Origin of the sequence: Paenibacillus daejeonensis DSM 15491 (assembly GCF_000378385.1) — a bacterium.
Lineage (GTDB): Bacteria > Bacillota > Bacilli > Paenibacillales > Paenibacillaceae > Paenibacillus_D > Paenibacillus_D daejeonensis.
Map to the genome: position 1 here is coordinate 115343 of NZ_KB899664.1, position 57671 is coordinate 173013.

Below are 57671 nucleotides of genomic sequence, written 5' to 3' on the forward strand. Positions count from 1 at the left end.
GCGTATACCATGGTCCTGCACCGTCGACGAGCGCCGCTTCGTCCAACTCCTTGGGCAGGTTGCGGAAGAAGTTCATCGTCAGGATGATATTGAATACGAGCGTCTGCGCGCCGCCGACGAGGACGAGTGCCCAGATGCTGTTCAGCAGGTCGAGCTCTTTGACCGTCAGATACAGCGGGATCAAGCCGCCGTTGAACAGCATCGTGAAGATCAGGATCCACATGAATACATTGCGGCCTTTGAATTGCGCTGCCGTTCGCGAGAGCGGATAAGACATAAGCGCAACGATGATAAAATTGAGTGAGACTCCCAGCAGCACGCGCTGGGTCGAGATCCAAAAGGACCGGAAAAACTGACTGTCATTAAGAATCTGGCCGTATGCGTTGAGATTGAAATCCACCGGCCATAGCCAGACCTGTCCGGCCGCAGCGGCCGAGTTGGAGCTTAACGACAGGGAGAGCGTATACCAGATCGGCAGGACGCATGACAAGGTAATGCCTACCAGGATAACAATCAGCACAATATCGGTCACGCGGTTGCCTAGCGTCTGATCTCGGACCAAGGTCTGCACCTCCTGCTCTAGTTGAAATGAGTTGTATCACGTAGAAAAGGTCATTACAAACCGATGCTTTGAACAACCTTTAGAATATGCGATAGTTAACAAAACGGTAGGCGAGATAATACGAGACCGAGATCAACAGGAAGCCAATAACGGACTTCAACAGACCGACGACGGTTGCCAGCTCATATTGCAGGTTAAGCAAGCCAGTCCGGTAGACCCAGGTATCAATAATATCGCCTGTCGAGTACACTAGCGGATTGTACAGGTTGAAGATTTGATCAAATCCTGCATTAAGTACATTGCCCAGACTGAGCACGGCGAGCAGTACCGCTGTCGTACGGATTCCTGGCAGGGTGATGTGCCAGAGACTTCTCCAGCGCCCCGCGCCATCAATATTGGCGGCCTCATACAGCGCAGGATTGATCCCGGTGAGGGCAGCCAGATAGATGATCGTGCCGAAGCCGAACTCCTTCCAGACGTCAGTGGTGACAACCAGGAATGGGAACAGCTGCGCATCGGCAAAAAACAGCTTCGGCTGGACGCCGAACAAAGCAGTCAATTGATTGACCGGTCCATTATAGGAGAACAAGTCAAGGACGATGCCCCCCAAGATAACCCACGACAAGAAGTGGGGCAGGTAAACAATCGTTTGAATCCAGCGTCTGAGAATCATCAGGCGCAGCTCGTTAAGCATCAGGGCAAACATCAGCGGCGCAATCAGATTGGCAACAATCTTCATCGATGCAATAACCAGTGTATTGATAAAAACTTCTTGGGTATCTCTAAGCAGCAACATATACCGGAAGTGCTCAAGCCCGGCCCAGTCTGAACCGGTGATCCCTCTGCCGGGATTAAAATATTGGAATGCAATGACAATGCCGAACATCGGGATGATACTGAAGACAAACAGCCACAGGAATCCCGGCACCAGCATCAGATAGTAATGTTTGGCGAAACCCTTCATTCGCATGACGGCACTCCTTTCCCCGCATCCTACGGCGCATGTTCCAGAGCCCCGGCGCGGCGCCGGGGCGTCTGGTTATGGTGTGTGTGATACGCCCTTCAGATTACTCTGCCAGCGCGTCTGCTACTTCCTGTGTAATCTGGTCGCCGCCTTGACGCTTCCAGTCTTCGACGAAGGTGTCGAAGGTCTCGAGCGGCGCGGCGCCCATGATGATGCGTAGGAACGTCTCGTCTTCAATCTTGCGCAGGTTGACCCAGCGGCTCTCCATCATCGGTGTCTGCTCATAGATCAGACTCGGTACTTCATTGATGTCGGTATCGACCAAGGGGGTGCCACCGACCATGATGGAGTACGAACGGGTCCAGGCTCCCCAGTTAGCTTCCGGGTTCCAGGTTTCGATATCCAAGACATCGTAAGGCTCATTTTTAATGCTTTTGATGCTGGCCAGATCGGATTGAAGAAGCTTGTAGGTCTTGGCGTCTTGATAGTCCTCTGCCGTCTTGTTGCCCGCCAGCAATTCACGGGTAGCTTCTACTGTAAATTCAATTTCGTCAGATGGGGCATGGACGACACGCAGGGGATAGTAGCCTGGACCGCCCTTACTCGGGTCAAACGTATTCTCTTGCTCTTGTTTCAGCAAATTGTTCGACAGCTTCATCGCAACTTCTGGATGCTCATATCCTTTGCGGACAACCACGAAATCAGTGGAAGGCGTAGCGATATGGGCATTGAACACACCGCTCTCATCCAGTGGAAGAGCATAAGCCTGCCAGTTGGCTTCCGGATTATTCCGTACGGCATTAGTCAGTGGACCGTAACCCATCCACCATGGTGCAAAAAAGATACCGGATTTGCCTGCAATGATGGGTTCATCCGCCTTGTTGCGAACAGCCATCTCTGGATCAATTAGACCCTTGGCGTACAAATCTCTCAAGCTGGCAAGTGCTTCTCTCGTCTCGGGAAGGATCGAGCCATATACCGGGTTGCCATCCTCGCCTTCCAGCCAGTAGCCTGGGTACGAATGATGGGCCGAGAAGATAGGGTCAAAGCCGTAGAGATTATTTTTGGACTCCAGGAAATTGGCATACAGCTTGCCGCCGCTCTCCGGACCGGTGATACCGATGGTATCACGCTGACCGTTGCCATCCGGATCGTCTTCGACGAAGGCCCGTGCAACAGTCTCCAGCTCAGCCATTGTGGTTGGCGGCTCAAGATTCAACTTGTCCAGCCAGTCCTTCCGCAGCCACATCAAATGGTAGCCGTCTGCATTCGCCTGAACACCAGGAATACCCATGATCTTTCCGTCAAAAGTGACAGCATTCAGAGCAGCGCCATTCGTGCTCTCGATGATCTCCCGGATCTCCGGTGAGGCATATCTCTCATACACTTCGGTTAGATCAGCCAGTTGGTCAGCTTCTACCATCTGGCGCAGCTCGACGGCATTGACAACCATCGCATCGGGCAAGTCGTTACTGGCAATTGCCAGGCTGATGCGTTGACGGTAGTTCTGGCCCGAAGCCGCGAAATGATGATTCACGTCCACATTGAGCGCTTCTTTAATTTGTCGGGTGTACTGATTGTCCATCGGCGTGTCACCAGCCGGCAATTCGTTATCCGTCGGATCCACGTCGATGCCCACATTAATAGTAACGGCTTCTTCGTAGCGGCCAAACGGATCAGCAGGTTCTGTGTTGGCGGACGTGTTATTGTCCGGCGTCCCGGTTTGATCTGGCGGTGTGTTGTTACCCGCGTTACTGCAAGCACCCATCACTACGGAGCAGGCCAGCACCAGCGCAAGCAAGCTTGATTTTTTCTTCATCGTGCACCCCTTCTTTCTGTGGAAAGTGTGTTGCCCGTTCTTTAGGACACTTTAACTGTAACACAATGAAAACGCCTACCAGGATAGAAAGCGGTTTCGTATACAGGGGGTCGGATGTAGGCTGATTGTATGCCCGGTGGCCGACGATCTGACATCTCACCCCCCGGCAGGGAGACATTTGTCTACCCTAGCGGCAACGCGTCACGGCCAGGGTAGACGGATGGAGTTAAAGGGATGCTGGGCGAATGTAGGCAAGGGGGTGGCACACAGATACAGTTAGCGGGGAGGGGGGCGACTAGCCGACAACGAACACGAAATTTCATATCTATTTCTGGTTTTCGCGATGAAATCGTGAAATAAACACGAAATTTCGAGCTTATTGTGCCGTTTTACGGAAAAGTGGGCAAATGTATATGAAATTTCATATACAATTTTGGTGCGATGACGTTTTAGGTACCGAACAAATGCCAGAGTGGTCAACAGCTAAGCTGATACGTCAGGTTTTCTCCAGTAAAAAGGAGATCAACTCCTGATGCACACGTATCGGCTGTTCATGGTTGATGGCGTGACCCGCCTGGGGAATGATGCTGTAATGATAGCCTTCCTGGGCTAGAAGAGCAGCCAAATCTTTTCTCACTACGGTAGAGTGGTCGCCCAGCAAAAAATAAAACTTGTCTCGCACCTTTCGGTCAGCTTCTCGATCGTACGGATGTGGACGATGTGGAAACATGGCCCGCTGGTTGTGACTCTTCATCAGCAGTACAAGATGGTCCTCTAATAGCGGATGTCGGTCAAATACATCGGACGCGGGTGAACTTAGCTTACCGATGATTTTGCGCAGGTTGCGCTCTGTCGGTATCAGCATTTCAGGGAACATTAGCATTAGTGTGCTGATCATTGCCTTGATTGGGCGCTGCACGGGCCCTCCCTCTAGACATAAGGTGCGCAAGACCCGCTCCGGGCAGGTCACTGTATATTGATAAGCTATATGAGCCCCATTGGAGACACCGGCGAGATGGAACTTATGAAGGTTAAAATGCCGGGCGAGTTCGTTTATCCAGACGGTCTGTTCGAATTCGACTCGCGTGAATCGCGTGTTGGGCTTGCTTTTGCCAGGGCCGCCAAGCGTATCGACTGCTATACAATAGAAATGGCGGGCCAGTGTTTTCATATTGAGTGCCCACATTAGCGCTGAATTATCACCTACACCATGAAACAGCATCAGCGGTGGGGCGTCGGGTTCACCGGCGGTGAGGCAATGTGTGATGCCATAACTTGTGGAGACGTCATGAGCTTCCACGTCCGTATCCCACATTCGTAATATTTCATCATAAGAGGACAGGACCTGCGCGCGCAACGCCTTACTTTTAAACACTTCCATCATCGTCCTCCCCTGAAGCTGTCATGAAGCGCAGCAGCACTCTAGCATTCGGCAGAGGCGGTTCCGCCTCGCTTCCTTCTGATTGGATGCGAGTGATGCTTATACCTTGCAGCATAGAAAAATAGGTAATGGCCAACATGAGCGGATCTTCCTGTCGAAGCTCCCCACGACGTTGACCCTCAACAATCAAAGGAATTAAATGTTGAAAAGGTTCACCCCGCCGTTGCTGCATAATTGTCAGAGCCTCTTCAGGAATGCCGCCCGGAGCGACGACAAGTAGTAAATTGAAGCGCCAATGCTGTAGGGCTATGCTGGTTGGCGAGATGAAAGCATTGGTTAACCAAGTGATTCGTTCCAGCGGTGTGCCTTTCAGTTGAGAGGCCCACAGTATTGAGTTGGCAGCGCCATCTGAAGTTAGCTTTACAATTTGTACAAACAACTCTTCTTTGGATTTGTAATACGTGTATACATAGCCCTGACTAAAGCCGGCACTTTCCGCAATATCCTTAATTTTGGTGCCGGCAAATCCTTTGTGCGAAAACACATCTACTGCGTGTAGAATGATTTTTCGCCGGACTGGGTCGCCTGCCGCCGCTTCGAAGCTGTCGTAAAACCGTTGCTGCAATCCTAGACTTTGATCCGATTGTATGGATTGATTTTTGATGATAAGCACCACCCTGTTATGAATGAACGTTCATTCAAATAGTACCACAAAAAGGTAATTTAATGAAAACTCCTTTGAGGTCAGTCAGTTAGAGGCAGATGGTGGGGCTGAACTGCGGAACCCCATGTTATCGCACCCCGAACCTTGGGAGCCGCCAGCTGCGAGACAAAATAAACCGGAGTTGCACATGGTAGAATATTGAGAGTGCTGAACAGAGTGGATAGATGGAACGGTACAGAATGGAACAGAGTAGAAGAGTTGGTGTAGCCTGGTGGGGGATGCGCGTACCCGGTAATAAACTCGAAATTTCATATATATTTTGGGATTTCTCGATGAAATCGTGAAATAAACACGAAATTTCGAGCTTATTGCGCCGTTTCACCGAAAAGTGGGCAAATGTATATGAAATTTCATATACAATGGTTTGCGCCGTCGATGCAGGGGGGATTGGTACCTGTGCGCAGCCAGTACGTGTGTGTTCACCAGGTAATGGGGAATCGGAGCAGCTTTTGAACAGGGTGGGAGTGGCCAGTAGTTAATAATCGTTCAAACTGATGAGCTCGCTCATATCAACTTTCCTATAGGCCGGAGCTTAACTCGGTTCCCCCACTCCATTGTAAGGTGCGTGATGGCTAACTTAGTAATATAGTAGTTGCAGCAAAGCTGAATTTATGGGAAAATATTCAACAAACGAGGCAAAGCATGCCCCGGTTCCTTTCTCTAGCAGAGAGGCGCCGGGGCATTTTTATTTTAGCGGATGAGGTGATGGTGATGGGGTTTCAAATTGAGCAGGAGCGATGGATGAACTACCACATGAAACAAAGAAGGGGTGAACGTCTGGACGCATTAAGACGTGGGCACGGATTTGGTAATCAATTGTTTGTAGAGAAGATTTGGTGGGAATTAGTTGGGCATTTTGAGGGATTGCATCCAGAGTATGAGGTTAAGGATTGGCGCGGACGGTCTTATTTTGTGGATTTCATGTGGATCGTGATGGCCAGGCGCTTTATCTTCGAAATCATGGATTTTGGTTCCCACGGGAAAGAGCGCATCAAGTATCGCAGAGATTTGAATCGGGGTCTGTTTTTGCAAGCGCAGGATTGCGAGGTGTTCTACATTGCCTTGGACGAGCTGAAGGAGAATCCTACATTCATTCTAAATGCACTGCGGAACATTCTCTCCCCTTACTTATCCGCAAAAAGCGAGGTCAGAGTCTCTGGGGGCTTGTATTGCAAGATTGAACGCGAGCTGATGCGGGCAGCGATCCGGCGCCATCGGGTTATTCGGCCAGTTGAAGCAGCGAAGGAATTGGAGATTCACACGATGACCGTTATAAAGTACTGCCGACAGTTGGTGGAGAAAGGGAAGTTTCGTCCGGTGGACAAAGGACTGTCAGGTCGAGTAGTGGCTTATGAGTATATCGGCTCGTTGCAAGGCCCTGACTTGGTGTAGGTGGGATGGCTGAGGGACAGCTGGAGTATGGCTGGAGTATGGCATTCCATTGCCGACTAGTGCTCCGCAGGCAGTTCTCCGGACCCCGGGGGTCAGACGGCGTAGCGGCGGTCGGTATTACATTACATTGTAGGCAGCAACTAGGTCACTCGTTGATAGCTGTAGCTTGGTGTATAACGGTTGGTCGATCCGGAGGATACAGGTGATGGCAGGTTGTTCAGTTTAAACAAATACAATTAAACACGAAATTTCATATCTATTTCTGGTTTTCGCGATGAAAACGTGAAATAAACACGAAATTTCGAGCTTATTGCGCCGTTTTACGGAAAAGTGGGCATATGTATATGAAATTTCATATACAATGCGGCTGGCCTGCCGAGAAGGTCCCGCGTCGCAGCCGCATAATAGGATCCCCGACCCCAGACCTGGAAACCCCCAGATCTGGCAACCCATTACCCGCCATCAGCAGGATGCGGCTCTCAATATGTGCGCGGCCACTCACCCTAATATGGGACAGGCCGAGTAGGAGCCGGGTAGGATGAAATGTTTGGGCGGAGGAGGTATGCTTTCAATAGAGAAGACTGGAAAAGTTGAACAGGAGGCATGCACATGAGCGAGATATGGACGGCATCGATGGGGGGCGTCCCCTGGGATGCGGATAAGATGGAGCAGGCGGTGAGTCAGCTGCGGCATCGGGGAACCATTAGCTTCGTGGTCGGGTCCGACACCACGGAGGATCTGCAGGAGTTGGACCGGCGCGTATTCGCCCGGCGTCCTGACCTGATTCTGAAGATCGATAACCCGCAGGAAGAAGATCGCTACTCAGAAGATTTCCTCGATACGCTGGCCGACCTACGACATGTTGCTGCGCTGCAGCTGCATCTCCGGCAGCGGCAGGATCTGAGCAAGCTGGCGGCTGTGAAAGGGATGCAGTACTTGAACCTGCGCGCGGACAAGAAGCAGAGCATCGACTTTATCCGCAATTACAAGCATTTAACCTACCTTGCACTCAGCGGCAAATTTGAGGAGCTGTCTCCGATTGAGGATTGTATTCGATTGACCACCTTGGTCCTGAATACTGCGGTTAATAGCCTGGATTTCCTTGTTGACCTGCCGTTTATCACCTATCTGGCTATTGACAGCGTCCCACTGAATGGTCCGCTAGAAGTGCTCGCAGCATCTAATCTAACCATGCTCAGATTGTCTTCCGTGCGCAACCTGACGTCGATTGACGCAATCAGCCACCTGCACAATCTCACTTCGCTGCAGCTGTCGTTGCCCAAGGTGGAGCAACTATGCGATCTATCACGGTTGACCCGTCTCGCACAGTTGGAGCTGGATTATATGAAGTCCTTGCGGAATGTGAATGGTCTGTGGAGCGCAAGTGGTCTGGAGGTACTACTGCTCAAGGAAATCTCGAAGTCCGTGACTGCCGAAGAGCTGGCCCGGCTGGCTTCAATGGACAGTCTGCGCCAAGTGGATTTCCGGTTCATGGATACAGGCAAGCAGCGGATTGCCGCGCTCCGCAAGCACATGCACGAAGCAGGCAAGGAGCATATAATCATTGAGAATATTCCAGAGGCGCATCGCATTCCGTCGCTGGCACTGACACATTTGTCAAAGATACTAACTTGAACGGGGTTCTTTTCTACCAAGTCCGTTGGCGATATAAGCGTATTGGTAGTCTATAGTCGCAAGACCTTTTGCGCAGTTAACCCGGTTTTTGTCGAAATTTCTCGTGCCGTTTTCCAATCCAAGCCTTATAATGGAAGCGGGGGGAGATCGACTTGAGAAGTATGCTGGTGCGCATGGTGTTGTTTTTTAGCATTCTGATGATAGGAACGGGCGTCATCGTGAGCTTTATGATTGCCCGCTCGGCAGAGCAACTGGTTGTTCAATCGCTTGGCGAGCAGGCTCGCACAATCGCCGAGACAGCGGTCTCACGGATTGATCTGCAGCGGTACCGGGAGATTACACCGGAGGCGGGACCCGATAGCTATTATCATGAGCTGCGCGGCCAGTTCAACGAGATCCGGGAAACGAATGGTCTTAAATATTTGTATACCATGGCCGTGCGGGAGACACCGCAGGGGCCTGAATATTATTATGTGGTCGACGGCATGCCTGAAGGCACAGACGCCGACGATTTCTCCGCACTCGGAGATGTGGAAACGGAAACAACGGACATGCTGCCGGTGTTTGAGAGTGGGCAGACGTACATCGGCTCGCTTACCAAAGATGATACCTATGATGCAACCATTACAACCTATGTTCCGATTCTGGATGGAGGGACGCTTATCGGTGTGCTGGGTGCGGACTTTGATGCTGAGAATGTCTATGACTTACTACAGCAAAATCGCAGCCGGATCATGCTGATTACAGGAATTGTCCTACTGGTGGCAATCGGCTTAGTTACCCTGCTGGCGAGGCTGATAGTCGGGCCGCTCAAACGACTGACCATCGCCATGAGCAGGGTTCAAGACGGTGATCTGACGGCAACAGTACCGGTGAAGGGAAAGGACGAGGTCGCCATTATGGCCGAAGGCTTCAACCACATGGTAGGCGACCTGCGCGGGATGATCGGCAGCATTCAATCGAGTGCGGCTTTAATGCGAGAGTCCTCCGAGCTTCTGACGGGACGGACCGAGACGGCCATGGCTGTGGGCAGCCGTATTTCGGAGCGAACGGACGAGATGAGCCGCGCCGCCGGTCAGCAGCGGGTGGCTGCGGCAGAGGCAGCACGGGCGATGGAGGAAGTCGGTGCCGGGATCGGACGGGTAGCCCAGTCCTCCTCAGTTGTTGCGGATGCCTCGCAATCGGCCAGGACAGCAGCACACCGTGGCCAGACGGCAATCTCGCAGGCTGTGCGGCAGGTCGAGATTATCCATGCGACCTCCAGAACCGTTGATGCGGACGTCGCCGCATTGGCAAGGGACTCGCAGGAGGTAGGACAGATCATTGCGACGATTCGAGGCATTGCCAAGCAGACGCATATTCTTGCCCTGAACGCGGCCATTGAGGCCTCACGGGCAGGCGAGCATGGACGGGGCTTCAGCGTCGTAGCCGAGGAGATCCGCAAGCTGGCAGGTGAAGCCGGCGAGTCGGCGGAGCGAATTGATCAGTTGATCGGCCAGATGCAGGCCGGTACGGACAAGGTGACCCAGACGGTAGCGGAGGAGCAGCAGGAGGTCGCCCAGGGCATTGTGGAAATCCGGGCGGCACATGCGACGTTTGATGCGATTATGAGTGAGGTCGACCGAGTGGCGGAGCAGATGCACGGCGTCTCTGCCTCCGCCCAGCAGATGGCGGCAGCGGCCGAGGAGGCGACTGCGGCTTCCGATGAGATTGCCCGGATGACGCACACCACGGCCGACCAGAGCACAGCCATTGCAACCGATTCCCAAGAGCAGAGTGATGCCATTGCAGACACGCGCCAGTCAGCAGACGCCATGCGGCAGACGTCTAGGCAGTTGGACAAGCTGGTCGAGCGGTTCCGGACCTGATCCGGTGAATGATACAAGAGAGGCCTGGATCGTAGGAGGTAGAGATACTTCTGGGATCCGGGCTGATTGGCGTCCCGGAGATTGGATTCAATAGAACAAATCTGTGTACCTGGGAGGTTGTCCATGCAACATAACTTCACAATTGATGGGGGCCGACTTGAGAGCAGGCAAGGGATGATATAATGAAGAGACTTCTTAACTGAAATGTTCATTATTGAGTCGCAAGGAGCTGTTGAAGCATGCTGGAAAGGTTGCGTCTGCTATTCCCGCAGAAATTGAAATATCGGCTGTTCACTGCGTTTCTGGTGCTGATCCTGCTGCCGTTCAGCATTCTGAATCTCTATAATTATCAAAGGGTCGAGGCGGTGATGCAGCAGAAGCTCAGCGAGAAAAGCTACGATCAGCTGCAGCAGATCATCGGTGCGCTGGACGACTTGATGAACATGGCCTTCAAGACGTGGATTATGCTGGAGCAGGATGCGGCGGTCCGAGAGGTGCTGCTTCATCCGGAGAACAAGACGATCCTCGACAACAAGCACGCGATGGAAGCCAAATTTATCGGCATCAACAACAGCTTGTTCCTGCTTAATCCGGTCGTGTACTACACGTTGCTGGACCTCAAGGGCAATACTTATACGTCATACCAGCCCCGCCGGGCGCTCGACTACGAGCAGCTGATACAAGGCAGGTATTTTCAGGAAGCGCTTACAAATAATCAGAATACCGCCTGGGTTACCGACGAAGAGAACTATGTCGCCAGCGACTTGTCCGCCAGTCAGCGGCTGTTGTCCATGTATACAGTCTTCAAGGACCCAAACCGAAGCTACCGCCCCTACGGCGTGGCCCGGATCAGCATTGACTACAGCTACTGGTTCAAGTCTGTGCTGCATGCCTATTCCCCGGACCAGGAATATTTCCTACTGACCGCAGGTGGCGAGCATGTCGCACAGTCCCGGGCAGAGGGCCTGCTTACGGACGAGGCGGTCCGGCAGATTGCACAAACCCAGAGTAACGGCTATTTTATCGACAAGGCTTCGACGATGGTGGTCAATTACAGCTATATTCCTACTCTGGATTGGTATATGGTTAACCGGACGCCGCTTGGCGTATTGTTCAATGAAATTGATGCGCTGAAGCGGCAATTTTTTGCCACGTCGATCGCCTTTATGGCTCTGTTCATCGCGATGACCTTCATGATCGCCTCCACGATTACCAGACCACTGTCTCATCTGCAGAACAAGATGAAGGATGTGGTCCGCAAGAGCCTGAAAATCCGTCTACCCCAGGACAAGTACCGCGGCGAGATATTGGATCTGACCCGGACATTCAACTCGATGCTGGACGATATGAACGGCTTGATCCAGCGGCTCAAGGAGGAGGAGCGGCAGAAGGAGGCGGTTCATTTCCAGATGCTGCTTGCGCAGATCAACCCGCACTTCCTCCTCAACACGCTGAACACGATGAAATGGATTGCGATCCGCCAGCGCAATGAAGACATCGAGGAGATCTGCGTCTCGCTGGGCAAGCTGCTGGAGATGAGTCTGAACTCGGAGCTCGACATGATCCATCTGAAGGATGAGCTCGAGCTGGTGCAGGCCTATGTCCATATTCAGCAGAAGCGGTTCAATTACAAGCTGGATGTCGGATACCGGTATGAACCGGATACGGCTTACGCCCTGGTGCCCAAGCTGAGTATCCAGCCACTGGTTGAAAATGCGATCCAGCACGGCATCGCGCACATCGAGGGCGAGGGCAGGATCGACATTGTCATCGAACGGGAACGCTACCAGCTCAAAATTCGGGTACGGGACAACGGTGCCGGATTGGAAGCTGCTCGGGAACGGCCATTGGCGCGCAGGAGCAGTGGGATTGGCATCCGCAATCTGAAAGAACGGCTGGCGCTGCTGTTCAAGGGCCAGGGCGGTTTTGAGCTGACCGCGTTGGAGCAGGGGACGGAAGCGCTGATTACGATCCCGCTGCTGGTGTCGGTGCCCTATGGAGGTCCGGATGCGTCAGGGCCGATCTTACCGTCGCGGCAGCAGCCATCGTAGATACAGGGGGGATGCGCATGTGGAAAGTATTATTGGTCGAGGATGAAGTATTCGTCCGGGAGTCTGTGCGGGAGATCATCGATTGGGAGAGCATGGGCTTCACCGTTATCGGCGAGGCGGGCAACGGTGCAGAGGCGTTGCGGCTCATCCGCCGGGAGCCGCCTGATCTGGTGTTGGCCGACATCATCATGCCTGAGATGGATGGCATTGAGCTGCTCAGGCAGACGAGAGAAGCGGGGATCAGGGCTAAGTTTGTCATGCTGACCTGCATGAGCGAGTTTGAGTATATTCGCCAGGCGATGGAGTACGGCGCCTCCAACTATATTCTGAAGCTGTCGATGAATGTTAAGGACCTGCGGGAGACGCTTGGCAAGATTGGGGCAGAACTGGAGAAGGAGAGTGACGGTCAGCGGGAGCTGGCTCGCACAGACGAAGCGACCGGGAGGCCTGCGGCTGAGGAGCAACGGACGGATGAGAGTAGTCAGAGTAGTGCGGGGTATGGGACCCGGGTCAGTCACCCTGAGGTCAGCAAGATTATTGCTTATATCCATGACCACTACGACCAGGACCTGTCCGTGAAGTTTTTGTCCCACCATGTGATGATGGGCGAGAATTATGTCAGCGCGCTGTTCAAGAAGAAGACCGGCTGCACACTTATTCATTATCTGCATCAGGTCCGGGTCGACAAGGCGATCTGGTATCTGCGTCATACCGGCCTGCCTGTCTCCGAGATCGGTCATAAAGTGGGATTTGCCAACGATAATTATTTCATCAAAATTTTCAAACGTCATACAAAGCAGACGCCGAGCCTGTATCGCAAGGGAGAGGGCTGGCGGTCCGGGGAGGGAAGAGACGAGTGGGCAAGCGAAGCTGGGCAAGCCGGTTCGGATTGACGTGGGTGGTCGTCGTGGCTCTGGCAGGTGGATGTGCGGGCAACTTCTCTGAGCCGCAAATGATTACGGGAGTCGGCCAGACGGGCGACGGCCGGACCCGACTCACCCTCTGGGGTGGCGTGCCGCCCGAGGCCGGTCCGGAGCGTGTAGTGGCTGCATGGAACGAAGCGCATTCTGACATCGTGCTTGAGTATGTCCGATATGTCAATGACGACGACGGCAATCTGAAGCTGGATACGGCGCTGATGGCGGGCCAGCAGGTCGATCTGTATTTTAATTACTCGCGCTCTCAGCTGGAGCGCCGCATAGAGGCCGGAGTCGCGCTCGATCTGAACGGCTTTGGCGACTATGACCTCAGGGAAAAGATGGGCGACGATGCGGAGGCATGGGCGTTTGATGGGCGGTACTATGGGTTGCCGACCAAGCAAAATTATTATTTCGTGGCACTGAACAAAGAGGCGCTGGAGGCGGCGGAGCTGCCGATCCCCGTATCCTGGACATGGGACGACATGCGAATGTACGCCAGCAAGCTGTCTGAATCGCATGCATACGGATGGCTGCAGCATCTGGAGCCTTTCGATGATCCGGTCGACTCGCTACTCACCTATGAGGGCTACACGGGAGACGATGGGCAATCCCGGTTCGATCATCCGCTGGTGGCGCATTGGCTGAAGAGTCTGAAGGCGATGATGACGGAGGATCGTTCGACACCGGAGTACGGGATGCAGCTGACCTCCAAGATGCCGGTCGAGCAAATGTTCTTAAGCGGCGAAGCAGCCATGCTCAATATCGGCGAATGGCTGTTCCGAAGCGCCAACCAAGTAGCGGACGATCCGCAGAGATTTACAATTGCCTTTGCCCCGGTGCCCCGCCTGACGGAGCGTGAAGAGGATTATATCCCCCGTGGAGGGCTCGGTGACGTATTGTCGATCCACCCCGGCTCGCCCAATGTGAAGGCGGCATGGACATTCGCCAAGTGGTATGCGGACGGCGGTATGGTGCCGATGGCCCAGGGTGGCAGGCTGCCGGCCTCGCGGGATGCCGATCTGGAGGCGGCCATGGACTACTTCCTGGGGGGCCACCGGGACCGCTATGACATGGCATCGCTGGAGCACGTCTTCTACGGCAACCCGCAGCGAACGTTTGTCCGCGGCCTCTCACAGCCGGTATTGGATCTGCGTACCCAGGAGTATGAGAAGTATTTTCTTGGCGTGCAGACGCTAGAGCAGACGCTCGCCAATATGAAGCAAAGGCATGATGATTATCTGCATTCGGGCAGCCTGGGAGACGAATAGATTGAATCTATGCGTCTATGGCTGCCCGTCCTTCGGATTACGTCGATCTGTTCTATTAACTGTGAAGATCTGTTTATCCAATGCCGGCTGTGCTTGACGTATACTTTGCATTGGAATTAAAGCGCTTACTAAACGGCGCTATATCAATGCAGGGGAGAGGGACAGCGATGCAAGTAAATCATTATCGAAGAGTCATCGCCTGGCTGATAATCGCCACGCTGCTGGGAGGACTGGCGCTGCCAGCCGGGCCAGCAGCAGCGTCGGAGACGATTGCAGCCGGCGTGCAGGTGGATCAGACGACGGAGGAAGTGGTCGTCAGGACGACATTATACACCATTCGAATCGAGAAGGCGGGCTTCCGCTACAACTTCGAGGACGCTGGGGGCGGCGAGATCGCGCCCGCTCATCCGGTGTCAGGCATCCGCTTCGGGTCTGCGGCAGGGGCGACGCTGTATGATGCCGAGACGACGGAATTGCTCAGTCATGATGAGGAGAGCGTCCGCTTCCGTGTGGTAAACACACATGGCGACGAGGCGGTGGTCCGCATCCTGCCGTATGAGCGCTATGCCCGCTTCCAGATCGAACCCGAACCGTTCGAGGAGCGGTCGCAGGCACTCCAGGGCGAGGCGCCCGAGCGGGTGGAAGCTCTGATCTGGCGGGGCGATACGACGTGGGACGATTACACGCTGGAGCTGGAGATGAAGCAGAGCAAGCGGGACGCCAGCAGCACCTCGGGCGTGCTCGTCCGGTATCAGGATTACAACAATTTCTATCATCTCCGGTATCACCTGGCGACGAACAAGCTGCAGCTGCTCAAGAAACAGACCGGCAGCGTGCTCAGCGTCATCCATGAGGTGAATGTGTCGGGTACATTCGACTCTACCCGGCTGTACCCGGTGAAGGTCGAAGCCGAAGGCAACCGGATCCGGGCGTACTGGAACAATAATCTCCTGCTGGATTATACAGATACCCAATCGCCTCTCCTGAACGGCGCGGTGGGCATGCGAATCTACAGCGATGTGACCCAGTACGCCAATGTGTCTGTGACGGCGGGGGATACAGTCCTTATGGACGAGTCGGACTGGCAGGGCACAGAGGACTGGAATGTGCATAATGGTCAGTGGCGGATGACGGGCGAGGTGACGCGGACGGCGGTCATCGATGCCCGGACGGGCTCGCTTAGTCCCGGCTACGGACTGGGCGACTTCGCCCACAATCAGCAGAGCACCAATGTGTTCGGCATCTCCAATCACGACCTGACCAATAAAGGTGCGGATCAGCGGTTTGTATCGACCTTTACGGTCTTCCCGGCCCACGGCTTTGCACAGGTGCTCTTCGAAACCGGCAAGAAACGTGTGGCGGTCAACAGCGCGGAGAACAAGCTGGGTGCGGACAATATCACCAGTGTGGACGGTTTATATTATTTTATGGGAACGATGGAACAGATCTATGCGGATTACCAGGAGGTAAGAGTGGCCGAGGGGTATCCGGTCTACAAGCCGAAGTACGACTTCTTCGAGGTGGGATACGAAGCGTTCGGCTCACTGGGGTGGAACACGTACCAGACCTCGGTCATGCAGGATCTGCAGACGTATCTGGACAAAGGCTACAAGCTGAAATGGGGCGTTGTCGGCTCCGGATTCTGGAGGGGTGATCGCAACTCGCCGACGCAGGGGGCGACGACCAGCTTTGGCCTGTGGGATGATGTGGAGGGGCCGCCGAGGGCTGACGGGCTGCCGAATCCGAGATATCCCGACGTGGATGGGCTCAAAGCTTTCTTCCGCGACAATGATATGAATCTGCTGATCGGACTGCGTACGAATTTTAAGGCGCTGCCGACCAACGGGGGCAACTATACGCCGGCGCATGATGGTCCGTTTACGGAGCAGGGACTGGAGCGGGGCTACTTCCTGAGCGATGAGAACGGAACGCCGCTCAAGTATACGGTCAGTTTCCCGAGTGGTAGTGTGCATCTGCTGGATGCCTACAATGAGGAGGCGCTGGACTGGTATGAGCAGGGAGCTGACCTGTGGGGCGTCGACGGCTTCAAAGAAGATACGATGATGATGACCAAGCCGTATCAGGACGGCCTGTGGAACCTCTCGAACGGCCGGTTGATGGAGCAGGGCTATCAGGTCATGGTGCGCAATGCAGCCTATTCCGTGCCCGGGGACATCCTGAGGCTGGAGGATACGCAGCATGCCTACAACCAGGATCGTCCGATCATCAATGCACTCAACTATGCAGCCAGCGGTGCCCCCAATGTCTACTCCGACATCGTGGCTGGCAAGTATCTGACGCTGCCGCTGACGCAGGATCAGAAGCTTTATTTTGTCCGCAATGCGATGTGGGCTGCCCTGACACCGGCCATGTCACTGGGGCTTGGGCCTTGGCATATGGAGAATGAGACGTACGAAGCGGCAGTCAAAAAAGCAGTCGACTTCCACTCCATGTACGCGCCTTATATCTATAGCGCAGCTGTTGATAGCTATCATACCGGCTTCCCGCATACAATGACGCCGCTGCCGATCGCGTATCCGGACGATCCCCAGACGTATCAACTGGCCAACCGGACGACCCGCCAGTACGAGTGGATGCTCGGCCCATCCATGCTGGCGGTACCTGCCTACGGTCATGACTATGCCAGCGTAACAGCGCGGGACGTCTATCTGCCGGAGGGGACCTGGATCGATTATGATACGGGTAAGCAGTACAACGGACCTGTGACACTCGAACGGTATAGTCTGCCCATTGATAAGATCCCCGTCTTCATCGGCGGCAAGGGTGTGTTGGTAAGGCAGGAGCTGGAGGACAACGGCAGCCTGATCGCTGAGGTCTACCCGGTAGCGGATCAAGGATCGAGCTATACCTACACCTACCCTGACGGCGAGGCTACCAGCACAATCGTGAACGACAATGCCGGCTGGAACCGCGCCAATCTTAAAATTATGGATACGACTTCGGGTCAGGAGATCGACTATGATTACGATGAGCGTACAGGTGCCTTCGCGTTCAAGCTGACGCCGGACCATAATTATGAATTGACAGGCGGCGCCTTTGAGGGCACGCTGGCCGAGCTGCTGCTGCCGGGAGACCAGCCTGCGGAGCTGATTGCAGGCGAACGGCTGACGCTGCAGGTAGAAGCCAGGGCGGACAGCGGCGAGCCTGTAGAGCTGAGCGAGCTGGCGCTGGCCTACGAGACGGAAGAAGCGGGTATCGTAGCGGTTAGCGAGGCTGGCTTGGTGACTCCGCTGCAGACCGGGATGACCCGGGTGCGCGTTTCGGCACAAGGCCCCGACGGCATCCTATACTCGCCGTGGCTGACCATCAAGGTGGTGGAGCCTGCGCTGGCTATCGAGGCGCCAGCCCCTCTGGCGGTGTTGACGGGAGAGTCGGTCGTTGTCTCCGGCACCAGTCGCGGGCTGACGCAGCTGGAGCTTAGGTATCAGGGCAGCGTAAGAGAGATTGCGCAGCAGGCAGATGGCGCCTGGGAGACGACGCTGGGCAGACTCGCAAACGGTCCGCATCGTCTGCAGGTCGTCGGCCGAGACAAGGACGGCCGGATCCGGCTGGTGCAGCAGGTCCGGATTGAGCTGGACACCGAGGACACGCTGCTGGTGAGCGACTTCACAGACAGCAGTGAGCCTTGGCAGATCGTGAATGGCAACTGGAGCTTGTCCGAGACGGACGGTCGTGACGTATACCGGGCGACGGGCCGGGGCTTGACCCATACCGGCTCGGCAGACTGGCGGGATTACCGGGTGGAGGCAGACCTCATGATGGCGGCTTCCACATCAGGCGGCTCGGCCGGACTCATCTTCCGGTACAGCGACCCTGCCAACTTCTATCACGTTCGATTGGACGACAATCGATCAAGCGATCCTGGTGTACAGACTATCCAGCTGTACAAATGGGTGGACGGAACAGCCAGCAAAGTCGCCGAAGCGCCGTTCGCCTACGAATACGGCCAATGGTACACGATGGCTGTCGAGGTGGAGGGCGACCGGATTCAGGCATTTGTGGACGGAGAGCGCTACCTGGATGTTACCGATGCGTCGCTTGCCTCAGGTGCCATTGGGCTGCGCACGTATGACCGCCACACGTCGGTTGATGCCGTTCGCGTGATGCGTCTTGCGCCGGAAGACCGGAACGGCTATGCGGTCTGGGAGGATGGAGCGGCAGAGGTGCGAGAAGCTGATGGAGATTCGCTTACGCTTGCGTGGAGTGGAGAAGTGCAGGGTGTGGAGGATGCGCAGTACCGCGTCTGGGTGAACAACGAGCCGATGGCGGAGACAACCACGGAGCGGGAGCTTATCATCGACGGCTTGGCGCCGGGAGAGCTGTACTCGTTCAAAGTGGAGGCGGGTGCAGGGGACAGATGGAGTACCGATGGGCCTGTAGTCGTCTACATCGTGCCTGCCGGTGAAGGACCGGAAGAGCCGGAGGAGCCAGGAGAGCCTGGTAATCCAGGCAACCCGGGCAACCCCGGTAACCCCGGTAATTCCGGCGGTAATAGTGGAGGGAACGACGGTGTCGAGGAGTCGGAGTCTGAGCCAGATGTTCGTACCGTAACCGAAGAGGAGCTGGTACGTGGCAATCGTGGTCGTGCCGAGATTGGTCTTGGGGCTGAGCAGCAGACGGTGAAATTGCCGATCGGCGCGGCACAGCTCGATTATCCGATCGCCGTTCGTATGGCTAGAGGAGATACAGTCATCGTCGATCCCCTCGCATTGGCAGCGATGCTCGCTGATACGCCAGCGGGAGCAGCAGATTTCTTCCGAATTGAGCTGACCGCATCGGATCTAACTGCCGGGCAACGCGGACAGTTGGGAAGCGAGCTCCGCCTTATGGGTAGCGGGATAGTACAACTGGACCTTGCTTTATCTCTGACGAGCGGTGAGCTCGTGCGCTCAGCTCTCGTGGGTGGTGTTCAGCTGGAGCTGGCCTACGATGCCACGCAGGCAGATGCCGCACTGCTTGGCTTGTACCGATATGATGTCAATGCTGGAGCTTGGGTGTATGCGGGCGGTTATGCCGATGTATCCACTGTGACAGGGACCACCGGACAGCCGGGGCTCTATGCTGTCCTGCAGCGCGAGATTCGTTTTGCCGACGTGCCACAGACGCACTGGGCACACCGCACCTTGCAGGTGCTGGCAGCGCGTCATATCGTCAGCGGCATGAACGAGACTCAGTTTGCACCATCGGGCTTGACGACCCGTGCCGAGTTCACAGTGCTGCTAGTCCGGGCGCTTGGGCTGGAAGGCGATGTCGGTGCATCGGCTATGAGATTCAGCGATGTCGGGCAGAGTAACTGGTATGCCGCGGAGGTAGCGGCTGCTTTTGAAGCCGGTTTGGTTCAGGGTGTGTCTGCGGACCGGTTTGACCCGCAAGCGCCGATTACGCGTGAGCAGATGGCTGTCATGATCGTCCGCGCCTTCAAGCTGGCAGGAGGCCAGACTCCAGATGCTCCGGGCGGCTTGGATCGATATAGTGACAGCGCCGAACTGTCAGCATGGGCCACTGATGCAGTAGCACAGGCGGTCGCGGCGGGACTAATGCAAGGCACCGCCACCGACAAGTTCGACCCGATCGCCCAAGCGACACGAGCCCAGACGGCGCAGGCGGTATATAACCTGTTGGAGTTATTCAACAGCTTCTAAGGAATTTGAAAGAAGATGTGGAACCTATAAAGTACGGGATGTAAAGCGTCAATACACCGGAATGTAGGTTAACTCATACGGTGTATTGATAGGCTTTTGCTACGCATCCACGCTTGCGGCCTGCTCGTTAGCATGCTTGGTCTCCACAGTGGAATCCAGATCAAGGATCAACGAGCGGGGTATATCAAATTCCATCGTTCAGAGGGGCTGAGTCAACTCCACACGAGCATTTTCAAAACTAAGAAAGTGCTTGTTTAACAAGATGTGATAAGGACCGCGGCCGCCAAGCATATGAGAGATTAAGGCAGCGCTCTTATAATTAATCAGACTGTATGTGCGGAAATATCGGAAAATAGGCATGGAAGAGGCCCCCGGTAATCTGTATTTGAAGAGAATAATGCGTGTGTTGTGGTTCAAGTGGCATGTCGAACCAACCCCGAACCGTGAGGCGAAAAACGTTTGGAGACCTTTTAAGGTTGACGACCATGCCGGCAAGATGCACTTTAATTGCAGCCATTTCTTTGCTGGATGTCCACACCGTCCCTAAACCGCAGTGGTACTTGAGCTCATTGTTCTTCGATCGATGCGCCCGCGCCTGCGAAGTTCGGCGGTACCGTTCGTCCATTCTCGTTTGTGGTGCATGTCTCACGCACGGGGCAAGCGTTGCATTCTTTTGCATGAAACTTGTATTGCCAGCCCTGGCTTTGCTTAATGTAGTTTTTCTTTTGGCTTCGGTTGCCTTGAGGGCATCGGTAGGCATCAAACTTCGAATCATATATATACGCCTCGTGCGGCAAACCTTTCTTCGGACTCGTGGAGGCCGGTACCGGAGCAGACAACCCGGACCTCTCGGCTCCTAACGCGACGCGCTGTTCGCCTAATCCATACAACATATCGCCCAGTACAGCTCGGGCGGGAGGGCTACATACAGCTCTTGCGCATACTGTTTACCATCTCTACCATCGCGTCACGGTCATGTTCGGTCCACGGGGATGACACTTGTCTCCAAGATGGTACCGTCCTCGCTCATCAGGACTTGGACTTTGTAACCGCAAATCATCACGGTTTTACTCTTTCGCCCAATCCGAGCCTCCGGGTCGCGCAACGTGTAGATTCGAGACTTGGGATGGGAAGCACGGGACTTTTTCCTCCGGGTCTGTTCGAATGCTTGCTCTTCTTCCGGGGGCGTGGGGTATTTATTCTCGTCGAGCGAATGATGAAGCAGGTGAAGGCGTTTGTGGAAACGTCGCTCTGCTTTTACTGTCTGCCATGCGGTGTGCAGAAACGAATCAATAATCCAGGCCTCCTCCTTGTCCCGTAGCCCCATTTAATAGAGCTGAGCGAGGATGTAGCGATGGCATGCCAGAAAAAGACCGGCACCCAGAATCAGAATTGGAATGAACGGATAATCCCAACCTATGTATTGGAAATCGCTTTACCCCTTTAGGTGGGGAGGGGGGAATTTCATATCGACGGCCCAAGTGCAAACCCAGACTCCAGAACTGGATGCGATCTCCAAGTCTGATGTTCTCAAAAACCTGATTTTATGGGCTTTCGTAATTTGGGTTTAAGTTTCAACAAAGGGGCATAGGGATGCTGTCCACACCCCGTATAGAGAAAAGCGCATAGCGTGTCGGCAAAATAAAATCAATCTTTTTTCAATCACGATCCAAAACGAGTGCCTGGGCAAGCCTCGAACACACCATATAATCTGCAATACTCAGTTGGTCAAAAATTTTCAAACAGACACTCGTTTTCATGGCGGTCCACTCCTGATTTGATGATTTTTCTCAATTATACCGGGTGAGTCTCTTGTATTCAGTTGGTCACATTAAATGGACAGTTCACGTAATTAAGGTTAACATCAACGTAGCAAAGTTAGATTGATTCAAGATGCGTGGAATTTTAGATGTTAAACAGCGTTGTTACGATATCTTTTCCATATAGGTCTATGGGACCAAATTATTTTTTATGCATCTATTGAAATTACCAGTATTAACCTGTACAATGGAAGAAAACTGGGACGGTTGATTATATGAGTGAAAATAAGGAAACTAGAGGAAACAATGAAGAAGAAATTCATAACGTTTTAAAAAATACCTTCGAAACTCTTTCCACTATTTTGGATGAACAAGAGGGGAGCAAGTCTTTAATATGGTCGATTATATCTGAGTTTTGCAATAAAAGAAACTATTCCAAAGAGCCCAATGAAGTATTAAATGAAATATTCGGTGCTCCTGTTGGAGATGTAATTATAATGTGCATTGTAAGTTATGAGAAAATAGACGATTTTATGAATGACTTTGATTTCAAACATCAAATATGGCTCAAAGCTTTATCATATACATTTACAGAGCCATATCTTGATATAAAACGATTTCAAAATGCTCCAAGATCATTGAGAGCAATTGTAGATTATGAAGATGGAAATGATGTGCACTTTGTTCGAGCCGATGAAGTATCCGTAAGTTATGAACTAAACACTGCATCATGCATTTTTGTAATAAGAAGAATGTTGGACATTATTGAAGCTAAAGTGGGAGACTCAAACATTATATTAGACCGTCTAGAGGAAGAATTGAAACGGGGATTGGGGTTCGTAGAAGAATACAAGTCCAAGTTAGGTGAGAAGGATGACGACTAATCGCTTACAACAATATATAGTCGATGATTCTACCTGGCTAAATAGGTCGGAGCGTAATCCTGATAAGCAAATCATGGATCCATATGAATTTGCCATAAATGAATTAAATAAAAATAACAGATCTAAACGAAAAGCTAATGGCATTATAAAGCGAATAATGGAAGAAAAATTCGAGGGGATGCTTGTTTCGGATGAAATTATAGAAGGATCTTCATTTAAAAGTTCAATGAGAAACAATTCTTTTCAAGAAGACATATACTATATAAAAGGTGAGCTTGCTCACATTAGAAAGCAGATCGATACTTTATGCGGTTATAATGGTCTGAGTTCCTGGGCTGAAGGAGGGGCGGCAGAAATGAGTGAAAATAGCGAGAAATTAATTGAAATTAGAGAGCGCCTCATTAAGGTTGAAACTTTATCAGAACATATGAATTCCAAATTGGATACAAATAGTAGCAAATTGGATAAAATAGAATTAATGTTGCAAAAACTGCCTCAGGAGGATCGGATGAAAGTAGTAGTGACAGAAGAGATTAGAGCGGCAAAGGTAGCAAGTGAAGACTATGTTGCAGGAATATTTGCTTCACTTTCTAAGGATTTACCCAATAAAGACTACGTAGGGAATGCTGTATCAAAATCCACATTAAAGATAATCTATTGGTTAATTGGAACTATTCTTGCAACAGCAGCTGCAACAGGAGCGATTATGCAAATATTTGTGAAATGATTTGAAGATATTAGGCCTCCAAAAAAGTCAGTGAAAGCTGACTGATTGATAGCTCGTTTTAAAGGGTTTAATAAAAACCACAAAAAATGGCCAAATCTTGTATACAAGATTTGGCCATTTTTTGTATATTCTGATTGACCAGGGTCAGAACACTTTACCATGCAACAGACATTTTCTCTAGGGAGATTAAACCTGAATTACGAAAGTGCCGTCTCATGAAAACATAAAAAAGTGCTCAAATCTTTAATAGAATGGTGTTTGCGAAGACAACATCACCCAAAGAGAGGAGCACCTTTAAGGTGAACTTTACCACAAAAATCACGTCGTTGAAAACGGAATTTTCTATGAGAAACGCTACAAATTTTGCAGGTAGCAAGGTGCTGCTCGCGTTCCTGGAAAAAATAAGACTAAATCAGGCCCTTCGCACGCTTGGTCTGGCCAAATCGACAAACGCTATCTTTCCTACCCATCGCATCCTCCAGTATCTCATCATCGGATGGCTCTTAGGATGTGAGCGCCTGTTTCATTTTAAGTCGATGGAGGGCGACGCTTTGGTCGCCCATGCCTTGGAGGCCGCCTGCCGCATCACAGCTTATTGAATAAGGAACTCCTACGCTTCGGCGCCTCACACGAAGCGCTGGCTCCCGAACTCCGAAGACTGAACTTGGAGATCGCCTCTCCCTTACTACCCGAGTCGCTCATTTTGGCCTTGGATTCCACTGTGGAGACGGTCTACGGCAACCACCAGGTCGCGGTCTATTTTTTGATTGTATCACCGAAGCCGACCGCCTTTGAAGCGGTCTACTGTGCTACTGGAGCCGTATTGTCACAACGCTCCTTCTTTAGTTTTATTATGACCAGCTCAGTTTATTCTTCCACATGCAGAGCACTTTCACGCCCACTTCTGCACTCATGAAAGTCGTATGGCCCTTGGGCTCATACGGCTTTTTTCAATTCTACGACCGTCCATCCCCCCCTACCCAATAGAACAAATCTACACGTCCGCCAAAACCAATCCGGCCTGCGAAATTGCGAATTTTTGTTCCATCAGGTGAACAGTTTTGTTTATTACCGCGCCGAAGTGTGCCTGATAAGCTGAAGGTGTCGGTGGAAGCAACGCACGGACAGAGACGAGATCACAGGAGGTCAACGAAGTGAACAACAAAAAGTGGATACCTACGCTTTTGGCAGGCGTGATGACGCTGGGACTGCTCTCGGGTTGTGCAGGCGGAGGGAATACATCGTCTGGCGGGAACGGAGCAAGCACACTGGATAACAGTGGGGCGGCCACGAACACGCCTTCGGCGTCGGAGCCGATCAAGCTGACGATGTGGGGCGGCGTACCGCCGGAGTCGGGACCGCAGGCGGTCGTAGATGTGTGGAATGCCGAGAATCCAGACATTCAGGTCGAATATGTACGCTTCGTCAACGATGACGACGGCAATCTGAAGCTGGATACGGCGATGCTGACTGATCAGGGCGTCGACATTTACGTCAACTATACACTCTCGCAAACCGAGAAGCGGGTGGAGGCAGGCGTGGCGCTCGACCTAAGCGAGTTCGGCGACTATGACATTGACGACAAAATGGGCCCGGACGCTGCACTCTGGAAAATCGACGACAAATATTACGGTGTGCCGACCAAGAAAAATGCTTTCTTCGTCGCCTTGAACAAAGACATGCTGGACGAGGCGGGGCTGGAGGTGCCGAAAAGCTGGACGTGGGATGAGGCGCGAGATTATGCGAAGCAGCTGACGGCGGACGGCCGGTACGGTCTGATCCAGCATCTTGAGCCGTTCTATGATCCGATGGACTCGGTGCTGGAGAAGGACGGCTATGCCAAAGCAGACGGCAGCTCCAATCTGGACCATCCGCTGATCCAGAAGTGGCTGGAGACGCTGAACGCAATGATGACCGAGGACGCTTCGACGCCGCCGCTCGGCGAGCAGATGTCGACGCAGCTGCCGGTGGATACCAGCTTCCTGGGCGGCCAGGCCGCCATGCTGAACATCGGCGAGTGGCTCATCCGCAGCTCCAATAATCTTACCGACTTCCCGCGCGACTTCAAGATTGCTTTTGCACCAGTGCCACGTCTGGCTGACGCTGAAGCCGACTTCATCACCCGCGGTGGACTGGGCGATCTGGTCTCCATCAATGCCAAGTCGCCGCACAAGGATGCCGCCTGGGCGTTCGTCAAATGGTATGCTGACGGCGGCATGGCGCCAATGGCGGCGGGCGGCAGACTGCCAGCATCCAAGGATGTTGACAAGCAAGTAGCGCTCGACAGTCTGCTGGGCGACCAGGCGGACACGTACGATCTGGAATCGCTGGAATACGTTCTTTATGAAGATACCACACCAACCTATGTGCGCAGTGCCTCGCAGCAGGTGATTGACCTGCGGACGCAGGAGTATGAGAAATATTTCCTGGGCGGCCAGACGATCGAGAAAACGATCGAGAACATGGTGGCTCGCCACAACGAATTATTGAAATAAATATATTAGGAGGAGAAGGTAGGCTATTCTCAAAAGTGCCGAAGAGGTGCGGAATCGATTCTGTAGAAGTGAAACGCTCGCCTTTGTCCCCGGATTTCACCCCCTAAAGGGGCTAAATTACCAAGAAATCTGGGGACAACAGCGATCGGAAGAACGATCCGCTCCACGTAGGCCCTTTTTGGGTATGCGCCTTCTCCTCCGTCATGACAGGAGTGGAGCACCATGAAGGGCAACTGGATGAAGAAGCAGCAGCTGCTGGGATATGTGTTTATCGCGCCCAATATGATTGGCGTACTGCTGTTTTTTATTATCCCCGCCATGTTTTCCTTTGTCCTGATGTTTACGGACTATCGCTTTATGAACCCCAACGTCTCGTTTGTGGGGCTGGACAACTTTACCCGGTTGTTTAAGGATGAAGTCTTTTATGTATCGCTAGGCAATACGCTGATCTTCCTGCTATCCGTCCCGATCTCGATCCTGCTCGCATTTGTGGTGGCGGTGGCACTGAACAAGTCTGTCTATATGAAAAAAATGCTCCGGGCACTCTACTTCATGCCCTACATCACCAGCGGCGTCGCAATCGCCTTCGTATGGATGCTGCTGTTCCAGCCTAAGATGGGACCCATTAACGGTTTCCTGCGGGCCATTGGCATTGACAATCCGCCGGGCTGGCTGTCGACGATGGAGACGTCGATGATCGCCATCGACATCATCTGGATCTGGTTCATGCTCGGCTACAATATGATTATCTATCTGGCGGCGCTTCAGGAGATCTCCTCGGAACTGCTGGAAGCGTCCAAGATCGACGGCGCCAAGTGGTGGCAGACGATCCGCAGCATCATTTGGCCGCTGGTCAGTCCGACGACCTTTTTGTTACTTATCACAGGCCTAATCATGACGATCAAGACGTTCGGCATTATTCAGGCAATCACTCAGGGCGGTCCGGGCAATAGCACGACGATTTTATCTCTTTTCGTTTACAAAAATGCGTTCCGCTACTATGAGATGGGCTACGCTTCGGCCATATCCTGGGTGCTGTTCTTCATCATCCTGGTCATCACGATGATTCAATGGGCCGGTCAGAAGCGCTGGGTTCACTATTGATGGGAGGAGAACAACAATGAATGCAACCAAAACTGCACCAGCGGCCTCCCCAAACGTCCCGGCGTCGCGCAAGACACCCGGCTGGCTGCAGCTGCTGGAGTGGAACAAACTGCTGCTCACCGTGGTCATGACGTTTTTCGGCATCCTGATGATTGTGCCGTTCATCTGGATGATCAGCACCTCGTTTAAGACGCCAGCCGATGTGTTCGTTTATCCGGTCAAGTGGCTGCCCAATCCCTGGAACTGGGAGCACCATATCAAGGTGTGGACGGGCGACAAAAGCTTTGTCACTTATTATATGAACTCACTCAAGGTTTCAATTATCAGCACGGTGGGCGCCACCTTCCTGTCGGCATTTGCCGCTTATGGATTCTCCCGCGTGGAGTTCAAGGGCCGCAATGCGCTCTTCCTCGTCTACCTGTCGATGATGATGGTGCCGCCTCAGGTGCTGTTTGTACCGAAATTCATCATGTTCGAGTGGGCGGGAATCTACAACACGCATTACGCGTTGATTTTGCCCGGTATGTTTACGATTTTCGGGGTGTTTATGATGCGCCAGTTCTTCCTGTCGATCCCGTATGAAATCTCGGAGTCGGCATTTATCGACGGGGCGGGCCACTTCCGCATCTTTTTCCGGCTCATCCTACCCCTGGCCAAGCCCGCGCTGGCGACACTGGCGATCATCGATTTCAGCTGGCATTGGAACGATTACGAGAACGCCTTGGTATTCCTGATCGATGAAGGACTGTACACGGTGCCGCTGGGACTACAGAATTTCATTCTCGAGAATACAATCGACTACAACGGGATGATGGCTGCGGCAACGGCTGGCATTGTGCCGATGATCGTGGTGTTCCTGATTGGTCAGCGATTCATCATTCAGGGAATTTCCAATTCGGCGGTAAAAGGCTGACGTGCAGTCGGGCAACAAGAGAGGAGCGTATACACAGTGAAAAAAGAGACGGTACAAAGCGACATTACGGTTGTTGGTGGCGGCCTTGCTGGCGTCTGTGCGGCGGTGGCAGCAGCTCGGCTGGGTCAGACGGTGGCGCTGGTGCAGAACCGGCCGGTACTGGGGGGCAACTCCAGCAGTGAGGTGCGAGTGTGGGTTTGCGGGGCGACGAGCCATGGCGTCAACCGCTATGCCCGGGAGACCGGCATCATGGGCGAGATGTTCGTGGAGAATCAGTACCGCAATCCGGACGGTAATCCTTATCTGTGGGATTTGATCGTGCTGGAGACCGTACGAGCCGAGGCCAATATTAGGCTGTTCCTCAATACGGATGTACATGAGGTGGAAGTCTCTGGCGAGGAAGGGGACGGCAGGATCGCGGCGGTGACCGGCTGGATGATGGGCTCGGAGCGGCGAATCCGCTTTGAGAGCGAGATGTTCCTTGATTGTACGGGAGACGGGCTGGTGGGCTTCATGGCGCAGGCGGACTTCCGACTGGGGCGTGAAGCGCAGAGTGAATATGGTGAAGAGTGGGCACCTGAGGTTTCCGACGACATCACACTGGGCAGCACCATCCTGTTCTACACCAAGGATGCCGGGCATCCCGTCAAGTACGTGCCGCCGAGCTTTGCCAAGAACATCGAGGAGACGTCAATCCCGGTGCGGCGTGTCATCCGCAGCGGCGACTCCGGCTGTCACTACTGGTGGATCGAGTGGGGCGGCGAGCGGGATACGGTGCACGACAACGAGCGAATCCGTGACGAGCTGTGGTCGGTCATCTATGGCATCTGGGATTATATCAAAAACTCGGGCCAATTCGAGGCCGACAATATGACACTGGAGTGGGTGGGCTCACTGCCCGGTAAGCGTGAATACCGTCGCTTCGTTGGGGATTACGTGCTGAACCAGAATGATATTATTGCGCAGGAGCCCTTCGCGGATCGTGTGGCGTTTGGCGGCTGGTCGATTGATCTGCATCCACCGCAGGGCATGTACGCTGAAGAGAGTGGCTCCAAGCATTATCATGCGGACGGTATCTATCACATCCCGTTCCGCTCACTCTACTCCCGCAATGTCGGCAATCTGATGTTTGCGGGACGTAATATTAGCGCCACTCATGTCGCCTTCGGCACGACCCGGGTTATGGCGACATGCGCCGTCATTGGCGAGGCGGCCGGCACGGGTGCGGCCTTGTCCGTGCGGCGGGGTGTATCACCTCGCGAGCTCCACGATGCGCATCTGCAGGAGCTGCAGCAGGTGTTGCTGCGTCAGGATGCCGCAGTGATCGGGCTGCAGAGTGAAGACGGGAACGATCTTGCACGCAGTGCCTCGGTCACGGCTTCGAGTGTTCAGCGGGCAATCGCCGTCGCCGATCCGGTAGAGGCGCATGCGCTGACGTATCCGGTCGGTATTCTCTTTCCTGTCTCGGAGCGGCTGGACAGCCTGGCACTATTGCTGGATGCGAGGTCTGATACCGAGCTGACGGTCCAACTGTACGAGACCGGCCGCGCCGAGAATTATATTCCGGCCCGGCAGCTGGAGAGCCGGACCGTAAAGGTCCGACAAGGAGCAGGACAGTGGGTGGAGGTGCCGTTCGACTACCAGCCGGAGCAGGCGGGCAATGTCTTCGTCGTCATTGAAGCGAACGAAGCGCTGACGCTCTACACAAGTAAAGAGCCGTTGTTTGGTGTGCTCTGCTTTGAGAACCGGGTGGAGAGCTCAGCAGATTTTGCCAGCTATGACGAATCACAGTTGACGATGGCCTGGTCGATGAAGGGTCTGCATCGTACGCCGATTTGTCTGAAGGTGTCACCAGACACCTTGGCCTATGGTGCGCAATCCGTCATCGACGGCTACGTCAGGCCTTATGGCGGACCGCATATCTGGATGTCGGAAGAGCTGACCCCAGGAGATGGGGCTTGGCTGGAGCTATCGTGGCCGGAGGCACAGACGGTGTCCGAGGTACAGCTGACATTCAATGACGATGTCAATGAGGACCTGATTAATCTGCATCATCACCGTACCCCGTTCGAGGTCATCCCGGAGCTAGTGAAAGATTACCGGCTTGAGGTGTACATGGATGGGGAGTGGCGGACGGTGCACCGGGAGACAGATAACCGCCGCCGCAAACGTGTGCACCGGCTGGAGCAGCCGCTTGCGGCTGATCGGCTTCGGCTGGTTGTCGAAGGGACCAATGGCTCTAGCCATGCCCAAGTGGTGGAGATTCGCGTATACGCTTAAATAGGAGGACAGGGACGCCACCCAAGAATACCGGTGCCTTGTCCTTTATTCTATATATGACAGTTGCACGAGCAGTTGCAGTCCCGCCGCTTGTCCCGCAAGGAATAACGCACCTTTCTTCTGCTGGAGCAGCTACTTAATGAAAGAGCGAAAAACGTTTTCCTTGAATGGCTGGTTTCACCTACATTCCTGCCCGACAAAGTGAAAAGTCGATTGACAAGTTTCCAAGAAAGCGTTTAATATCAGAGCAGAGTCGTGGGAATCTGTGCTGCGGCTGCTGTTCTGTTTTTGATAAGGAAAAGGTTTTCCTTACAAATAAGTCTTTGAAAGTGGGTAGGCATATGGCATCTATTGTCGATGTGGCCAAGCACGCGGGCGTATCTATCGCCACCGTGTCCAAGGTGATTAACAATTACCCCAGCATCAGTCGCAAGACAAGGCTAAAGGTAGCCGAGTCTATAGAAGCGCTAAATTATTTGCCCAATGCGGCAGCCCGTGGTCTGGTCACCAAACGCTCCAGGCTGATTGGCGTGTTCATGCACAACCTGTTCACCAGTCCGTTCGTCACCGAGCTGTTTGCCGGAATGGAGGAGCGACTGGGGGGAAGCGGGTATGATCTGGTCTATCTGTCCATGAAGCCGGAGGACCGGCACTACTCGATGCTCAGTCACTGCCGCAGCAGGGATGTGGATGGGCTAATCGTCATTGGCATCGACCGGGAGTACCCGGATCTGCAGCCGCTGCTGAAGGCGGAGATTCCTACCGTTTTTGTCGACACCGACCTGATCGGCAAACGAGCGGGCTACATAACAGCGGACAATACGCGCGGCATCCTGCTGGCGGTGGCCCATCTCTATGGCCTGGGGCATCGCCGTGTCGCCTTCATGACCGGGGACCTCAACAATATTATTGGACGGTCCCGGTTCGAAGGATATCAGCAGGGGCTGCGGGCCTTCGGCCTGCCGTATGTGTCGAGTTACATCGTTTATGGCAATTATGACAAAACTCAGGCTGCCGTGGAAATGGCTGCGCTCCTGGCACTCCCGGAGCCCCCAACCGCCGTCATCTGCACATCCGATGTCATGGCCGCAGGGGCAATATCCCTTATTGAAGCATCAGGCAAGCGGGTGCCAGAGGATGTCTCCGTAGTCGGTTATGACAATACGTTCGTCGCGGAGATGAGCCGCCCCGCCCTGACGACCGTGAATCAGAATATCAAACAGATGGGCAGCCGGGCCCTGGGTCATCTTATTGGGATGATTGACGACCCCGATTATGCACCACCGGTAGCCATTGAGCCAGTGGAGCTCATTGTGCGGGATTCGACTGCCCACTGCCGTGATCTGATTACACAAGTCCCTGCCCGAAAGGAAGAAGAAGCATGAGTATAACGCCACAATTCCCTTTTTATAATTCGGACCTTCCACTCCATGAGCGTGTAGCCGACCTGGTGTCGCGTCTGACACTGGAGGAAAAAGTCGAGCAGATGGTTCAGTACCAGCCAGCCGTCGATAGGCTGGGCGTTGGCGCGTACAAGCATGGCACCGAGGCCGCGCATGGCGTAGCCTGGCTGGGGGAGGCCACAACGTTTCCGCAGGTCATCGGGCTGGGCTGCACCTGGAATCCGGAGCTGCTCCGAGAGATCGGCAGCGTCATTGGCGACGAGGCCCGGGTCTATTACCAGCGCGACCCGGCGCTGCACGGACTGACCCTGTGGGCGCCTACAGTGGATATGGAGAGAGATCCGCGTTGGGGGCGGACAGAAGAGGCATACGGTGAGGATCCCAAGCTGACTGGCGAGCTGACAGCTGCGCTCGTGCAAGGCATCCAGGGCGATCACCCGACCGTATTCAAGGCGGTCGCTACGCTGAAGCATTTTATCGGCAACAACAATGAGGTCGACCGCGGCCATTGCTCGGCCAGCATCGATCCGCGCAATATGAAGGAGTACTATCAGGCTGCCTTCAAACCGGCGTTTGTTAAGGGCGGGGCGCAATCGATGATGACCTCGTACAATGCGGTCAACGGGATTCCGACGATTCTGCACGAGGACGTGAACCGTGTCGTCAAGGAAGAATGGGGTATGGACGGCTTCATTGTCAGTGACGCTGGCGACCTGTTGGGCATCGTGAACGACCATCACTACATTGACCATTACAAAGAAGCCGTAGCCCACGCCATCAAGGCGGGGATTGACAGCATCACGGAAGATAAAGAGAAATCGTGTGCGGCAATTCGCGAGGCACTGGCCGAAGGACTGCTGACCGAAGACGATCTGGACCGGGCGCTGTCCAATACCTTCCGTGTCCGGTTCCGTCTGGGTGAGTTTGAGCCTGAGGCAGGTAACCCCTATGCTAACACGCCGGAAGCCAAACTGTGCGCACCGGAGCATGCCCTGCTGTCGCTGCAGGCGGCTCGCGAGTCCATCGTGCTCCTGAAGAATGAGCAAGCTATGCTGCCGTTAAGCAAAGACACGGCTAGTGTAGCCGTCATCGGACCGCTGGCAGATGTGGTGTTCCGCGATTGGTATTCAGGGTCGTTGCCCTATGCGGTGACTCCGACTGAGGGGATTCGGCGCAAGCTCGGCGAGACGCCGGTGACTTACAGCAGCGGGAACGACCGAATTGTTCTCGCCTCTGCTGCGAGTGGTCGTGAGCTAGCGGTAGCGACAGCTGAACCGCATGGTCTGCAGGAGGCGGACGGCGCGGAAGGCGACATCTTCGAGGTAAACGATTGGGGCTGGGGCAGCTACACCCTGCATAGCGTCAAGTCCGGCAAGCTGCTGACCAGTCAGGGAGATGAGCAGCTGACGGTTACGGCCGATGAAGCCTTCGGCTGGTTCGTCAAGGAAGTCTTCCGCTTGGAGGAACAGGATGACGAACAGCTGTCGATCCGTACCTGGAATGGCCAAGCCGTGGCAGCGCCAGGGGATGGCACACCGCTGCAGGTGAAGGCAGAGGCTAACCATACCGCTGAGGAACGCTACACGAAGCGCGTCGTCACAGATGGAATCACCGAAGCGGTGGAAGCAGCCAAGGCGGCTGAAACCGCAGTGGTTGTCGTGGGCAATCATCCGCTTATTAACGGCAAGGAGGAGATCGATCGTCCGGGCCTTGATCTGGCGGCTTCACAACAGGAGCTGATTCGTGCTGTACATGCTGCCAACCCGCGCACGGTTGTCGTTGTCATTGGCAGTTATCCGTTCACCCTGAACGAAGTGAATGAGACCATTCCTGCAGTTCTCTACCTCTCCCATGCGGGGCAGGAGCTGGGCAATGCCCTGGCCGATGTACTATTTGGCGACTATTCACCAGCAGGCAGGCTCAATATGACCTGGTACCGGTCGGAGTCGCAGCTGAGGACAGATATTCTGGATTATGATATTCGCAAAGGAAAACGCACCTACCAGTACTTTGATGGGGAAGCGCTGTACCCATTCGGTTATGGCCTTAGCTATGGTTCGTTTGCATACAACGATCTTACCCTTGAGACGGACTTCGTAGAGGTTGGGGCTGATCCGCTGGCGGGCAGCATCCAGGCGCGGTGGACGGTGACCAACCTATCCGCGATTGCTGCCGATGAGGTGGTGCAGCTGTATGTACACGTCTCCGGATCCAGGGTAGAGCGTCCGCTGAAGAAGCTGGTTGGATTCTCTCGTATACGACTTCAGCCAGGCGAAGCCCGGGAAGTCGTGCTGACGGTGCCTGCCGAGGAGCTGGCAATTTGGGATGTGACACGGGATCGCTTCTGTCTGGAAGCGGCCCAGTATACCTTCGAGGCCGGGACTTCCTCGGCAGACATTCGTCTGACGGCAGCCGTTGAGATCGCGGGCGAGGTCATCCCTCCGCGCGACTTGTCCCACTACACGCGTGCTGAGAACTATGATGATTATGCAGGGGTGTATCTGGATGAGTGCAAGGAAGGCGGTACGTGTATCCGGGTATCGGCGGCAGCTGCAACTGGGGAACGGGAGTTGGAGAGTTGGATTCGTTTTTGCGATGTCGACTTTTCGCAAGGGGCCGCTGCCCTGGAGGCGCGGGCCAGTGGGGGGCCGGCGGGCGGTCAGTTAATCGTTCGGACTGCTAATGGTGAGGCTGAGTTGAAAGTGGATGCTAGCGGCGAACAAGTCTGGGAAACCGTACGTGTTGCACTTCCCCACAATTTGGCCGACGGAGATTTAACGATTGCGCTCTCGGGAAGCATTGGGCTGAGCGGTATTCGGATTACTGGTTAATATAAAAGGTTAGAATAGCGACCTCCTGTCCTGTTGGACGGGAAGGTCGCTATTTGCGTTCATAAATCTGAATAGTCACGGCTGTCATCCCCTTAAGGCGCCTGCTCCCTCTTGCGGTACACACCAGGCGGCAGGCCGTGATGCTTCTTGAAGGCCTTGGAGAAGGAGAAGAGGTCAGGATAGCCGACCGAGTGAGCAATCTCCGCCAGCTTGGAATCGGTATGTGCCAGCAGGTGCTGGGCCCGAACCAACCGCAGCTGCTGCAGATATTGGACCGGTGGCAAGCCATAAGAGGCGGTGAAGCGCTTGGTGAAGTGGCCCCGGCTCACCCCGATGTGGGCAGCCGCGCTCTCGACCGTAATGCCGTCCGCGTAATGGAGGTCGAGATAGGTCTTGCCCCCTAACAGCCAGTCTTCGGCCGCATCCGGCCCGGTGGCGGAGGGGGCTTCTGGGGTGAGGGCATCGAAGACGCCATAGAAGGCACTCAGACGGGCCAGATCGCTAGGCGGCTTGGTGGCCTCCGACTCGACCAGGCAGAAGAATCGTTCCATTGCTTCTATGCCTTGAACGGTAGCGCCGCCAGCCCGGTAAGGCTGCTGCGGCTGGAGCCCTACCCGTTCCAACAGAGCCAACGCGTGTTTGCCGTCGAAGGCGAAAAACACTTTGCGTAGCGGATTTTGGGGATTCGTGTAATATTCGTATCGGATAAGCGGGCAGAGACAGAACAGATCATGGGGGCGCAGCGGATAGACTTCGCCGTTCTGCTCGAACGTTCCCTCTCCTTCTACAACGAGTATCAAGTAATAGAAGGGAGAATACCGTGGGCCCATCCGGTAGTGCGGCTTGGCGTGATTGGATCCGAGCCGGATGGGCCAGGCCGGAGCCGACTTCTCCAGCGACGAAGGGCGAAAGTAGTGAATTTCCAGCCACTCCTGATCATCATCTCTCATATTTCGAAACAAGCGGTCCACCCCCTTTATACCATGCTGAAATGAAATAACTCCTTATTACACGGGTGTTCGTTCGTTGCAGGAACACAAATTGACAAATGTGACACGCGTGGAAATGACATTTACCACACCTCATACGACTGGTAAGATCAAAATACACTAATTAATCCGATTATATTAATCGGTTATCGACCGGTCAACTGGAGATTTAGCTTGCCGCAGCCTGGCCAGCGGGCAAGAACATGTGCAATAGAAGAGAGGACGGCAATCATGAGCGACAACAACAAGGTTGAGTTCGGCTGGTTTATTCCGACTAACGGAGATGGCAGATATATTGGTGTGAAGCCGGAGCGTGAGCCGTCGCAGCAATATTTCGTCGACGTGGCACAGGCTGCTGAAGAAGCAGGATACGAGTTTGCCCTTATTCCTGCAGGCGGGGATTGCTGGGATGGCTGGATCGTCGGTTCCTGGGTAGCGGCAGCTACGCGGCGCCTGAAGCCGTTAATTGCAATGAGACCTGGTTTAATTACACCGGTACTAGCTGCCCGGATGGCGTCCACCCTGCAGTGCATGTCGCAGGGCCGCGCCTTGATCAATGTCGTAACCGGTCACTACCCGGCAGATTTGAAAGCTTCCGGGGATGCGCTGCATGACAGCCATGATGAACGGTACGCTCGAACCCGGGAGTTCCTGGAGGTCGTCCGTGGCGTCTGGCAGGCAGGGGATGGTGACGCGGGTGGCTTTGATTATGACGGCAGCCATTACAGCATTGAGGGCGGCGTGAGCAAGCCTTCGCTTGGCTTGGAGGCCGTTCCGCCGCTTTATTTTGGCGGCAGCTCGGTAGCCGGCAAGCGTGTAGCAGCCGAGACGGCTGATGTTTATCTGATGTGGACGGAGCCGCTGGCCTGGATTCAGGGTCAGATTGCCGAGATGGAGGGGTACCTGACCGAGCTGCGCGAGCAACGGGGTCTCGACCGGACGCTCCGCTATGGGATTCGCGCGCAATTGGTTGTGCGGGAAACGGAAGAGGAGGCCTGGGCAGCAGCCCACGACATCCTGAGTCAAGCCAGCCCTGAGGTGTTCAAACTGGGAGAGCTCGCTCACACCTCGACGGACGCGACCAATCAGAAGCGCCAGATGGAGCTTTTCGCCGCATCAAGGGATCAGAAGCACGTCATTGGACCGAATCTATGGTCCGGATTGTCAGCCATTCGAGGTGGCGGCGCGGTAGCCTTTGTTGGCACGCCGGAGCAAGTATCGGATCGAATTGTCGAATTCGTAGAGGCGGGTGTCCACTCGTTTATCCTCTCCGGCTATCCGCATCTTGAAGAGGCGCGCAGATCGGGCGAGTTGCTCCTGCCCTTGGCCAAGCGTAAGCTGGCTGAGCAGGGCTATATTATCTAATTAGAAAATGGGGGCTATGCCATGGGATATCAAACAACCAAACGCCAACCTTGGCGAGGACTGCTGCTGTCACTGATGATTGCGGGCACAGGGGTGCTCGCGGCTTGCGGAGGCGGCAACAATGCAGCGGAGACCGGCAGCGGCAATACACCAAGTGAGCAGCAAGTAAGTAATAGCGGCAGTAATCCGGTAACGATCAGCTTCATTCACTGGCGGGGCGAGGATGCGGCAGTATTGGACGGCATTATCGAGGATTTTGAAGCGGAGCATCCCGGAATCAAGGTCGAGTCGCAGATTTTTCCGTCAGAGCAATATCAGGCAATCGCGCAGGCCAAGCTGCTGGATGGCGCGGTAGGCGATGTGTTCACCTCCTTCCCTGGCACGCAATTCGAGGCCATTGCCAGAGCAGGTCTGTTCACTGATCTGAGCGATGAGGAATTCGTAGCCCAGTTTAACCCGTCCTTAATTGAAGCGGGCCAAAAGGACGGCCAACAGCTGGCGCTTCCTTATCAACTGGTCTACAACATCCCCATTTACAATGTCACACTGTTTGAAGAGCAAGGCATTGAGGTGCCGAGTGACTGGGAAGGCTTCCTGGCAGCCGCAGAGCAGCTCAAGCAGGCAGGGATTGTCCCGATTGCTTTTCCGGGGGCGGATATCGGCCCAGGCCAGTTCATGAATCCGATGGTGATGAACAACGCGCCGGATGGTGAGATCTTCGTGAAGCTGGAGGCAGGCGAAGCGAAGCTGACCGACGAGTGGTGGGTCACAACGCTGGAGCAATTCAAGCAGCTGAATGACCTGGAATACTTCCAAAAAGACGCACTCTGCACCAAAAACGAAGCCGCCGGCGCCTTGTTTGCCCAGGGCAAAGCAGCCATGCTGGCTACCGGATCCTACCAGCTGCTAGGTAACAAAAATAACAATCCTGAGCTCGTTCAAGGCTTGCTGGCGCCTATCACTGTACCTGCCGACCAAGCAGTCTATGAAGGGATTCACACGACAACATTCATGCTCGCCATCAACAGCAAGACCAAGCATCCGGAGGAGGCCCGGGCATTCCTGACGTATCTGAGCCGCAGCGAGGTGGCTTCAGCCTATGCCAATGGTACCGGACAGAACGTGACGGTGAATGGCGTAGAATACACCAGCGAAGAACTGCAGGTAGTTGAGGAATGGACGAACAAGAACACGCTTTTCCAACCGCGCTTCACGATTACCAATGCTGAGGTACAGCGAGCGGTCCTGAGCTCGATTCAGTCCGTACTGGCGGGCACCGACCCTGCCCAGGCAGCAGCGGATGCGCAGGTAATCGTAGATCAGCAGATCGGCCAGTAACTCCATGCGCAGGTTCTGGCGACTGCTGCCGTTCTTCCTGCCGGGCCTCCTGCTCTACCTGGCACTGTTTGTCTATCTGACGGTGACGAGCTTTTACTATTCCCTGACCGATTGGGACGGCTTGTCGCCGTCCTATACGGTGATTGGACTGGACAACTATCCTAGGGTTGCTGAGGATGTGGTCTTCCGCAAAGCCTTTGGCAACAACATCAAATTCATGCTTGCTGTTGTTTTGGCGCAGACGGTTATTTCCTTGCTGCTGGCGCTTCAGCTAACCAAGCAGAGCCGGTTGCATGTGGCGCTGAGAGCCTTTTACTTTGTGCCGACGATTCTGTCCTCGGTATCCGTGGGCTTCATCTGGACATTCGTCTACGATCCGACGCTGGGGATGCTGAACGGAGTGCTGGAGGCGATGGGCTTGTCGTCTTGGAACCGCAATTGGCTTGGCAATCCGCGGATTGCTATTTTCTCCATTGCAGCCGTTCAGGCCTGGGCCCATATCGGACAAATGGTCATACTGTTCGTAGCCGGACTACAGTCGATCCCCCGTGAGTTGGTGGAATCGGCCCGTCTGGATGGCGCCACCCGGCTGCAGTTGTTCTTGCGCGTCACCTGGCCGCTCCTGGCGCCTGCGGCTGCGATCGTCGTATCCTATACGACCATCCAATCTTTTAAGGCATTTGACTTGGTCTTCACTATGACTGGCGGCGGACCGGCGTATTCGACTGAGATTTTGTCTACGTATATTTACAACTCAGCGTTTATGAATTATACCTTTGGCCGGGCGGCGGCAGCTTCGGTATTTTTCTTGGCCCTGATCGGGCTGATTACCTTCCTGCAGTTCCGGGCACTGCGGACCGACAGAATATCTTATTAATTCGCTTTTCTGAATTACTTCGTAATCATAATCGTACTCAGGCAGGTGAAACCAATGTGGCTTCAAGGCTTGGGCAAGCTGCTGCTTGTCGCGTTTGCCATCCTCATCGCAGCGCCGCTGCTAATCGTCTTATTCACGTCCATGAAGAGCACGGCCCAGTTCTATGCCTCACCGCTTGGGCTGCCGGAGTCTTTCTCGTTCCATAACTTCAAGCAGCTGTTCACGGGCCAGCCGATGCTGCGCTACGCCGCCAACTCGCTGATCGTCACAGTTTCGACCGTACTGCTCGTTCTGGGATTGGCGGTCAGCATCGCCTATGGCATTCTGCGCTCCGGACGGCGGCTGGGCGGCGTTGTCTTCGCCCTGTTCGCTGTAGGGCTCATGGTGCCTTCGCAGGTCAACATGATTCCCATCTACACGTTCATCCGGCAGCTCGGCTGGAGTAACTCGCTCACTGGCCTGATCGTCGTCAGCGCCTCCGTGCTGCTCCCGCTCTCCGTGTTCATGCTGAGCGGCTTCATGAAGACACTGCCCCGCGAGATCCTGGAGGCAGGCGAGATCGATGGCGCAGGCGATTGGACGCTCCTGGCGCGAATTGCTGTTCCGTTGTGTGCTCCCTACCTGGCAGCCGTTTCAGCCTTTTTGTTCGTTATCGTCTGGAACGATCTGCTCTTCCCGCTGCTGCTCCTCAGCAGCAATGACAAGCTGACGCTACCCCTGGCCCTGCTCCAGTTCCGGGGCGAATACGTCACGGATTACCCGATGCTGCTAACCGGCGTCGTGACAACCGCCATTTCGATGATCGTGCTGTTCGTTTTCCTGCAGCGCTACTTCATCTCGGGAGCTATGGCAGGGGCATTGAAGGGTTAACTCACTCAGGGAGTGCTAAGGGCAACATTTTACAATTCAGCAGGCTAAAACCTACGTTTTTACTGGCATTTTCCTTAAATAACGGCGCTGAGTTCCTTTAGAATGTAAAAACATGCTGAAAAAACAATATAAGGCCGCTCACTTCCCTTACTGGTTGGAGATCCTATTATCGCTCCATTCCCACGGTTGCTCACCAATAAATACACTCTCTCGGGGCAAACGTTAGAAGTGGGGCGCATCAAGGCTGGCCTCCTCCCCACCGCCCGCGAAAGGACAAACCTGAGGCAACTATAGTAAACTGGGAATAACTTCAACTAGTTAAGGGGGGAACGAATGAAAAGCATCGGGAGATACAGTCGATTTTGTATCCTTCTGTGTGTGGTCGTAATCGCAGCCGCATGTTCGAAGCCCGGGGTAGAGTTAGATTTGGAGAAAGTGAATACTTATGAAATCGGCTATCTCGGCAATGACAATGAGCTCGTGGAGAGCTTGAATGATCAAGGCGTGATGATTGTCGACCGTGAGATCGACGCAGCGTACACTGGGGACATCCTGATCATTGATAATGAGCTTGTATCTCAAATCAACGAGGATGATGTAAAAAACTATTTACTCGATGGAAACGATGTATTCTTTGCTCGTGCCAATAATACACAGCAAATTGAAGAGAAATTTATGAACCAAAAATCGTATGAGTATACGGATGATAAAGATCATCATGTTCTGCTGCAGCTTAAACATAATGGAGAGCAATTTGTTATACGGTCTTCCATCTATGGATTGGATGAACATAAATATGAACGACTCATTCAGACGCTATTTCTGCTTCGAGAATTAGAATCTTAATCCATTGCAAAAGAAGGCTTTGCCACCACGGCAAAGCTTTTTCTCTCGCTACAAAAGGCACCCCGCACCACCCCCACTATACAATCCTTGCCGCTATACAATTCTCTTCAAAAACCCGCCAAACCCAGTCCCCACTAGGGATTTCGCCGATTTTCGTCCGCTTTGGTTAAGCCGGAAGTATTGTTTATAGACGCTGTGTTGCCGGCTGTGGTTCCATAAGGGTGTCCCTTCCGCAGCATTCAGGCTGCCGGGGATCAATTAGGTCCGAATCGGAGTTGATACCCACATGAAAGCCACACCCGCCGCATCAAGCACAAGCCCACCCGCCACGCCCGCGCAATCCTCGCCGAACCGGCGCAGGCTGAAGCAGAATATTCCGTGGTTAATCATGTTTGCACCCGTCGCTGTCTATTTCATTCTCTTCAAATACGTTCCCATGGGCGGTCTTGTCATCGCTTTCAAGGACTATCACTTCCTGCACGGGGTGTGGGGGAGCGAGTGGGCAGGACTGAAGAACTTCCAGATGCTGTTTACCGACCCCGCTACGATTACGACGATTCGCAATACGCTCATGATCAGTGTGCTATCGATGGTCGTTGGTTTCCCGTTTCCTATCGTGCTGGCGATTATGTTCAATGAAGTTCGTAAGCTGTGGTTCCGCAAATCCTTGCAAACGCTGCTGTATCTACCACATTTTCTTTCCTGGGTCATCGTTGGAGGCATGGTCATTACGCTGTTCTCGCAGGAGACAGGCGCCGTCAATGCGCTGTGGGAGCGGCTAACGGGCAGCACGTACCCGTTTCTGTATAACGAGGCATCCTGGCTGACGATTTTCCTCGGTTCAGGGGTCTGGAAGGAAGCAGGCTTCGGCGCGATCATCTACCTGGCAGCGCTAGCTAACATTGACCCGCATCTATATGAGGCAGCGAATCTGGATGGTGCAGGCAAGTTCAAGCAGATCTGGCACATCACGCTGCCGGGCATCACCCCGGTCATCGTCCTGATGCTAATCCTCGGCATGGGGCGAGTGATGGAGGTGGGCTTCGATCAGGTCTACATGCTGCAGAACCCGGTCGTCTCCAATATATCTGAGGTCATCTCCACCTATATCTACCGGATGGGCTTGCAAGGCGCCCAGTTCAGCATTACTACGGCCATGGGGATGTTCGAGGCTGTGATCGGTCTCATCCTGGTCATTGCGGCCAACGGTGTCGCCAGAAGGTTTAATCAATCCCTGTGGTAACAAAAGGAGTCTGACAACCATGCAAATATCCCGAGGCGAACGATGGTTCTACCGCTTCAATTACACGATTCTGACCCTTGCGGCGTTAACCTGCCTGCTGCCACTACTCAATATTCTGGCCGTCTCGCTGAGTGGCAACCGGGCGGTCATGTCGGGGGAGGTCGGCATCTGGCCGGTTGACTTCAATCTCAATTCGTATGAGGCGCTTATGAGCGGCAGTCCGGTGTTCCAGGCGTTCCGCAACAGTGTGGTGCTGACCGTCGTCGGTGTGGTGCTGTGCATGCTGTTCACGCTGCTGGCGGCTTATCCGCTGTCCCGCAGGGGCTTTTACCTGAAGAAGCCGATTACGCTGGCCATCGTCTTCACCATGCTGTTCACCGGCGGCATCATTCCACACTACCTGCTGGTAGATTGGCTGGGACTGGTGAACACGTACTGGGCCCTGTGGCTGCCTGCTCTGGTCAGTCCGTTCAACATGCTCATTATGAAAAACTACTTCGAACACCTCCCTGAAGAAATGGAGGAAGCGGCCCGGATCGACGGCTGCGGCGAGTGGTCGTTCATTACCAAGGTCGTGCTGCCGCTCTCGCTGCCGATGCTGGCGACGATTGCTTTGTTCTACGGCGTGAACCTGTGGAACTCGTTTTTTCAGGTGCTGATCTATATTAACGACACGCAAAAGTACAATCTGACCGTACTCGTGCAGCAGATGGTGCGCAGCTCTTCGGTCCTGCTCGAATTCACCAGCGTAACCCCTGAGGAGATGAATCAGTTCCCGCCAGAGGGCGTGAAATCGGCTGGTGTGATGGTGCTTCTGCTGCCCATGTTGATCGTATATCCGTTCATTCAGAAGTATTTTGTCAAAGGGGTCATGATTGGCGCCATCAAAGGGTAACGCCACTTGATATTTCGCGTAGGAGGGATGTCCCGGCATCAATGACGGTTTGTCGTGAAGTTTGCTCAGGGGTGTTGTACACTAAAGATGATGGAGGATGACTATGACTACAAAACAATGGAAATCTCGCCTGGCCCTTCTGCTCGTAGGGATTATGGCCTGTGTAATCTTCGCTGCCTGCTCGTCCAACGGACAAAATAATGAACCGGCCACACCAACGCCAGGCACGAATACACCGGACAATGCCGCGGCCGAAGAGCCAAAGGAGCGGGGCAGCATTACCGTCTCCGTCTATGATCGCGGCACGGTGCCTGCAGAGGAAGGCACAATGGATAATAACCGCTGGACCAAGTGGATTAACGAGAATGGTCCGGTCGATGTGAGCTTCGTCAGCGTTCCGCGCTGGGAATCGCAGCAGAAATTCAACGTCATGTTCGCCTCCAAGTCCGCGCCGGACTTGATTATGGAATACGATACAGCTTACCGCAACCAACTGTACAATCAGCAGCTGATCATGCCGGTTGACGAACTGATCGAGAACAGCACGAACTATAAAGCGATGCTGGAGGAATATCCGGCTCTGCGCAAGGTAACGACCAAGGAAGACGGCAAAATGTATGAGTTCGCTAGGGTCATCGGCCTGCAGCCGAACCATGCTCTGTTCATCCGCGCCGACTGGTTGGAAGCGCTTAATATTGAAGTTCCACAAACGACGGAAGAGCTCTTCGAAGTTGCCAAAGCATTCAAGGAGCAGGACCCGGACGGCAATGGTGCCGATGACACCTATGGCATGGCGCTCAGTTACATCAGTGGCATGATTGTGGATTACATGCACGGCAGTGTGTTCACGATGTTCGAGAAGCAGCCGTGGTACCCGGACGCGAATGGTGAGCTGATCCATGATTGGGATCGCGTGCAGGCAGCGGCCGAGTATAAGAAGCGTCTGTTCGACGCCGGCTTGGTTGACCGTGACTTCCTGACCGACAGCAAGGGTGAGAAGGCCAAGCAGGACTTCATTAACGGCAAGCTCGGCATCTGGGGCACCTCAATTGGTGATTTCCCAGCCTATGAGACGCTCAAGCAGAACAATCCGGATGCGAGAATCCAGGTCATTGCCCTGCCAGAGAGCGAGTTCGGACAGTTCAGCCCGGTGCTCTACAACCCGGTGCAATCGGTCGCCGCAGTGAACGTCATGGCGAAGAACCCGCAGGCCATTATGGAGTACGTGGACTTCATGGTTGATCCAGAGACCAAGAAAGTGTTTGACTACGGCATTGAAGGCGAGCATCATACCGTTGAGAACGGCTGTCCGAAGCTGATCGAAACCGACGAAGTGAAGGCGCAGCTGAGCTACAAGGCGGATCTGATGATGATGTTCTCCACCGACTTCACCAATGAATGCGCCGACTGGTGGAATTACAACGAGAGCAATGCCACGCCGCTGCAATTGGAATACAAGGACATCCGCTACGATGCGGTAGAAGCTTATGTCAGCCAGGACCGTCCGAATCCGGCCATCACCTCCAGCGAGCATATGCCGCTCATTCCGGAGGATCTGCAGATCAACCAGCAGAACGGCTTCAAGGCCGTCGAGGACATCCTGACCCGCGCCATCATTGGCGGCACCGGCTACACCGTGGAGCAGGCCATTGGTGATGCCAAGGCTGCCTGGAACAAGTCCAACGGCGAGAAAATCGACCAATGGTATGCCGACTGGTACAGAGACAACAAGGACTCAGCCTTCCTCATGAACGACATGTATGACCTGGCCCAGGACGTCTTTTTTAGACCTTAGAGTTAAAAATAAGCCTGCGCGGGGCGGATCGTTCTTCCGATCGCTGTTGTCCCCAGATTTCATGATGATCTAACCCCTGTACAGGGGGAAATCCGGGGACAAAGGCGAGCATTCCATTTCTCCAGAACGATTCCGTCCCTCTCCGGCACTTTTTTAACACAGGACAATTTTACAAACAGGGGGAGCACCATGAGAAACAAAGGCAAATGGATCAAGAATATGATGTTTTCGTATCTCCCCCTGTTTTTTATTATGATTTCGATCTTGGTGTTCATCTTCTTCTTCTCGCTCAACAGCATCGCGGAGAAGGAGAACAAGCGGGCCAACGAGCAGTTTGCAACCCAGAATCTGCAGCTGCTGGATAATGAGATGTATGCGCTGAACCAGCGGTTTCTGGATGATATCTTTTTCTCGCAGGAGGTCCAGCTGTTCTTCAATGACTTCTACGAGAATGACATCTCGCTGAACTATGCCCTGATTCAGAAGCTCCAGACGTTTGTGCGGTCGAGCAGCTTCGTAGATTCAGTCTATGTGTACCGGGAATCGGACGATAATGTGCTGTCGGATGCGGTCATGATTGAGGCGGAGCTGTACCCGGATCGGGAATTCGCCCAGCAAGGGGAGCAGGATATAGCCTGGTCCGGCTTTCGCATGTTCAAGGATTTCGCGGATGCCAACAGCCGGGCGGTCGTATCCTCCAAAAGACCCTATCCCCTCACAGGAGAGCCGCGCGGGTCGCTGGTGCTCAATATTAATGTCAGCGCGCTGCAGCAGCGGTTCGCAGAGATCGGCCGGGTCGATCTGAGCTTCGCCTATGTGAAGGACGCCGCGGGCCAGTGGCTGATGGGCAATCTGACGCCGCAGGAGGCGGAGCCGCTGAAGCCGGACGTTGCGCTGACCTCCGGAATCACGGGCTGGACGCTGTATTCCGGGCTCAACGAGCATTATTTGTTCGGCACGCTGCAGCTCATCTCGCGCATCTGGATCATTACCGGCATCGCCATCATTATCGCGGGTTTTGCCTGGCTGATCTACCTGATCCGTCGCAGCTATCGTCCGGTCGAAGCGCTGGCCACGCAGATTGAGAGCTATTCGATGCGCAAGTCGATGGAGCTGCGCGGGAACTACGACGAATTCAAATTCATCGAGAACGCGCTGCATTCCCTGCTGGAGGATGCGCAGACCCATCACCGGCAGCTGGCGGAGAGCCTGACTTACAAGGAGAAAGTGCTGTTCGAGGAGCTGCTGGAGGGCTCGCCGTCCATGACAAGCGAGGAGCTGGGCCCGATTCTGCAGGACAAAGGGTTCGGTACGGGCACAGATGCGCAGGGCTGGCGCTTCCTCCTTGTGGAGATGGATCACTTCCGCAGCTTCGAGGCGGAGTATTCCCGCAAGGACCAATTGCTGCTGAAGTTCGCCCTGACCAGCGTCATCAAGGAGCTGGCGGATCAGCACGGGCTGCCGCTATGGGCCGAGTGGGTATCGGACAATCAGGTGGCGGCGCTGATCGCTGTGGATGGACACGACGATGAGGCACGGCTGCGGGGCTTTTATGAAGCCTGCCTGGCTTGGGTGCAGGCCCACCTCTCTTTCACGGTTACGATTGCGCAGGGGATGCGGGTCGACCGGGTGGAGGAGGCGTACCAGTCGTACGACAGCACACTTGACCTCATTCGCTTCAAGCCGACCATCGGCAGTAATCAGTGGCTGGATGCCTCGCGTGTCCGGCGCATGACTGGCGTCGGTTACTACCAGCTGTTCCCGGAGGTGCACGCGCTGACGGAGTCATTCCGTACCGGCAAGGCGAGCTGGCGCGACGGGCTGGCCGCCATCGGCGAGAGTATCCGCGAGCACCAGATGAGCCGCAAGGACATCGTGCATTTGTTCGAGTACCTGCTGCACAAGCTGGGCACGGAGCTGACCGACATGTCGGAGGCCAAAGGCCAGTACTGGAGTGCACGGGAAGCGGCGAAGATTCAGGAAGGCATCGATACCTTTGATACGGTCGAAGAATTGCTGCGCGGCACGGAGCAAGTGCTGGACGACGTATTCGCACGCATGCTGGAGTGGCGGGAGCAGAACGGCAACTCCGCTCTGATTGCCCGGGCAACCGCTTATATTGAGCAGTACTATGGCGATGATACCCTGTCGCTGAACGGCATCAGCGAAGCGTTCGGTATGAACCCAACGAGCTTCAGCCGGGCGTTCAAGCAGGCGACCGGTGAGAAGTTCATCGATTACGTGACCCGAATCCGGATCGAGCATGCCAAGCAGGCGCTGGCCCAGAGCGATACGCCTATCCAAGAGATCGGCTTGTCCGTCGGTTACGTGCATGCGGTGTCCTTCAACCGGGCCTTCAAGAAGGCAGTCGGCATCACCCCGGGCGACTACCGCAAGCAGGCCCAATAGGGGCAACCTAAGGAAAACAATAGACAGGAAATAGCCGCCTTGGCAAGCCGCTCTCCCAAGCATTTTTTGCTTGTAGGGAGCGGCTTTTTGATGTTCAAAGCAGGAAAAATTGAGAAATTGTAGAGGTGGTTCCTCTACATTAATGTGGGAGGTTTGAACGGGGCTTGGCGTACGCATATGCGGGCAAGCCAAGGTCCAGAAAGGAGGAATGCTTCTAACCATTGGAACTAATCAATTAAAACTGGAGGTTAAATAATCGTGAACAAGTATTACTTATTATTGAAAAAGCCATTGAGCGTCGTGCTCGCAGGCACATTGGTCACTGGAGGTTTGTCAGGGGTATTAGCACCGCAACGGGTTTTGGCGGCTGAAGAGATCGTAGCGATCATGACATCCCCGGGCACGACAATCTATGCGCTAGGAAGCGCGAATGCAACAACCGTCATCGACGCCAATCTTGCTCTGGATGAAGAAATCCTGGACCAGGTCGGCTATCAGACGTTGGATGGCGCGACGATTCTCATTGATGCTGGCTATGTAAACGGGGATCAATTGGCATTGGAATTGCCCGAGGATTTTGCAGCAACCATTACTGGCAGCTTTAATGCCGGCAATGGCATTTTGACGCTGAGCGGCGATGCTTCAGTAGAGGACTATGAGACAGCGCTTCAGCATATTGTCTTCTCCACCTCTTCCCAGGAGCTCGGCGATCGCACGGTTAAATTCACATTGGGTACAGCACTGCCTTTTGAGGTTAATGGCCATTATTACGAGTACATTAATAACCGTAGTCCCATTACTTGGTCAGATGCCAGGGAACAGGCGGCAGCGAGAACCCATTTTGGCCTGCAGGGGTATTTGGCGACCATCACATCTGAGGGCGAGAACAACTTCGTCCGTCAAAAAACCGAGGGTATCGGCTGGCTGGGCGCAATGGATATCCAGCGGTCATCAGGGGGCCCCATGAACACCGGCGATTGGCGCTGGGTCACGGGACCGGAAGGTCTGCAAAGCGATGATGAGGGCCAGGGTCTTGCCTTCTACAAAGGCTACAACCAGTTGCCGGACAAAGGTCCCGTAGAGGAGCGGTATAACAACTGGGCCAATCAAGAGCCCAACAACTATGGAGGTGGCGAATACGTAGCCCATATCTATAGCACTGGCGCTACCGCAGGGCAATGGAATGACTTTGCCCCCAACAATACAAGTGTGCTGGGCTACATCATCGAATTCGGCGGCATGCCTGATGATGAGCCGGTTGTGATTACGGCGGCCAAGACCATTGATGTGGTCAGCAAGGTCGACCTGAATGCAGAGGTTCAAGATGCTGACGGGCTGGAGGCAGAGAATTACGTTCCAGCTACCTGGAAGGCCTTCGAGGATGCGCTAGACGCGGCCCAGGCGGTAATAGCCAATGAAGCGGCGACCCAGGCGGAGATCGACGCCGCACTGGCAGACCTGCAGGATGCACGGGCAGCGCTTGTACACGTCGACGTTGAGCTGCAGATCACAGAGCCGGCAGGCGCTATCGTTAAGGTGGCCAAGCCTGAGCTTGTCGGAACTGTAGGCAGCAGCGAAGCAACGGTTACCGTGGTGGTGAAGGATGCGGATGGTCGCACAGTCGAGACCACCATCGTGGATGTCGATGAGGATGGCAACTGGTCCTTCACGCCAGAGAACGATCTGGCTGCAGGCGAGTACACCTTTGAGGTGACAGCGGAGAAGGATGGTGAGACCCGCACGGAGACCAAGGAGCTGGCGGTGGACTTGTCCTCCTTGAGCGGGCTGGGGGTCCATGATCCATCAGGAAATCCAGTTACGCTATCGCCTGCTTTCACTGGTGCTTCTACGGATTACACGGCTTCGGTAGGCAATCACGTATCGTATGTCACACTGGATCTGGAAGCTCTTGATCTTGGAGGCTCCATTGAAATCTCCGTCAACGGCGGAGAGTGGGAAGATGCCGAGTCCGGCGAAGTGACCGATCAGCTGACGCTGGTCGTCGGGGAGAACACCATCGTGGTGAAGGTCACCGACGCCGAAGGGAATGTAACCGAATATACGCTAAAAGTAACTAGAGCGCCTAGCAGCAGTTGGGGCGGAGTCTACATCCCGCCCGTTACACCAGAGCCCCCAGTGACTGGAGAGGAACCGGAGACAGGCGGGCTGGTGACGCGTGTCAATGGTGACAATGACAGCTTTGCCACAGGTACTGCAGCAGACGGGCAGACCAAGGCTCTGGTAGACCTGGACAAGCTGGGCGCCATTCTGTCGGAAGCGGACGGTCAGCAGCTGTCCATCCATTCTCCATCCACGGGAAATCTGCAGGTGGAAGGTCTGACAGCAGAGACCTTGCAAGAGCTGGCAGATCAGGGAGCTAGTCTGGAAATTGCCAACCCATTGGCCATCTACCCTGTGCCAGTAGGTCAACTGGATCTGTCCGCTGTCTCTGGACTGCTGAATCAAGCGGAGCCAGGGGATATTGCGGTTCGGATTGATATTGCCCGCTCCTCGGATGAGCTAATTGCCAGTGCCCGGGCCACTGCTACCACAGCTGGCTATGAGCTGCTGGTCGATCCTGTAGATCTGGATATGACCTTTAGCCATGAGGGTCAGACGGTTCGCTCGGAGCTGCTCAATGGGTATGCAGCCAAGTATATTGCTTTGCCTGAAGGCACCGATCCCAACCGGATTACAACAGGCGTTATTGTGTATCCTGACGGCAGCATCTATCATGTGCCGACTGTCGTGACCCGTATCGACAATCGCTACTATGCGATGATTAATGACCTGAGAAGCTACGGTTCGTACTCCGTCATCTGGAATCCGCAGGATTTTGACGATGTGCGGACGCATTGGGGTCAAGTCGATGTGAATAACATTGCGGCACGTCTCGATCTGATTGGTAATGGCGACAATACGTTTTCGCCGAACCGTCAAGTAACGCGCGCTGAATTCGCAGAGATTATTGTCACCGGCCTCGGCTTGATGAATCCGCAGGCCCCGCTTCATCAATTCCCGGACGTGACGGCTTCGGCCTGGTATCGCCAGCCGGTATCGATTGGTCAGGAGTTTGATCTGATCCGCGGCTTTGATGACGGTAACTTCTACGGGCAACAGCAGTTGACCCGGGAGCAAGGCTTCGCCATTATTGCCCGTGCGCATCGTCTGATTGATGCCAACGCGGCAGTATCCGGAGCGACAATTGAAGCGCAACTGGCAGGGTTTGCCGATAGCGCAGCAGTAGCTGCCTGGGCGCGTGCGGACGTGGCTCAGCTGATTCAAGCTGGTATTATCCAAGGGCAAGGTCATAGCCTGCTTGATCCAAAAGCCGGCATGACGCGCGCCGAAGTGACAGCACTTGTCGCAAGACTGCTCACAACGACCAACCTGATTGATAACTAAGCGTTCCTTAATAGACAGCCCTGACTGTGCCTTCGCGCAGTCAGGGCTGTTTTTGTGATGGGTGACCAAGAACCATGGCCGCCAAGAATCGTATATTGACGCTTCAAACCCAGTCGTAGTGCGGGTTTTGGGCGGGGCGGAGCGATTGTTAAGCGTGGATTAATGTCTATTTTGCAGGTAGGCAGGTTGTGCTAAGGTAGGCGGCAGAGAGAAAAGTGACCCGCAGGTGCCGGAACGCCAAGGGCAGCAGGCCAGTATGAGGAGGGCAGGATGGACCGGAAATAATTGTAAGCGGTAACAAGGTGTTCCGGGAGACGCGAGGACGAGGAGGACCATAAGGTGAGCATCACAGACCATGCAATTCAATATCACAATGTAACGGAACGGGAACCACACCCGCAAGGTATGCTGCTCCGAAGATACCCCCGCGAGGTGAGGCAGCACCTCAGCCCACGTGGGCGAATGATGGCGGAGGAGGCGACGGGCTGCGAGCTGCGGTTCGTCACTGAGGCGCAACATGTCCGGCTAAGCGTAGGCATCCCTGAGCAGGACGGCATTATTCGTATCTACAAGGGTGGGCTGTTTCATTCGGAGCATCACCTGCAGGCCGGCGTAGTCCGGACGCTGACGCTGGAGGAACCGGCCGCACGTCTGGGCATGGTGGACCGGAGGCATCTGCTCGCTTCAGGCTTCGCACCGGAGGTATGGCGGATTGTCTGGGGCCGCTCGAACGCCTTGTTCGCAGGGTTACATACCTTTGACTATCCTGTTCGTCCGCCGATAGCCGAGGAGCTGCCGCAGAGACGCTGGCTGGCTTACGGTTCCTCCATTACCCATGGGCTGGATCACAGTCAGCTCTCGTACGTGTCCCAAGCGGCGCGGCGGCTGCAGCTGGATATCATGAATATGGGCCTTGGCGGTTCCTGCCTGTGTGAACCGGAGATAGCCGATTGGATTGCAGCACGAGACGACTGGGAGGTCGCCAGCTTTGAACTGGGTGTCAATATGCGGGATAGCTTCACGGTGGAGAGCTTCCGCGAACGTGCGCGTTACCTGCTGGAACAAGTGATTCAACGGCATCCGGACAAACCGTTATTCCTGATCACCATTTATCCCAACTTCGCGACCTATGCGGACATGGAGGCGACGGCGCAGGACCTGCGGTTTAATGAGGCCCTGCGAGAGCTGGCTGGCAGGCTGCGTCATCCCAACCTGCATCTGATTGAAGGGGACCAAATCATGACGGATCTGAGCGCCATGACCTGCGACCTCATCCATCCAGCTGAATTCGGACATATGAGCATGGGTGAAGCACTCGCAGGTGCAATGTGGCCCCACCTGACCCACAAGTAGTATCTATCACAGAGAGGCGGGATATCGAATATGAATCATCATTTGCGCAAAAAGAGCTTGAGTGCCTTGCTGGGACTAACCCTCTTGGTCAGCTTGCTGGTGCCGGCTGCCGCTGGGCATGCCAGAGCCGAAGAGTTGGCGTCAGACGTGCTGTTCTCCCAAAATTTCGAAGAACAGTCGATTGGCGAGACGCCTGCAGGATGGACCCTGCCGACCCGACCGCCAGCCGTGGACCCGGTCCCGGACCCCTACGTGCTGCAGGCCACTGTCGCCGAGCTGACAGGCGGGGGACAGGGGCTGAAGCTGGAGAAGAACGCCAAGTCGACGGCCTCTTACACGATTCGCCGGCCGGTGCAGACCGATGCGGCCCAGGTCGTATTCAGTTACCGTTTCATGGCGGAGCAGACGAACGCGGCGGTCTACCTGCCGTCTCTTCAATACGGCGCATCGCAGATCAAGTTCGCACTCGTGAACGGCCAATTCAGCTACACCAAGCAGCAGCAGTCGAACTGGACTGCGCTGCAGCCCTATGAAGCAGGACGCTGGTACGAGGTCCGCATTATGCTGGATACCGAGCAGGGCGTCTATGATGTCTACCTAGACGGGGGCGGGCTGCTGGCTTCGGAGCCGGGCGGTGCCGGTTCGGCTTTGTCTGAATTCTACCTCGGAATCTACAAAGATAGTATCGGTACCGCTTATTTTGACGATTTTCTGGTGACGGGCTACCGGGTGGCGATGTCGGCTGCCTTCGAGCAGGAGAGCTATGACCTCCAGCAGGGCGAGCACCGCCAGCTGCGGCTCATTTATGAGCCCGCTGATGCAGTCGTCCAGGGCGCAGCCTGGAGCACTAGTGATGCCTCGGTTGTCCAGGTCAGCCAGACCGGCGTCGTGACAGCGGTGGCAGCGGGGACTGCGACAATTACGGCCCAGCTTGGAGGAGGCTTACCGCCGGTTACGACTACGGTTCAGGTAACAGATGTGGTGCGTACAAGTGGAGATATTCTGGCGGAAACCTATAATAGCGCTACTGCCGGCTCACCGCCGACAGGCTGGAGCCTGCCGTCCAAGCCGGCGCCGGTTGCCCCGGTGCCGAGTCCTTTTGTTCTGGAGACGGTCGTGGCACCGGTACCAGGGGAAGCAGATAACCAGGCACTTCGGTTCATTAAGAATGGCAAGACGGCGGCTTCCTACTCCATTACGCGGCCAGTGTCCTCGACGTCGACGAAGACGCTGGTGACGTACCGTGTGAAGGCGGAGCAGACGGATGCGGTGATTTATCTGCCCTCCTTTAATAATGGGGCGCAGGTCAAGTTTGCCCTGAATGGCGGGCAGTTCAGCTATATGAAGGAAGGGGCGTCCGCGTGGACGAACATCCAACCCTATGCGAGCGGCGAGTGGTATGAGGTCCGCATTATGCTAGATAGCGAGGCTGGCGAATTCGACCTGTATATCGACAGCCAGCTGCAGCTGTCCCGGGAGCCTGGCGGACAGGGCGGCCCATTGGTTTCCTTCTACCTGGGCATGTACAAGGACAGTGCAGGAACGGTCTATTTTGATGACTTCAATATTTACTCCTATAAATCGGCAACAGGGGTAGCGTTCACCCAAGCGTGGTATGAGCTGGCCAAGGACCGGCAGCTGCAGCTGCCCCTCGTCTTCGAGCCGGTGGACGCTACCGTTCAGAGCGCGGTGTGGTCCTCCAGTAACCCGGAGGTAGCGACGGTGTCGAATAGTGGCGTCGTCACCGGGCTACAGCCGGGTACGACGACGATTACCGCTGAACCGTTGGAGGCAGTAAGTGCAGCGACGACGGTGGTACATGTGTTCGAAGTTCCAATGACGGGGATTACCGTGGATGAGCTGGCCGGTCCGGTCCCTGCGGGCTCTACCGTGTATCTGCAAGCGACGGCCCAGCCAGAAGATACAACCGATGAGCGACTGTACTGGGGTAGCGAGCATCCAGAGGTGGCAACCGTAGACAGTTATGGCGAGCTCACGGCTGTCGGACCGGGCACCGCGACTATCTATGCTACCAATGCCGATGGCACGATCCGGGGTGAGACCGAGGTAACAGTGACCTTGCGTGGTGTGCAACAGGAGCTGTATGTCTCGCCAGATGGCGACGATGACGGCGCAGGTACGCTGGCCGATCCGTTTCAGACCATTGCCCGTGCCCAAGCCGAGGTACGTACGCTAAACGACAGCATGACGGGCGATCTGATCGTCCATCTGCGCGGAGGTAACTATGTGCTGGAAGAGGCACTGGTCTGGGGACCGGAGGATTCGGGGACCAATGGTTATTTTGTGACCTATCGGAACTATGCCGGGGAAGAAGCGATCATCAGCGGCGGGCAGCAGATCGGGGGCTGGCAGCTGCATGATGCAGAGCAGGGCATCTATAAGGCTGAGGTAGGGGAACTGGAGACCAGACAGCTGTTCGTGGACGGAATTCGTGCCGTGCGGGCCCGCAGTGAGGGCGGACTCACGATGCCAACGAAGACGGCAACTGGCTATACATCCGAGGATACAGCTATGGCGTCATGGGCTGAGCCAGATGAGCTGGAGTTCATCTATCATGAGCAATGGACGAACTCGCGGGCCGGTGTGGCATCCATTGCTCTGGTCGATGGCAAAGCACAATTCACCATGAAGGAGCCTGCGTGGAATGCGGTGACCAATAAAGGGCTGACGTCTGCCTCTGTGCCGGTCTACTATGAGAATGCCTACGAGCTGCTCGATGAAGCGGGGGAATGGTATTACTCGCGGGCCGCAGGCGAGCTGTATTACAAGCCCCGGGCATGGGAAGACCTGGAGACGGCTGAGGTTATTGCACCCGTCCTGGAGGAGTTGGCGGTCATTAGGGGAATGTCTGCCGACGAGCCGGTACGCAATGTGGTATTTGACAGGCTAGCGTTCCGCTATACCACCTGGATGCGTCCGAGTACGGATGCCGGGCATGCGGATGCCCAGAACAACCATCTGCGCTATCCGGGCAGCCCGGACCAGCTGCCGGATGCGGCGATTCGTGTGGGGCTGGCGAACTCGGTTTCTTTTGTAAACAATGAATTCGCAAAGTTGGGCGTGACCGCCATCCGGATGGAGAACGGGGTGCAGAACAGCCGGATCCACGGCAACCGGTTCTATGACCTGTCCGGCAGTGCGCTCAATATCGGATCCCCGGATTCGAACGATCGCAACGTGTTCCACCCGGCCGATCCCCGGCTGATCATGAAGAATAATGACGTGCTGAACAACGTCATCCATGACATCGGCGTGGATTACAAGTCCTCTTCGGCGGTCTCGGCCGGGTATCCGGTCGACATGGACATCAGCCACAATGAGATGTTCTCGCTGCCGTACAGCGGGACCCATACGGGCTATGGCTGGGCCAAGGATTTTGACCCGGTCACGCGCAACATGAGCATTAGCAACAACCTGATTTATGATCTGATGGGCATGGGTCTTTACGATGGAGGCGCAATCTACAGTCTTGGCACAACGGGCGGGACAGCGGAGGACAAAAACCGCGTCACGGGCAACTATATCCGCAACCAAATGGATATCGGGGCGCCGCTCTATACGGATGAAGGCTCGGCGTACTGGCGGTTCGAGCACAACGTCATCGATTTAATTGACTCCGGCGAGTGGCACTCGTCCAAGCGCTGGGCACAGATCTGGGCGCCGACTATTCATGATGTTGACTTCATTAATAACTATACGACGGAGCCGCATGCGATTAGCAATGGCTACGACAACCACTTCGAGAACAACCAAGTGTTCCCGGATGGCAATTGGCCGGAGGCGGCGCAGCAGATCATTGCTGCGGCAGGGGTGCAGCCGGGTTACGACCCAACAGCGGACACGGTCGTGCGCCGCTGGGGCATTGAACCGCTGACCCTGGGCGAAGGCGATACGGGCCGCATCCAGTTGCATGCGACGGATGGCAAAGACCAGCCGATGTCCCTGGCTACAAGTGAGATCTACTATGTCTCGGATGCGCCAGAGGTGGCGACTGTAGACGCGGAGGGCAACGTTACCGGGGTGGCTATTGGTCAAGCGCGGCTGACGGTGCATATCGTCAATGGCGGCATGCTGCGCACCCTCCATACGGATGTGTTTGTCGGCGATACGCTGACCGAGGTGCGTCTGGAGGGTACGGCAGGACAGACGGTGTTCCTGCGGGAAGGCCAGGAGCACAATTGGCCTGCACGTGGTTATACGGCTTTTGGTAATGTGACTGAGCTAGAAGACGTGCATTATGCATCGAGTCGTCCGGAGGTGGCGACGGTGAGTGCGGATGGCACGGTCAAGGCCATGGCTGCAGGCGATACTGTCCTGACGCTGACAGGCGAATTCCAGGGTAGAGAGGTGAACACGCGCTACCTGCTGCGGGTCATTGGAGCGGGAACGCTGCATGCGTATGCTTTTGCACAGGAAACGTCTGGCGAGGCGGGCTGGTATGTCAGTCCGACGACCCTGGGCAATGTCCAGTCAGGTGAGGACAGCGTCACAATCTCAACGCCGAGCGGGGGGCATGCCGTCTATCAGGGCCGCCAATACATCGGCGAGCTGTTGGATTTTGACATGCAGATCAACGGCACCGGTGGCTGGTATGCGCTGATGCTGGGTAAACAAAGCCCAACGGCCGGCTATGTCAACGATGACAACTACATCGTTGTCATCTCCGCCAGCGCCATTGAGCTGCACCGGTACAATGATGGCAAACGGACCGTCATCTACGGCAATTTGGCAGGGTATGAGAGCCAGGGCGGCGATGCCATTCCCAACACGATGCTCCCGTACCAATCGCGTCACCGGGTACAACTGGGAACTACCATGCATGAGGATGGCGTGCGGATTGTCCTAATCGTGGATGGCGAGACCGTCATCGACTATGTGGATACGGATGAGCAGGCGCTGGACGCCCCAGGCTACTTCGGCCTGATCTCGCGGACGGGCAGCATCTCGCTGTGGACTCCTGAGGCCGAGTCGCGTCTGGCAGGGCTGGCGTTCGAATCGCTGGGTGCGATGAAGGCCGGAGAGGAACGGGAGTTGACCGTGCACGGGCTCTATGACTACGGTGGACCAGCCGAGCTGGAGCTGTCAGAACTGTCGCTGACAAGTAGCGATGAGCGTGTAGCTGTAGTGGATGACAACGGCACAGTGAGGGCCCTACAGGCAGGGGCGGCAGAGCTTCGTGCAACCTATGGAGAGTATGGAGAGCTGGAGGCCAGCTACGCCTTGACCGTTATCGCTGCAGGCGGCGGGGATGGCGGCGGACCTGGTGGAAATGATGGCGGGAACTCCGGTGGTGGTGGAACTGGCGGAAGTGACGGTGGAAACTCTGGTGGCGGCAATGGTGGGGGCGGAATTCCGCCTCTGCCGGGCGGTCCGTCCGAGCCTCCAGTAGAGGAAGAGCCGGAGCTGCCGGAGCCGCCAGTTGTGCGAGTCCAGCTTGATCTTGCGCAGGATGCGGACGTCCGCACAGCCACGGAGGCTGATGGTCGGACGGTCAAGCGCATTGCAATTCGTGATGAAGCGTTGACCCGTGCCTTTGCCGAGGCGGGCACGCTGGGTTCAGTCATACTGGATGCAGACGGCGCCGAGCCGATTGTCCGGGTGGTTCTCTCAGGCAAGGCACT

36 protein-coding genes (2 of these 36 running past the window's edge) are annotated in these 57671 nt (G+C 54.8%); 28 read left to right on the forward strand and 8 right to left on the reverse strand.

Features of this window, described 5'->3' with window-relative positions; genetic code table 11:
* The 5 genes from F556_RS0117540 to F556_RS36385 all read right to left on the reverse strand — a co-directional run.
* Window positions 1-562: the 5' portion of a carbohydrate ABC transporter permease gene (locus F556_RS0117540; RefSeq protein ID WP_020618289.1), read on the reverse strand. The gene continues 329 nt to the left of window position 1, outside the view; only the first 562 of its 891 coding nucleotides appear in the window; the start codon lies at window positions 560-562; the stop codon falls past the left edge of the window.
* 79 nt (window positions 563-641) lie between these two features.
* Window positions 642-1532: an ABC transporter permease gene (locus F556_RS0117545; protein WP_020618290.1), complete on the reverse strand. Its 891-nt coding sequence runs from the start codon at window positions 1530-1532 to the stop codon at window positions 642-644.
* 97 nt (window positions 1533-1629) lie between these two features.
* Window positions 1630-3345 carry an extracellular solute-binding protein gene (locus F556_RS0117550; RefSeq protein WP_020618291.1) on the reverse strand — a complete coding sequence of 572 codons (1716 nt, stop codon included), beginning with the start codon at window positions 3343-3345 and terminating at the stop codon, window positions 1630-1632.
* A 496-nt stretch (window positions 3346-3841) separates the two neighbouring features.
* Window positions 3842-4726, reverse strand: coding sequence for an alpha/beta fold hydrolase (locus F556_RS0117555; RefSeq protein ID WP_020618292.1), 885 nt, complete (start codon window positions 4724-4726; stop codon window positions 3842-3844).
* The gene (locus F556_RS36385; RefSeq protein WP_020618293.1) at window positions 4713-5399 is read right to left on the reverse strand and encodes a TetR/AcrR family transcriptional regulator; all 687 of its coding nucleotides are present in this window, start codon (window positions 5397-5399) and stop codon (window positions 4713-4715) included. Before F556_RS36385 ends, F556_RS0117555 begins: the two co-directional genes overlap by 14 nt.
* Before the next feature lie 804 nt (window positions 5400-6203).
* Between F556_RS36385 and F556_RS0117565 the strand changes: the two genes are divergently transcribed.
* The 7 genes from F556_RS0117565 to F556_RS36390 all read left to right on the forward strand — a co-directional run bounded on the left by F556_RS0117565 (window position 6204) and on the right by F556_RS36390 (window position 20247).
* Window positions 6204-6842 (forward strand): hypothetical protein, encoded by a 639-nt coding sequence (locus F556_RS0117565; protein WP_245583086.1) that lies wholly within the window; start codon window positions 6204-6206, stop codon window positions 6840-6842.
* Between the two features lie 609 nt (window positions 6843-7451).
* Window positions 7452-8477, forward strand: coding sequence for a leucine-rich repeat domain-containing protein (locus F556_RS0117570; RefSeq protein ID WP_020618295.1), 1026 nt, complete (start codon window positions 7452-7454; stop codon window positions 8475-8477).
* 161 nt (window positions 8478-8638) lie between these two features.
* Entirely contained in the window at window positions 8639-10345 is a 1707-nt protein-coding gene (locus tag F556_RS0117575) for a methyl-accepting chemotaxis protein (protein WP_020618296.1), read from the forward strand.
* A 239-nt stretch (window positions 10346-10584) separates the two neighbouring features.
* Entirely contained in the window at window positions 10585-12396 is a 1812-nt protein-coding gene (locus F556_RS0117580; RefSeq protein WP_020618297.1) for a cache domain-containing sensor histidine kinase, read from the forward strand.
* A gap of 17 nt (window positions 12397-12413) precedes the next feature.
* Window positions 12414-13289 carry a response regulator gene (locus F556_RS0117585; RefSeq protein WP_020618298.1) on the forward strand — a complete coding sequence of 292 codons (876 nt, stop codon included), beginning with the start codon at window positions 12414-12416 and terminating at the stop codon, window positions 13287-13289.
* Window positions 13253-14584, forward strand: coding sequence for an ABC transporter substrate-binding protein (locus F556_RS0117590; protein ID WP_020618299.1), 1332 nt, complete (start codon window positions 13253-13255; stop codon window positions 14582-14584). Before F556_RS0117585 ends, F556_RS0117590 begins: the two co-directional genes overlap by 37 nt.
* A 167-nt stretch (window positions 14585-14751) precedes the next feature.
* Window positions 14752-20247 carry an S-layer homology domain-containing protein gene (locus F556_RS36390; RefSeq protein WP_020618300.1) on the forward strand — a complete coding sequence of 1832 codons (5496 nt, stop codon included), beginning with the start codon at window positions 14752-14754 and terminating at the stop codon, window positions 20245-20247.
* Window positions 20248-20813: 566 nt separating this feature from the next.
* On the opposite strand, the gene F556_RS39250 is transcribed toward F556_RS36390, so the two are convergent.
* Together F556_RS39250 and F556_RS0117605 are read right to left on the reverse strand one after the other, a co-directional pair.
* Window positions 20814-21140 carry a transposase gene (locus tag F556_RS39250; protein WP_083938037.1) on the reverse strand — a complete coding sequence of 109 codons (327 nt, stop codon included), beginning with the start codon at window positions 21138-21140 and terminating at the stop codon, window positions 20814-20816.
* Between the two features lie 80 nt (window positions 21141-21220).
* Window positions 21221-21574, reverse strand: a complete 354-nt coding sequence (locus F556_RS0117605) for a hypothetical protein (RefSeq protein ID WP_020618302.1) — start codon at window positions 21572-21574, stop codon at window positions 21221-21223.
* Window positions 21575-22282: 708 nt separating this feature from the next.
* On the opposite strand from F556_RS0117605, the gene F556_RS0117615 reads away from it, so the two are divergent.
* The 9 genes from F556_RS0117615 to F556_RS0117655 all read left to right on the forward strand — a co-directional run bounded on the left by F556_RS0117615 (window position 22283) and on the right by F556_RS0117655 (window position 34644).
* Window positions 22283-22891 (forward strand): hypothetical protein, encoded by a 609-nt coding sequence (locus F556_RS0117615; protein WP_020618303.1) that lies wholly within the window; start codon window positions 22283-22285, stop codon window positions 22889-22891.
* Complete coding sequence (locus F556_RS0117620) at window positions 22881-23618, forward strand: hypothetical protein (protein ID WP_020618304.1); 738 nt, start codon at window positions 22881-22883, stop codon at window positions 23616-23618. Before F556_RS0117615 ends, F556_RS0117620 begins: the two co-directional genes overlap by 11 nt.
* Before the next feature lie 299 nt (window positions 23619-23917).
* Window positions 23918-24217 carry a hypothetical protein gene (locus tag F556_RS0117625; protein ID WP_026297354.1) on the forward strand — a complete coding sequence of 100 codons (300 nt, stop codon included), beginning with the start codon at window positions 23918-23920 and terminating at the stop codon, window positions 24215-24217.
* Window positions 24218-24772: 555 nt separating this feature from the next.
* A complete protein-coding gene (locus F556_RS0117630; RefSeq protein WP_020618305.1) occupies window positions 24773-26113 on the forward strand; it encodes an ABC transporter substrate-binding protein in 1341 nt (446 codons plus the stop codon).
* Window positions 26114-26335: 222 nt separating this feature from the next.
* Window positions 26336-27217: a carbohydrate ABC transporter permease gene (locus F556_RS0117635; RefSeq protein ID WP_020618306.1), complete on the forward strand. Its 882-nt coding sequence runs from the start codon at window positions 26336-26338 to the stop codon at window positions 27215-27217.
* 16 nt (window positions 27218-27233) lie between these two features.
* Complete coding sequence (locus F556_RS0117640) at window positions 27234-28130, forward strand: carbohydrate ABC transporter permease (RefSeq protein ID WP_020618307.1); 897 nt, start codon at window positions 27234-27236, stop codon at window positions 28128-28130.
* Window positions 28131-28166: 36 nt separating this feature from the next.
* On the forward strand, window positions 28167-30410 hold the full coding sequence (locus F556_RS0117645; protein WP_020618308.1) for an FAD-dependent oxidoreductase: 2244 nt from the start codon (window positions 28167-28169) through the stop codon (window positions 30408-30410).
* A gap of 341 nt (window positions 30411-30751) precedes the next feature.
* Entirely contained in the window at window positions 30752-31795 is a 1044-nt protein-coding gene (locus tag F556_RS0117650; protein WP_020618309.1) for a LacI family DNA-binding transcriptional regulator, read from the forward strand.
* Complete coding sequence (locus tag F556_RS0117655) at window positions 31792-34644, forward strand: glycoside hydrolase family 3 C-terminal domain-containing protein (protein ID WP_020618310.1); 2853 nt, start codon at window positions 31792-31794, stop codon at window positions 34642-34644. Before F556_RS0117650 ends, F556_RS0117655 begins: the two co-directional genes overlap by 4 nt.
* A 92-nt stretch (window positions 34645-34736) precedes the next feature.
* Here F556_RS0117655 and F556_RS0117660 read toward each other — a convergent pair whose 3' ends face one another.
* Window positions 34737-35594: a helix-turn-helix transcriptional regulator gene (locus F556_RS0117660; RefSeq protein ID WP_040717056.1), complete on the reverse strand. Its 858-nt coding sequence runs from the start codon at window positions 35592-35594 to the stop codon at window positions 34737-34739.
* 270 nt (window positions 35595-35864) lie between these two features.
* Between F556_RS0117660 and F556_RS0117665 the strand changes: the two genes are divergently transcribed.
* From F556_RS0117665 to F556_RS0117720, 12 genes are all read left to right on the forward strand, one after another.
* Window positions 35865-36998, forward strand: a complete 1134-nt coding sequence (locus F556_RS0117665; protein ID WP_020618312.1) for an LLM class flavin-dependent oxidoreductase — start codon at window positions 35865-35867, stop codon at window positions 36996-36998.
* Window positions 36999-37019: 21 nt separating this feature from the next.
* Complete coding sequence (locus tag F556_RS0117670) at window positions 37020-38336, forward strand: ABC transporter substrate-binding protein (RefSeq protein ID WP_020618313.1); 1317 nt, start codon at window positions 37020-37022, stop codon at window positions 38334-38336.
* A 4-nt stretch (window positions 38337-38340) separates the two neighbouring features.
* Window positions 38341-39213 carry a carbohydrate ABC transporter permease gene (locus tag F556_RS0117675; RefSeq protein WP_020618314.1) on the forward strand — a complete coding sequence of 291 codons (873 nt, stop codon included), beginning with the start codon at window positions 38341-38343 and terminating at the stop codon, window positions 39211-39213.
* Window positions 39214-39267: 54 nt separating this feature from the next.
* Window positions 39268-40083 carry a carbohydrate ABC transporter permease gene (locus tag F556_RS0117680; RefSeq protein ID WP_020618315.1) on the forward strand — a complete coding sequence of 272 codons (816 nt, stop codon included), beginning with the start codon at window positions 39268-39270 and terminating at the stop codon, window positions 40081-40083.
* Between the two features lie 333 nt (window positions 40084-40416).
* Window positions 40417-40929 carry a hypothetical protein gene (locus tag F556_RS0117685; protein WP_020618316.1) on the forward strand — a complete coding sequence of 171 codons (513 nt, stop codon included), beginning with the start codon at window positions 40417-40419 and terminating at the stop codon, window positions 40927-40929.
* 286 nt (window positions 40930-41215) lie between these two features.
* Window positions 41216-42172 (forward strand): ABC transporter permease, encoded by a 957-nt coding sequence (locus F556_RS0117690; protein ID WP_020618317.1) that lies wholly within the window; start codon window positions 41216-41218, stop codon window positions 42170-42172.
* Window positions 42173-42191: 19 nt separating this feature from the next.
* Entirely contained in the window at window positions 42192-43067 is an 876-nt protein-coding gene (locus F556_RS0117695; RefSeq protein WP_020618318.1) for a carbohydrate ABC transporter permease, read from the forward strand.
* Window positions 43068-43170: 103 nt separating this feature from the next.
* Window positions 43171-44862 carry an extracellular solute-binding protein gene (locus F556_RS0117700; RefSeq protein WP_020618319.1) on the forward strand — a complete coding sequence of 564 codons (1692 nt, stop codon included), beginning with the start codon at window positions 43171-43173 and terminating at the stop codon, window positions 44860-44862.
* Between the two features lie 189 nt (window positions 44863-45051).
* The gene (locus tag F556_RS0117705) at window positions 45052-47271 is read left to right on the forward strand and encodes a helix-turn-helix domain-containing protein (RefSeq protein ID WP_020618320.1); all 2220 of its coding nucleotides are present in this window, start codon (window positions 45052-45054) and stop codon (window positions 47269-47271) included.
* 258 nt (window positions 47272-47529) lie between these two features.
* Complete coding sequence (locus F556_RS0117710; RefSeq protein ID WP_020618321.1) at window positions 47530-50676, forward strand: S-layer homology domain-containing protein; 3147 nt, start codon at window positions 47530-47532, stop codon at window positions 50674-50676.
* A gap of 339 nt (window positions 50677-51015) precedes the next feature.
* Window positions 51016-52029 (forward strand): SGNH/GDSL hydrolase family protein, encoded by a 1014-nt coding sequence (locus F556_RS0117715; protein ID WP_020618322.1) that lies wholly within the window; start codon window positions 51016-51018, stop codon window positions 52027-52029.
* Between the two features lie 30 nt (window positions 52030-52059).
* On the forward strand, window positions 52060-57671 hold the 5' portion of the coding sequence (locus F556_RS0117720) for an Ig-like domain-containing protein (RefSeq protein WP_020618323.1). Its footprint extends 1057 nt past the window's final position; only the first 5612 of its 6669 coding nucleotides appear in the window; it begins with the start codon at window positions 52060-52062; the stop codon falls past the right edge of the window.

What these genes read in the sequence shown, in the direction of transcription:
- F556_RS0117545 (WP_020618290.1), bottom strand. Translation starts at nt 1,532, where the DNA reads ATGCGAATGAAGGGTTTCGCCAAACATTACTATCTGATGCTGGTGCCG.
- F556_RS0117550 (WP_020618291.1), bottom strand. Translation starts at nt 3,345, where the DNA reads ATGAAGAAAAAATCAAGCTTGCTTGCGCTGGTGCTGGCCTGCTCCGTA.
- F556_RS0117555 (WP_020618292.1), bottom strand. Translation starts at nt 4,726, where the DNA reads ATGGAAGTGTTTAAAAGTAAGGCGTTGCGCGCGCAGGTCCTGTCCTCT.
- F556_RS0117565 (WP_245583086.1), top strand. Translation starts at nt 6,204, where the DNA reads ATGAAACAAAGAAGGGGTGAACGTCTGGACGCATTAAGACGTGGGCAC.
- F556_RS0117570 (WP_020618295.1), top strand. Translation starts at nt 7,452, where the DNA reads ATGAGCGAGATATGGACGGCATCGATGGGGGGCGTCCCCTGGGATGCG.
- F556_RS0117575 (WP_020618296.1), top strand. Translation starts at nt 8,639, where the DNA reads ATGCTGGTGCGCATGGTGTTGTTTTTTAGCATTCTGATGATAGGAACG.
- F556_RS0117580 (WP_020618297.1), top strand. Translation starts at nt 10,585, where the DNA reads ATGCTGGAAAGGTTGCGTCTGCTATTCCCGCAGAAATTGAAATATCGG.
- F556_RS0117585 (WP_020618298.1), top strand. Translation starts at nt 12,414, where the DNA reads ATGTGGAAAGTATTATTGGTCGAGGATGAAGTATTCGTCCGGGAGTCT.
- F556_RS36390 (WP_020618300.1), top strand. Translation starts at nt 14,752, where the DNA reads ATGCAAGTAAATCATTATCGAAGAGTCATCGCCTGGCTGATAATCGCC.
- F556_RS39250 (WP_083938037.1), bottom strand. Translation starts at nt 21,140, where the DNA reads ATGTTGTATGGATTAGGCGAACAGCGCGTCGCGTTAGGAGCCGAGAGG.
- F556_RS0117605 (WP_020618302.1), bottom strand. Translation starts at nt 21,574, where the DNA reads ATGGGGCTACGGGACAAGGAGGAGGCCTGGATTATTGATTCGTTTCTG.
- F556_RS0117615 (WP_020618303.1), top strand. Translation starts at nt 22,283, where the DNA reads ATGAGTGAAAATAAGGAAACTAGAGGAAACAATGAAGAAGAAATTCAT.
- F556_RS0117620 (WP_020618304.1), top strand. Translation starts at nt 22,881, where the DNA reads ATGACGACTAATCGCTTACAACAATATATAGTCGATGATTCTACCTGG.
- F556_RS0117635 (WP_020618306.1), top strand. Translation starts at nt 26,336, where the DNA reads ATGAAGGGCAACTGGATGAAGAAGCAGCAGCTGCTGGGATATGTGTTT.
- F556_RS0117640 (WP_020618307.1), top strand. Translation starts at nt 27,234, where the DNA reads ATGAATGCAACCAAAACTGCACCAGCGGCCTCCCCAAACGTCCCGGCG.
- F556_RS0117650 (WP_020618309.1), top strand. Translation starts at nt 30,752, where the DNA reads ATGGCATCTATTGTCGATGTGGCCAAGCACGCGGGCGTATCTATCGCC.
- F556_RS0117655 (WP_020618310.1), top strand. Translation starts at nt 31,792, where the DNA reads ATGAGTATAACGCCACAATTCCCTTTTTATAATTCGGACCTTCCACTC.
- F556_RS0117660 (WP_040717056.1), bottom strand. Translation starts at nt 35,594, where the DNA reads ATGAGAGATGATGATCAGGAGTGGCTGGAAATTCACTACTTTCGCCCT.
- F556_RS0117665 (WP_020618312.1), top strand. Translation starts at nt 35,865, where the DNA reads ATGAGCGACAACAACAAGGTTGAGTTCGGCTGGTTTATTCCGACTAAC.
- F556_RS0117670 (WP_020618313.1), top strand. Translation starts at nt 37,020, where the DNA reads ATGGGATATCAAACAACCAAACGCCAACCTTGGCGAGGACTGCTGCTG.
- F556_RS0117675 (WP_020618314.1), top strand. Translation starts at nt 38,341, where the DNA reads ATGCGCAGGTTCTGGCGACTGCTGCCGTTCTTCCTGCCGGGCCTCCTG.
- F556_RS0117680 (WP_020618315.1), top strand. Translation starts at nt 39,268, where the DNA reads ATGTGGCTTCAAGGCTTGGGCAAGCTGCTGCTTGTCGCGTTTGCCATC.
- F556_RS0117685 (WP_020618316.1), top strand. Translation starts at nt 40,417, where the DNA reads ATGAAAAGCATCGGGAGATACAGTCGATTTTGTATCCTTCTGTGTGTG.
- F556_RS0117690 (WP_020618317.1), top strand. Translation starts at nt 41,216, where the DNA reads ATGAAAGCCACACCCGCCGCATCAAGCACAAGCCCACCCGCCACGCCC.
- F556_RS0117695 (WP_020618318.1), top strand. Translation starts at nt 42,192, where the DNA reads ATGCAAATATCCCGAGGCGAACGATGGTTCTACCGCTTCAATTACACG.
- F556_RS0117700 (WP_020618319.1), top strand. Translation starts at nt 43,171, where the DNA reads ATGACTACAAAACAATGGAAATCTCGCCTGGCCCTTCTGCTCGTAGGG.
- F556_RS0117705 (WP_020618320.1), top strand. Translation starts at nt 45,052, where the DNA reads ATGAGAAACAAAGGCAAATGGATCAAGAATATGATGTTTTCGTATCTC.